The 57,671-nt window shown below is 36.3% G+C and carries 62 protein-coding genes and 5 pseudogenes (1 of these 67 cut by a window edge); 51 read left to right on the plus strand and 16 right to left on the minus strand.

Features of this window, described 5'->3' with window-relative positions:
* Positions 1-16: 16 nt before the first annotated feature.
* The 4 genes from eno (at position 17) to V6E90_RS06215 (ending at position 3,117) form a co-directional block, all read left to right on the plus strand.
* Entirely contained in the window at positions 17-1,306 is a 1,290-nt protein-coding gene (gene eno / locus V6E90_RS06200; RefSeq protein ID WP_016539975.1) for a phosphopyruvate hydratase, read from the plus strand.
* Between the two features lie 126 nt (positions 1,307-1,432).
* Positions 1,433-1,804, plus strand: a complete 372-nt coding sequence (gene ftsB / locus V6E90_RS06205; RefSeq protein ID WP_004653719.1) for a cell division protein FtsB — start codon at positions 1,433-1,435, stop codon at positions 1,802-1,804.
* A complete protein-coding gene (gene ispD / locus V6E90_RS06210; RefSeq protein WP_332604812.1) occupies positions 1,788-2,486 on the plus strand; it encodes a 2-C-methyl-D-erythritol 4-phosphate cytidylyltransferase in 699 nt (232 codons plus the stop codon). Before ftsB ends, ispD begins: the two co-directional genes overlap by 17 nt.
* Positions 2,487-2,640: 154 nt before the next feature.
* Positions 2,641-3,117, plus strand: a complete 477-nt coding sequence (locus tag V6E90_RS06215) for a DUF6438 domain-containing protein (protein WP_332604813.1) — start codon at positions 2,641-2,643, stop codon at positions 3,115-3,117.
* Positions 3,118-3,647: 530 nt separating this feature from the next.
* Here the strand turns inward: V6E90_RS06215 and V6E90_RS06220 are convergent.
* The gene (locus V6E90_RS06220) at positions 3,648-4,544 is read right to left on the minus strand and encodes a LysR family transcriptional regulator (protein ID WP_065342091.1); all 897 of its coding nucleotides are present in this window, start codon (positions 4,542-4,544) and stop codon (positions 3,648-3,650) included.
* 128 nt (positions 4,545-4,672) lie between these two features.
* Between V6E90_RS06220 and V6E90_RS06225 the strand changes: the two genes are divergently transcribed.
* From V6E90_RS06225 to V6E90_RS06245, 5 genes are all read left to right on the plus strand, one after another.
* Entirely contained in the window at positions 4,673-5,653 is a 981-nt protein-coding gene (locus tag V6E90_RS06225) for a zinc-dependent alcohol dehydrogenase family protein (protein WP_332604814.1), read from the plus strand.
* Between the two features lie 475 nt (positions 5,654-6,128).
* Positions 6,129-6,545, plus strand: a complete 417-nt coding sequence (locus V6E90_RS06230; RefSeq protein WP_016660323.1) for a YeeE/YedE family protein — start codon at positions 6,129-6,131, stop codon at positions 6,543-6,545.
* Complete coding sequence (locus V6E90_RS06235; RefSeq protein WP_065342089.1) at positions 6,545-6,955, plus strand: DUF6691 family protein; 411 nt, start codon at positions 6,545-6,547, stop codon at positions 6,953-6,955. Before V6E90_RS06230 ends, V6E90_RS06235 begins: the two co-directional genes overlap by 1 nt.
* 10 nt (positions 6,956-6,965) lie before the next feature.
* The gene (locus V6E90_RS06240; protein ID WP_332604815.1) at positions 6,966-7,838 is read left to right on the plus strand and encodes an MBL fold metallo-hydrolase; all 873 of its coding nucleotides are present in this window, start codon (positions 6,966-6,968) and stop codon (positions 7,836-7,838) included.
* A gap of 163 nt (positions 7,839-8,001) precedes the next feature.
* Positions 8,002-10,332 carry a TonB-dependent receptor gene (locus V6E90_RS06245; protein ID WP_332604816.1) on the plus strand — a complete coding sequence of 777 codons (2,331 nt, stop codon included), beginning with the start codon at positions 8,002-8,004 and terminating at the stop codon, positions 10,330-10,332.
* Positions 10,333-10,413: 81 nt separating this feature from the next.
* Here the strand turns inward: V6E90_RS06245 and V6E90_RS06250 are convergent, their stop codons facing one another.
* Positions 10,414-10,899, minus strand: a complete 486-nt coding sequence (locus tag V6E90_RS06250) for a DUF2867 domain-containing protein (RefSeq protein WP_016539985.1) — start codon at positions 10,897-10,899, stop codon at positions 10,414-10,416.
* A 431-nt stretch (positions 10,900-11,330) separates the two neighbouring features.
* On the opposite strand from V6E90_RS06250, the gene V6E90_RS06255 reads away from it, so the two are divergent.
* Positions 11,331-12,122: a class I SAM-dependent methyltransferase gene (locus tag V6E90_RS06255; protein WP_332604817.1), complete on the plus strand. Its 792-nt coding sequence runs from the start codon at positions 11,331-11,333 to the stop codon at positions 12,120-12,122.
* 383 nt (positions 12,123-12,505) lie between these two features.
* Here V6E90_RS06255 and V6E90_RS06260 read toward each other — a convergent pair whose 3' ends face one another.
* A complete protein-coding gene (locus V6E90_RS06260) occupies positions 12,506-12,841 on the minus strand; it encodes a hypothetical protein (protein WP_065342084.1) in 336 nt (111 codons plus the stop codon).
* Between the two features lie 661 nt (positions 12,842-13,502).
* Here V6E90_RS06260 and V6E90_RS06265 point away from each other — a divergent pair.
* Positions 13,503-13,970 (plus strand): BLUF domain-containing protein, encoded by a 468-nt coding sequence (locus V6E90_RS06265; RefSeq protein WP_065342083.1) that lies wholly within the window; start codon positions 13,503-13,505, stop codon positions 13,968-13,970.
* A 417-nt stretch (positions 13,971-14,387) separates the two neighbouring features.
* On the opposite strand, the gene V6E90_RS06270 is transcribed toward V6E90_RS06265, so the two are convergent.
* Complete coding sequence (locus V6E90_RS06270; protein ID WP_023269643.1) at positions 14,388-14,681, minus strand: PAAR domain-containing protein; 294 nt, start codon at positions 14,679-14,681, stop codon at positions 14,388-14,390.
* 550 nt (positions 14,682-15,231) lie between these two features.
* Between V6E90_RS06270 and V6E90_RS06275 the strand changes: the two genes are divergently transcribed.
* The 7 genes and pseudogenes from V6E90_RS06275 (at position 15,232) to V6E90_RS06300 (ending at position 19,882) form a co-directional block, all read left to right on the plus strand.
* Positions 15,232-15,447 carry a hypothetical protein gene (locus V6E90_RS06275; RefSeq protein WP_332604819.1) on the plus strand — a complete coding sequence of 72 codons (216 nt, stop codon included), beginning with the start codon at positions 15,232-15,234 and terminating at the stop codon, positions 15,445-15,447.
* A 47-nt stretch (positions 15,448-15,494) separates the two neighbouring features.
* Positions 15,495-15,869, plus strand: a complete 375-nt coding sequence (locus V6E90_RS06280) for a hypothetical protein (RefSeq protein WP_332604820.1) — start codon at positions 15,495-15,497, stop codon at positions 15,867-15,869.
* A 534-nt stretch (positions 15,870-16,403) separates the two neighbouring features.
* Positions 16,404-16,509: pseudogene (locus V6E90_RS21870) on the plus strand (hypothetical protein).
* Between the two features lie 119 nt (positions 16,510-16,628).
* Positions 16,629-17,411, plus strand: a complete 783-nt coding sequence (locus V6E90_RS06285) for a DUF4882 family protein (protein ID WP_332604821.1) — start codon at positions 16,629-16,631, stop codon at positions 17,409-17,411.
* 218 nt (positions 17,412-17,629) lie between these two features.
* A complete protein-coding gene (locus V6E90_RS06290) occupies positions 17,630-17,965 on the plus strand; it encodes a hypothetical protein (RefSeq protein ID WP_016539994.1) in 336 nt (111 codons plus the stop codon).
* A gap of 287 nt (positions 17,966-18,252) precedes the next feature.
* On the plus strand, positions 18,253-19,110 hold the full coding sequence (gene bla, locus V6E90_RS06295) for a class A beta-lactamase (protein ID WP_332604822.1): 858 nt from the start codon (positions 18,253-18,255) through the stop codon (positions 19,108-19,110).
* 133 nt (positions 19,111-19,243) lie between these two features.
* A complete protein-coding gene (locus tag V6E90_RS06300; protein WP_332604823.1) occupies positions 19,244-19,882 on the plus strand; it encodes a GNAT family N-acetyltransferase in 639 nt (212 codons plus the stop codon).
* A 150-nt stretch (positions 19,883-20,032) separates the two neighbouring features.
* Here the strand turns inward: V6E90_RS06300 and V6E90_RS06305 are convergent.
* Together V6E90_RS06305 and V6E90_RS06310 are read right to left on the minus strand one after the other, a co-directional pair.
* Positions 20,033-20,233, minus strand: a pseudogene (locus tag V6E90_RS06305) (DNA polymerase V subunit UmuC); the annotation flags it as partial.
* An 80-nt stretch (positions 20,234-20,313) separates the two neighbouring features.
* On the minus strand, positions 20,314-20,766 hold the full coding sequence (locus V6E90_RS06310; protein ID WP_332604824.1) for a LexA family protein: 453 nt from the start codon (positions 20,764-20,766) through the stop codon (positions 20,314-20,316).
* 409 nt (positions 20,767-21,175) lie between these two features.
* On the opposite strand from V6E90_RS06310, the gene V6E90_RS06315 reads away from it, so the two are divergent.
* Both V6E90_RS06315 and V6E90_RS06320 read left to right on the plus strand, forming a co-directional pair.
* Positions 21,176-21,616, plus strand: coding sequence for a hypothetical protein (locus V6E90_RS06315; RefSeq protein WP_332604825.1), 441 nt, complete (start codon positions 21,176-21,178; stop codon positions 21,614-21,616).
* Between the two features lie 340 nt (positions 21,617-21,956).
* Positions 21,957-22,349: a hypothetical protein gene (locus tag V6E90_RS06320; RefSeq protein WP_332604826.1), complete on the plus strand. Its 393-nt coding sequence runs from the start codon at positions 21,957-21,959 to the stop codon at positions 22,347-22,349.
* 31 nt (positions 22,350-22,380) lie between these two features.
* Here the strand turns inward: V6E90_RS06320 and V6E90_RS06325 are convergent.
* Positions 22,381-22,898: pseudogene (locus tag V6E90_RS06325) on the minus strand (SOS response-associated peptidase family protein); the annotation flags it as partial.
* Positions 22,899-23,422: 524 nt separating this feature from the next.
* Here V6E90_RS06325 and V6E90_RS06330 point away from each other — a divergent pair.
* The 12 genes and pseudogenes from V6E90_RS06330 to V6E90_RS06385 all read left to right on the plus strand — a co-directional run bounded on the left by V6E90_RS06330 (position 23,423) and on the right by V6E90_RS06385 (position 31,737).
* Complete coding sequence (locus V6E90_RS06330) at positions 23,423-24,004, plus strand: hypothetical protein (RefSeq protein WP_332604827.1); 582 nt, start codon at positions 23,423-23,425, stop codon at positions 24,002-24,004.
* A 1,134-nt stretch (positions 24,005-25,138) separates the two neighbouring features.
* Positions 25,139-25,471, plus strand: coding sequence for a hypothetical protein (locus V6E90_RS06335; protein WP_332604828.1), 333 nt, complete (start codon positions 25,139-25,141; stop codon positions 25,469-25,471).
* 148 nt (positions 25,472-25,619) lie between these two features.
* On the plus strand, positions 25,620-25,937 hold the full coding sequence (locus tag V6E90_RS06340; protein WP_332604829.1) for a hypothetical protein: 318 nt from the start codon (positions 25,620-25,622) through the stop codon (positions 25,935-25,937).
* Positions 25,938-26,426: 489 nt separating this feature from the next.
* Positions 26,427-26,930: a hypothetical protein gene (locus tag V6E90_RS06345; protein ID WP_332604830.1), complete on the plus strand. Its 504-nt coding sequence runs from the start codon at positions 26,427-26,429 to the stop codon at positions 26,928-26,930.
* A 66-nt stretch (positions 26,931-26,996) separates the two neighbouring features.
* The gene (locus tag V6E90_RS06350) at positions 26,997-27,896 is read left to right on the plus strand and encodes a hypothetical protein (protein WP_332604831.1); all 900 of its coding nucleotides are present in this window, start codon (positions 26,997-26,999) and stop codon (positions 27,894-27,896) included.
* A gap of 317 nt (positions 27,897-28,213) precedes the next feature.
* The gene (locus V6E90_RS06355; protein WP_332604832.1) at positions 28,214-28,645 is read left to right on the plus strand and encodes a hypothetical protein; all 432 of its coding nucleotides are present in this window, start codon (positions 28,214-28,216) and stop codon (positions 28,643-28,645) included.
* Positions 28,646-28,753: 108 nt separating this feature from the next.
* Positions 28,754-28,909 (plus strand): annotated as a pseudogene (locus tag V6E90_RS06360) (putative metallopeptidase); the annotation flags it as partial.
* Positions 28,908-29,132, plus strand: coding sequence for a lysis protein (locus tag V6E90_RS06365; protein ID WP_332604833.1), 225 nt, complete (start codon positions 28,908-28,910; stop codon positions 29,130-29,132). The pseudogene V6E90_RS06360 and the gene V6E90_RS06365, both read left to right, overlap by 2 nt.
* Positions 29,122-29,334, plus strand: a complete 213-nt coding sequence (locus tag V6E90_RS06370; RefSeq protein WP_332604834.1) for a hypothetical protein — start codon at positions 29,122-29,124, stop codon at positions 29,332-29,334. The genes V6E90_RS06365 and V6E90_RS06370 overlap by 11 nt, the downstream gene beginning before the upstream one ends.
* A gap of 105 nt (positions 29,335-29,439) precedes the next feature.
* On the plus strand, positions 29,440-30,558 hold the full coding sequence (locus V6E90_RS06375) for a hypothetical protein (RefSeq protein WP_332604835.1): 1,119 nt from the start codon (positions 29,440-29,442) through the stop codon (positions 30,556-30,558).
* Between the two features lie 5 nt (positions 30,559-30,563).
* Positions 30,564-31,091: a hypothetical protein gene (locus V6E90_RS06380; protein ID WP_332604836.1), complete on the plus strand. Its 528-nt coding sequence runs from the start codon at positions 30,564-30,566 to the stop codon at positions 31,089-31,091.
* An 88-nt stretch (positions 31,092-31,179) separates the two neighbouring features.
* Complete coding sequence (locus V6E90_RS06385) at positions 31,180-31,737, plus strand: lysozyme (RefSeq protein ID WP_332604837.1); 558 nt, start codon at positions 31,180-31,182, stop codon at positions 31,735-31,737.
* 152 nt (positions 31,738-31,889) lie between these two features.
* Here the strand turns inward: V6E90_RS06385 and V6E90_RS06390 are convergent, their stop codons facing one another.
* From V6E90_RS06390 to V6E90_RS06420, 7 genes are all read right to left on the minus strand, one after another.
* Positions 31,890-32,219, minus strand: a complete 330-nt coding sequence (locus tag V6E90_RS06390; RefSeq protein WP_332604838.1) for a hypothetical protein — start codon at positions 32,217-32,219, stop codon at positions 31,890-31,892.
* Positions 32,209-32,997, minus strand: coding sequence for a hypothetical protein (locus tag V6E90_RS06395; protein WP_332604839.1), 789 nt, complete (start codon positions 32,995-32,997; stop codon positions 32,209-32,211). Before V6E90_RS06395 ends, V6E90_RS06390 begins: the two co-directional genes overlap by 11 nt.
* Before the next feature lie 3 nt (positions 32,998-33,000).
* Positions 33,001-33,516 (minus strand): PAAR domain-containing protein, encoded by a 516-nt coding sequence (locus V6E90_RS06400; RefSeq protein WP_332604840.1) that lies wholly within the window; start codon positions 33,514-33,516, stop codon positions 33,001-33,003.
* A gap of 387 nt (positions 33,517-33,903) precedes the next feature.
* Complete coding sequence (locus tag V6E90_RS06405) at positions 33,904-34,398, minus strand: GNAT family N-acetyltransferase (protein ID WP_332604841.1); 495 nt, start codon at positions 34,396-34,398, stop codon at positions 33,904-33,906.
* 73 nt (positions 34,399-34,471) lie between these two features.
* Complete coding sequence (locus tag V6E90_RS06410; protein ID WP_332604842.1) at positions 34,472-35,872, minus strand: hypothetical protein; 1,401 nt, start codon at positions 35,870-35,872, stop codon at positions 34,472-34,474.
* Between the two features lie 117 nt (positions 35,873-35,989).
* Positions 35,990-36,538 carry a hypothetical protein gene (locus V6E90_RS06415; protein ID WP_332604843.1) on the minus strand — a complete coding sequence of 183 codons (549 nt, stop codon included), beginning with the start codon at positions 36,536-36,538 and terminating at the stop codon, positions 35,990-35,992.
* Between the two features lie 61 nt (positions 36,539-36,599).
* Positions 36,600-36,962, minus strand: a complete 363-nt coding sequence (locus V6E90_RS06420) for an Arc family DNA-binding protein (RefSeq protein WP_332604844.1) — start codon at positions 36,960-36,962, stop codon at positions 36,600-36,602.
* Positions 36,963-36,999: 37 nt separating this feature from the next.
* Here V6E90_RS06420 and V6E90_RS06425 point away from each other — a divergent pair, with 37 nt between their 5' ends.
* The 5 genes from V6E90_RS06425 (at position 37,000) to V6E90_RS06445 (ending at position 39,746) form a co-directional block, all read left to right on the plus strand.
* On the plus strand, positions 37,000-37,155 hold the full coding sequence (locus tag V6E90_RS06425; protein WP_332604845.1) for a toxin-antitoxin system HicB family antitoxin: 156 nt from the start codon (positions 37,000-37,002) through the stop codon (positions 37,153-37,155).
* A complete protein-coding gene (locus V6E90_RS06430; RefSeq protein ID WP_332604846.1) occupies positions 37,152-37,880 on the plus strand; it encodes a phage antirepressor KilAC domain-containing protein in 729 nt (242 codons plus the stop codon). Before V6E90_RS06425 ends, V6E90_RS06430 begins: the two co-directional genes overlap by 4 nt.
* A gap of 83 nt (positions 37,881-37,963) precedes the next feature.
* Entirely contained in the window at positions 37,964-38,263 is a 300-nt protein-coding gene (locus tag V6E90_RS06435) for a hypothetical protein (protein WP_332604847.1), read from the plus strand.
* A gap of 248 nt (positions 38,264-38,511) precedes the next feature.
* Positions 38,512-39,102, plus strand: coding sequence for a uracil-DNA glycosylase family protein (locus V6E90_RS06440; protein WP_332604848.1), 591 nt, complete (start codon positions 38,512-38,514; stop codon positions 39,100-39,102).
* A 20-nt stretch (positions 39,103-39,122) separates the two neighbouring features.
* A complete protein-coding gene (locus V6E90_RS06445) occupies positions 39,123-39,746 on the plus strand; it encodes a class I SAM-dependent methyltransferase (RefSeq protein ID WP_332604849.1) in 624 nt (207 codons plus the stop codon).
* Positions 39,747-39,782: 36 nt separating this feature from the next.
* Here the strand turns inward: V6E90_RS06445 and V6E90_RS06450 are convergent, their stop codons facing one another.
* The gene (locus tag V6E90_RS06450) at positions 39,783-41,291 is read right to left on the minus strand and encodes a phospholipase D family protein (RefSeq protein WP_332604850.1); all 1,509 of its coding nucleotides are present in this window, start codon (positions 41,289-41,291) and stop codon (positions 39,783-39,785) included.
* Between the two features lie 296 nt (positions 41,292-41,587).
* On the opposite strand from V6E90_RS06450, the gene V6E90_RS06455 reads away from it, so the two are divergent.
* The 6 genes from V6E90_RS06455 (at position 41,588) to V6E90_RS06480 (ending at position 49,819) form a co-directional block, all read left to right on the plus strand.
* A complete protein-coding gene (locus V6E90_RS06455; protein WP_004653592.1) occupies positions 41,588-41,863 on the plus strand; it encodes a metal/formaldehyde-sensitive transcriptional repressor in 276 nt (91 codons plus the stop codon).
* A 20-nt stretch (positions 41,864-41,883) separates the two neighbouring features.
* Positions 41,884-42,993 (plus strand): S-(hydroxymethyl)glutathione dehydrogenase/class III alcohol dehydrogenase, encoded by a 1,110-nt coding sequence (locus tag V6E90_RS06460; protein ID WP_065342684.1) that lies wholly within the window; start codon positions 41,884-41,886, stop codon positions 42,991-42,993.
* A 59-nt stretch (positions 42,994-43,052) separates the two neighbouring features.
* On the plus strand, positions 43,053-43,409 hold the full coding sequence (locus V6E90_RS06465; protein ID WP_065341996.1) for a winged helix-turn-helix domain-containing protein: 357 nt from the start codon (positions 43,053-43,055) through the stop codon (positions 43,407-43,409).
* Between the two features lie 250 nt (positions 43,410-43,659).
* Positions 43,660-45,483, plus strand: a complete 1,824-nt coding sequence (gene atzF / locus V6E90_RS06470; RefSeq protein ID WP_332604851.1) for an allophanate hydrolase — start codon at positions 43,660-43,662, stop codon at positions 45,481-45,483.
* 19 nt (positions 45,484-45,502) lie between these two features.
* On the plus strand, positions 45,503-49,108 hold the full coding sequence (gene uca / locus V6E90_RS06475; protein ID WP_332604852.1) for an urea carboxylase: 3,606 nt from the start codon (positions 45,503-45,505) through the stop codon (positions 49,106-49,108).
* 6 nt (positions 49,109-49,114) lie between these two features.
* Complete coding sequence (locus V6E90_RS06480) at positions 49,115-49,819, plus strand: GntR family transcriptional regulator (protein ID WP_332604853.1); 705 nt, start codon at positions 49,115-49,117, stop codon at positions 49,817-49,819.
* Between the two features lie 345 nt (positions 49,820-50,164).
* Here the strand turns inward: V6E90_RS06480 and V6E90_RS06485 are convergent, their stop codons facing one another.
* The gene (locus V6E90_RS06485; protein WP_332604854.1) at positions 50,165-50,302 is read right to left on the minus strand and encodes a hypothetical protein; all 138 of its coding nucleotides are present in this window, start codon (positions 50,300-50,302) and stop codon (positions 50,165-50,167) included.
* 677 nt (positions 50,303-50,979) lie between these two features.
* Between V6E90_RS06485 and V6E90_RS06490 the strand changes: the two genes are divergently transcribed.
* From V6E90_RS06490 to V6E90_RS06530, 8 genes and pseudogenes are all read left to right on the plus strand, one after another.
* On the plus strand, positions 50,980-51,291 hold the full coding sequence (locus V6E90_RS06490; protein WP_332604855.1) for a hypothetical protein: 312 nt from the start codon (positions 50,980-50,982) through the stop codon (positions 51,289-51,291).
* A gap of 86 nt (positions 51,292-51,377) precedes the next feature.
* Positions 51,378-51,606: pseudogene (locus tag V6E90_RS06495) on the plus strand (RHS repeat-associated core domain-containing protein); the annotation flags it as partial.
* Positions 51,607-52,307: 701 nt separating this feature from the next.
* Positions 52,308-52,616 carry a hypothetical protein gene (locus tag V6E90_RS06500; RefSeq protein ID WP_332604856.1) on the plus strand — a complete coding sequence of 103 codons (309 nt, stop codon included), beginning with the start codon at positions 52,308-52,310 and terminating at the stop codon, positions 52,614-52,616.
* A 463-nt stretch (positions 52,617-53,079) separates the two neighbouring features.
* On the plus strand, positions 53,080-53,958 hold the full coding sequence (locus V6E90_RS06510; RefSeq protein ID WP_332604857.1) for an AraC family transcriptional regulator: 879 nt from the start codon (positions 53,080-53,082) through the stop codon (positions 53,956-53,958).
* Positions 53,959-53,962: 4 nt separating this feature from the next.
* Positions 53,963-54,976, plus strand: coding sequence for an NAD(P)H-quinone oxidoreductase (locus V6E90_RS06515; protein ID WP_332604858.1), 1,014 nt, complete (start codon positions 53,963-53,965; stop codon positions 54,974-54,976).
* Positions 54,977-55,076: 100 nt separating this feature from the next.
* The gene (gene hchA, locus V6E90_RS06520) at positions 55,077-55,952 is read left to right on the plus strand and encodes a glyoxalase III HchA (RefSeq protein WP_332604859.1); all 876 of its coding nucleotides are present in this window, start codon (positions 55,077-55,079) and stop codon (positions 55,950-55,952) included.
* Positions 55,953-56,193: 241 nt separating this feature from the next.
* Positions 56,194-56,898, plus strand: a complete 705-nt coding sequence (locus tag V6E90_RS06525; RefSeq protein WP_016540050.1) for a winged helix-turn-helix domain-containing protein — start codon at positions 56,194-56,196, stop codon at positions 56,896-56,898.
* Positions 56,899-57,018: 120 nt separating this feature from the next.
* Positions 57,019-57,671: the 5' portion of a 2-dehydropantoate 2-reductase gene (locus V6E90_RS06530; RefSeq protein WP_332604860.1), read on the plus strand. Its footprint extends 367 nt past the window's final position; 653 of the gene's 1,020 nt are visible here — the first part of the coding sequence; its start codon is at positions 57,019-57,021; the stop codon falls past the right edge of the window.

Below are 57,671 nucleotides of genomic sequence, written 5' to 3' on the forward strand. Positions count from 1 at the left end.
AACAGAGGAATTGTTCATGAGCCAAATCGTTGACATCCGCGCACGTGAAATTTTGGACTCTCGTGGTAACCCAACCATCGAAGCAGACGTTATTTTAGAATCTGGGGTTGTTGGTCGTGCATGTGCACCATCTGGTGCTTCAACTGGTTCTCGTGAAGCTTTAGAACTTCGTGATGGCGACAAAGCACGTTATTTGGGCAAAGGTGTTAAAACTGCGGTTAATAACGTCAATACCATTATCCGTGACGCTTTAGTGGGCAAATCAGTATTCGAACAAAAAGACATCGATAATACGATGATCGCGCTTGATGGTACTGAAAACAAAGAAAAATTAGGTGCTAACGCAACTTTAGCAGTTTCATTGGCTGCTGCACGTGCTGCTGCCGATGAAAAGAAAATCCCGCTTTTCCAATATATCGCTGATCTTCGTGGTCAAACGACTTTGACCATGCCTGTACCAATGATGAACATCATCAATGGTGGTTCGCATGCTGACAATAATGTTGATATTCAAGAGTTTATGATTGAGCCTGTAGGCTTCACGTCATTTGCTGAAGCATTACGCGCAGGCGCTGAAATCTTCCATTCACTAAAATCAGTTTTAAACAAAAAAGGTTTAAACACTGCTGTGGGTGATGAAGGTGGTTTTGCACCAAACTTGCGTTCAAACGAAGAAGCAATCACAGTTATTCTTGAAGCGATTGGCCAAACGGGTTACAAAGCAGGTTCTGATATTATGTTGGCACTTGACTGTGCTTCTTCAGAATTCTACAAAAATGGTCAATATGTTCTTGCTGGTGAAGGTAATAAAGCATTCACAAGCAACCAGTTCTCTGACTATTTAGCGGGTCTTGTAAACCAATACCCAATCATTTCGATTGAAGATGGTTTAGATGAATCTGACTGGGAAGGTTGGAGCTACTTAACCTCAATCCTTGGTGACAAAATCCAATTGGTTGGTGACGATTTATTCGTAACTAATCCTAAGATTTTACAACGTGGTATCAATGAGAAAGTCGGTAACTCTATTCTGATCAAATACAACCAGATCGGTACATTGACTGAAACTCTAGATGCCATCTACCTTGCGAAAGCAAATGGTTATAGTACTGTGATCTCACACCGTTCTGGTGAAACTGAAGATTCAACAATTGCTGACTTGGCAGTTGGTACCGCAGCGGGTCAAATCAAGACCGGTTCACTTTGCCGTTCTGACCGTGTAGCAAAATATAACCAATTACTTCGCATTGAAGAATTAACGAATGCAGCTTACCGCGGTAAAGCTGAATTCAAAGGTCTAAAATAAGGTCAATTTATCTATGTTGAATACTTCTGATCATCTTTCTTTACAAAAGAGAGAAACTCTGCAAATTCATAATCATATAGAATTTGCAGATGATCTTCCTTGTAAGAAGGATGTAGGGAATTTTTCATGATAGAGATGTTTCGATCGACCTCGAGTAAATTGATTCTAGTGCTTGTCATCGCTCTGGTGGCAAGCTTGCAGTATCAGTTTTGGCTAGGTGAGGGGGGCTATTTTCCTCACCAAGCTTTAACTCAACAAATTACGCAGCAAGCAGAAATTAATACTGAGCTAAAAGAACGTAATCGTATTTTAGCGGCGGAAGTTTTTGATTTAAAAAATGGCAGCGAAGCCATCGAAGAGCATGCTCGTTTAGATTTAGGTTTGATTAAACCGAATGAGACGTTTGTGCAAATGAGTACCATTAGTACCCATTACAAACCGATTTATATCGATCCTAACGCAAAAGAAGACACTGCAACCAATGAAAACCCAGACTAAGCTGTGGGCGGTTGTACCAGCAGCGGGTTCGGGCAGTCGTTTTTCAAAAACTGAATTAAAACAATACCAGTATATTCAAGAGCATACTGTACTTGAACACACTGTCAATCGACTGAATTCCTTAGATTTAGCAGGTTGCGTACTTGCCATTGGTGTACAAGATAATTTTGCAAAAACCCTGTCTTTTCAGCATAGTGATAAACTGCATTTTTGTTTGGGCGGTGCTGAGCGGGTACATTCTGTTTTAAATGCCTTGATCTATTTATCTGAAATTGCCCATGAAGATGATTGGGTATTGGTCCATGACGCTGCACGGCCATGCGTAACTGTAAACTGCCTAACAAATTTAGTCGAATCAGCCCAGTATTCAAATCAAAGTGCCATTTTGGCTATTCCTGTACGTGACACCCTTAAGCGAGTCCCTCAGCAACATCAGATTGAGAAAACTGTAAGCCGTGAGTTGTTGTGGCAAGCACAAACGCCACAAATGGCGAAACTCGGCGTTCTTAAAGGTGCAATTGAAAAGGCTTTGGCCAATCACATCGTGATCACTGATGAAGCAAGTGCTTTGGAATATGTGAATGAGCCTGTACAAGTGGTGCAGGGACGTTCAGATAATATCAAGATTACTTATACTGATGATTTAGAACTTGCTCGCTTAATTCTTCAAGCTCAAGACTAAGCTTAATTAACGGATGTACAGCTCTTTTTTTTCTCTGATTCCAAATAGCCTAAGTAGATTTAAGTGATTTTTCCATTTTTTTTACATCAATCTAAATGACAAAATTTCTACGATTTGTTAAATTTGAATAACATACTTTATAACGGATCAACAAATGAAAAAATTATTCATTGCGGGCCTTTTTACTTTTTCTTTAGTTGGTTGCGCAACCACTCCTCAACAACCTCAGGATACGGCGCAAGAAGCAATTCGCTATTCGTCTAGTCCATGTTTTGGTGCATGCCCAATCTATTCTGTTGAGATTACACCTGAAGGAGCTGTTCATTTTGATGGTAAACAATATACCAAGGTGACAGGAACTCAGGATTTAACGGTTGATCCTTCTGTTTATAAGAAATTACAACAAGAGCTAAAAACCTATCGTCCTGCTACGGGCGCAAATGTCAAAACAACAGGTTGTGAAGAAACAGCAACTGACCAGCCAAGTGCTTATTTCTCTTGGAAAAAGCCTGATGGTACTGTAACAAAACTGAGCCATTACACTGGATGTATTTCTCCAGCTAATGCTGAGTTAAATAAAGTAATCGATAAATTACCAAAACTGATTGGTATTGAAGATCTCGTTCGTTAAGCTTGTCGTTAAAAAATAGATAAAGTTAACCTTCTTGTGCATAAAGGTATCAGCAAAATCAGTTGTTTATACCTTTATTACAGCACTGCGGACGCTATTAAAACCTAAAAATAGGCTATTGTATAAGTCAATACAACAGCCTACACCTAGAGTTTGCATGGACTGAATACTTATGGAAAAGTATCATGAAAGAATTTTTATCTTCTCGACATATTTCGATGTAGATGAACTTGCAAAAGCAGTATTATAAGTCCAAATGTTGGGCTTAATACGCGATCACGAGTCCTTAGATATATTCAAACTGATGATTTTTAGAAAGAAGAGACTTAATCAAAAATCTATAATTTATTCAACCAAGAGTCAGAATTGCTGGAAGAACATCAAATTCGTTTTGCTACACAACATATAAATTCACATCTTGCTGCTCCAATTATTAAAGTTATCATTTAGAGTATCTAAGTTTAAAAAGTTAAACTTTTTATGAACTTAGTTGCCAAGGTGATGATGAATGTATAGGTTGCAAACAGCAATTATTCTTTTTTTAACAAATTTTCAATGAGATAGTTATAAAGTAATTTTATTCGTTTAGGTGTTGGTCCTAATTGTGGGCGATATAAATATAAACCCCAAGGAGATGATTTCATATTTTGCATCACTTCAACAACAGTACCTTGTTTAATCATCGGTAATGCTAGAAAGTCGGGAATATGACCAAAACCAATCCCATCAATTAATGCTTGGCAATAAGCATCAAGATCATTGGTTGAAAAAAGAGGTAAATTGGGCATAAAAGTCTGATCATATTCAAATCCCCAGAACCAATATTGATTTGAAGATAAATTCTCGAATGCAATAATTGGAAAATGATTCAGATCCTCAATCTGTTGTGGTTGTCCAACTCTTTTTATCAGTGATGGAGCACCGACGACGCGAAATCCCATGTTCATGATTTTACGAGAGACAAAGCGATTGTCATTCAGAAAGCCAATCCGAATACCAATATCTATTTGATTCGTAATGACATTGCTGTGTTCATCAGTCAGCATACAGCTGATTTTTATCTCTGGATAATCAATTTGGAACTTTGAAATTAAGGGGATAATGATATGTCGACCAAATGTGGTTGGCATGGTCAGACGGATATGACCTGCAACATCTTCAATCGTTTCAGTGGCACTGTTCTTGACTAACTCATTAATTTTGTTAATTAATGGCTGGGCCTGTTTTAGTAGTTCTTCACCTTCACGGGTGATTTTATGACCTCGTGTACTTCGATAAAAAAGAATCTCACCCTTCTGATCTTCCAGTTCCTGAATCGCACGTGTAATGGATTGTGGGGATTTTCCTAACTGTATCGCCGCTTTTTTGAAATTTTCTGCGTTTGCAACTGTGCAGAAAATTTTAATCAATTCGAAATAGTTATTCATAGATTATTCCAAATTATGGAATTAAGAAATCCGCATTCTATCATTTTTTTTGATTTGATTTTTCAGTACATTTCTTTATCAGCCCCGATTGTTCGGCGATTTTTTTTTCATGAATAGAGGTAAATAAAATGAAAGCGCAAATCCTGAAAAGTTATGATGTAAAGGAATTTAATCTTATTGAAATTCCAATTCCTGAGATTAATGCAAATGAAGTTTTAGTAAAAATTCATAGCAGCGGTGTGAATCCAATTGATTATAAAATCCGTGAAGGTGCTGCACCTTATGCAGATCCAGTCCTACCTGCAGTATTAGGAACAGATCTGGCAGGTGAAATTATTGAAGTTGGGAACAACGTGACAGCTTTTAAGGTCGGAGATGAGGTCTATGGTCTTGCCGGTGGTGTCCGAGGGCTACAAGGCACTTTAGCCGAATATATTGCTGTAGATGGCGATTTGCTTGCTATTAAGCCCAAAAATTTATCTATGCGTGAAGCCGCGGCTTTACCGCTAGTTTTCTTAACTGCTTGGGAAGGCTTGATTGATCAGGCTCGAATAAAAGAAGGCGATACGGTTTTAGTACAGGGTACTGGTGGTGTTGGTCATATGGTTGTCCAACTAGCGAAAGCGAAAGGTGCACATGTGTATGCGACTGGTTCAGCAAAGCGTCAGAAAATGATTGAGGGGCTAGGTGCTACAGCAATTGATTATGCAACACAAAGCGTTGAAGATTATGTGCAGAAATATACTGGAGGTCAGGGGTTTGATATTATTTATGACACTGTAGGAGGTGATACGCTTGCCGCATCATTATCAGCGATAAAACCCTATGGACATATTGCAAGTTGTTATGCCTTTGGTGAAATCAATTTAGCACCATCTTCTTTACGTGCTGCAACCATTTCAGGTGTGTTTGTGTTATTACCGATGTTATCGGGTCAAGGACGGGCTCATCATGGAGATATTTTGCGAGAATTAACCCAGTATGTTGAATCGGGAAAAATCAAACCGATTGTTGATCCACGTACTTTTACTCTGGAAAATGCGCTTGAAGCTCATGATTACCTAGAAAGTGGCTTTGCTTCAATTAAAGTTGTGGTCGATATTGTTTAATTGACCGATTAAGCAGCTATGTTTTTTGAAATATGGCTGCTTGTTTTTATTAATGAATATCAATCACCATAAATTTCATGATTGTTACGAACACAGTCGCAACTTGCAGATGCAAGCCATTAAGCGTTGATATCTGATCATTCTTCAAGTGGTGAGAAAATGGATTTTTTAAGTAGAAATAGATTAGGTTGATCGATGAGAAATCTCTCTAGCGTACGTGATAGTTGTTTCCACTTGGGTTTGGAAAGCTACTTTCTCAGTGCGATTAGTTGGCTCATTAAAGTATTTCAATACTGTTTTGTCACCGATTTGGATGCTTATGATTCAAGTAAAAATACTTATTTTTCAAAAAAACTTACCAATATGTGCCTAATTTCATAAAAATTAGTGATTAAGCGCTAATATTAAATAGATTTATTTAAATAATATTCTGAATGATATATTATAAAAACATATATTGATTGGTGGAAGGATGATGACAAGTATTATTCTAGCTTTGTTAGGTGGCGCGTTAATTGGATTAGCGGCTGTTGGTTATTTATACGTCAATGGGCGTATAGCGGGTGTGAGTGGCTTGATTGCACAATTATTACAGCCCAAAACATTTTTGAGTAGTTCGGCTTTTTGGTTTCTATTGGGTCTGATTATTACACCATTTATTTATCAAATTTTTGTTAAGCCTGAAATTATCATGCAGTCGTCTCCGCTCGCTTTAATCATTGCTGGACTGTTGGTGGGCTTTGGGACTCGTTTAGGTTCAGGTTGTACCAGTGGACATGGGATCTGTGGGATTAGCCGTTTATCACCACGTTCAATCGTTGCCACAATGACATTTATGTTTGCTGGTTTCGTTACGGTATATGTTGTACGTCATATTCTGGGAGCCGCGTAATGAAAAATCTATTTGCGTTTATCTTTGGCAGTGTATTTGCACTGGGCCTATTGATTTCAGGCATGTCAAATCCTGAGAAGGTATTAAGTTTTTTAGATATTTTTGGTGCTTGGGATATTAGTTTGATGTTTGTAATGATTGGAGCAATTGCGGTTGCATTCATTCCATTTCAGAAAGCATTGCGTCGTCCCAAAACATTATCAGGTGAGGCGATTGCTTTACCAAAGAATAATCAAATTGATAAGAAGTTGATCTCAGGTGCGATATTATTTGGTATGGGTTGGGGCATTGCAGGCATTTGCCCAGCACCTGCAATTACTTTGATCGGACTGGGTTATTTTGAGGTTTGGTATTTTATAGGCGCAATGCTACTCGGCATGTTGATCCATCGTCTTTGGGCCAAACAGTAGGAGAAATGCAATGCAACATCCAACAGTCAAAGCTTTTTTTGATGAACAGAGCAATACCTTTAGTTATGTTGTGCATGATCCTGAAACAAAGCATTGCGCGATTATTGATAGTGTTTTGGATTATGATGCTGCCTCAGCTTCAACTTCCACACAACATGCAGATGAGATTATTACCTACATTCAATCTCAAGCACTCACAGTTGAATGGATATTGGAAACACATGTTCATGCAGATCATTTAACGGCGTCACAATATTTAAAATCAGAGCTGGGTGGCAAGATTGCCATGAGTGAGAAAATTGCGATTGTTCAAGATACGTTTAGTGCGATTTATCATATTGATCTTAAATATTTTAATACGCATCAGGTGTTTGATTATCTGTTTAAAGACCATGAACACTTCAGTATCGGAAACCTAGACGCATATAACATACCAACGCCAGGACATACCCCTGCGTGCTTAAGTTATATCATCGGTGATGCTATTTTCGTTGGCGACACCTTATTCATGCCAGATTATGGTACGGCGCGCTGCGACTTTCCTAAAGGAAGTGCTGATCTATTATTTGATTCTGTACAAAGGCTTTATCAACTTCCTGACCAAACGCGTGTTTTCTTATGCCATGACTACAAGCCAGAAGGCCGAGATGAATATGTGTATGAAACCAGCATTTGTGCACAGAAGCAGCATAATATTCATATCAATATGAAAACGCTTAAACAGGACTTTGTACGGATGCGTCAAAGCCGTGATGCAACATTGTCGATGCCAAAGCTTATTCTGCCTGCAATTCAAATTAATATGGATGCAGGGCGGTTCCCAGAACCGGAATCGAATGGCATTCGCTATCTAAAACTACCTTTTAACTATTTTAATCGCTAAGAGTGCAAAGCCCAGATTACTCAGATCTTTTTGAGTTATCTGGGCTTTCTTATATCAAATTTTTGCATGCAGTCCATATTTAGCAGAAAAAATGGAGTTTAGGTTCTGTTTGAACACTCAATTGTTATGTTATAACATAACATTTACAATTAAGGAGTTCAACGTGCGTTATAAAGCCTTGGCAATCGCCATTCTATTTATTCATCATCAAGCATCTGCAAATGAGCAGGACAGTCCTGTAATTTTGCCAAATATTAGTTTAAAAGCAGAAACAGATCTTTCAATCGGGAACAATATTGTTGTAGAGAATCGAAATACACAAAATCAAACTTTGGGGGATGCACTCAAGCAGGTGTCAGGCGTACAGAGTAGCTCTTTTGGTCCCAATGCAGGCGCACCAGTTATCCGCAGCTTAAGTGGAAATCGTGTACAAATTCTTGAGGATGGACTAGCGATTTATGGCATGAATGCTGTCAGTGGCAATATTGCCATTCCATTTGATCCTTTATTTAATCAATCTATTCAGGTAAATAAGTCATCGGATAGTGTGAGATACGGTGGAAATGCCATCGGTGGTAGTGTAAATGTAGAGAATGGTCTGATTAGCAAAGAAATTCCTAAGAAAGATCATAATTTAGAGCTGGCTGTGCGAAAAGGCTGGAACAGCACCGATGCACATGGTTTTAAGCTGAATTTAAATAATCAAAGCAACTTTTCAACCAATTTTTTATTTTCTAAACAGGATATTTCGTCTTATAAAATTCCGGGGAATAGCAAAGCTGAACAATGTAATAGTGGAATTTTTCCTGCAACGGGTGGGGTGAGTTCAGCCTTGGCAGACGCCTGCCAAAAGGATGCACGTATACAACAGATCTATAACACCGCATCGCAAAAATATATCGACCAATTTATGACTGAAAATCCAGATTGGGCGGATGGCCAGTTTTCATTTTATACCGATAAACCAACATCTGTTTGGAGTGGTAAAACTTATACCAACCCAGTCAATCCTGAATATATACCTGATACCCCTAAGTTTAAAGAAAACAAGATTAATCAAGATGTGACGCCAAATTACCATCGTAAATTAGGCAACAGTTATTTAGAAAATCAGCATTATGCGATTGGCAGTACCTATTTCTTGGAAAATGGCTATATTGGCCTAAGTGCGGATTCGAAGAAAAATGCATACGGCGTACCAGGTTTTTCTTTAGAAAATAAGTCATTTCAATCCTCCTATGAGGATGGCTTACCCGTTGGGGTAAAGACTGATCAAAGAAAATATAGCCTAGATAGCCAGTTTAATTTTGATATTCCCTTTTTAAAGGGCGTTGATATTAAAGCGAATCAGGTGATCAATCGTTCAGGTGAATATTTAGGTCCACAACTGGCTAATGATTACCGCTTTGATACTAAACAAGCCGAAATTGTATTGAGACATCAGCCTATTCGCTACGTGAATGGTTTACTTGGGCTGAGTCAAAGTAACCGTAGTGTCGAAGGGCAGGGCAAGCTACGCTATCTTCCCAATGTCAATACCAAGACCCAAGCCTTTTTTATTCAAGAGATGCTTGATTTGGATCGATTCTCTTTTGATGCAGGTTATCGTCAAGAACGAGTAGATCATTCGATCAAAGACAGTGATTTTAAGATCGCTCGTAATTCACCGAATACGACACTACAAGACACCAGTTTTGATTTGGAAAATTATAGTTTTGGTTCTTATCTTAAAATCAACGGCTACTTTGGAGCAAAACTTAGATATTCAGTGTCTGAGCGTGCACCTGAACTCAATGAGCTTTATGCCAGCGGTAATCATTATTCCATTATGATCAATGAGCAAGGCAACCAAAAATTAGAACCAGAAAAATCCAAGAATACTGAGCTGACAGCTTTATTCAATTATCAAGATTTTAATCTTGAGGCTACTGTATATAAGATGAAATTTGAAAACTATCTCTATCTCACTCATTCTGGTATGCAAACGGCGAACCGCTTACCACTCAAATACTGGACTCAAACAGATACAGAAATCACAGGCTTTGAAGTTGACCTTAAGCAGAAAATCAATACTCAGCAATTTGGTATTTTTACGCTTGGCGCATTTGCGGATTTTGTAAAAAATAAGAATTTAAATCCGAGTCGGACCAGTTTATTTAATGATGGTAATTATCTACCAAACATGCCCACCAATCGTTATGGTGCGAACCTAGAGTGGAGTAAAGGGGATTGGGCTGCACGCCTCTCAAGTATTTATTATGATAAACCTAAATATTTGGGTAAGAATGTATCAGAAGAAGTACCATTACCAGCCTTCAATATGGTCGATATGCAGATTAGCAAGCATCTAAAATTCAAGAATTCAGATATTGACGTGTTCTTGAATGGCTCAAATCTACTAAATGAGGAAGCGAGACCGCATAACTCCCCACTCAAATACATTGCACCATTGCCAGGGCGTGGTTTTCAACTGGGGATTAATATGAAAATATAGATCTTTGTGACCTACAATTTCGAGACTAGTCACTAAAAGCGATATTGAATATCCACTTTTAGTGACAGTTCTTTCAATTGGTTAATGCAAATTTTTTAATGAGTTTTTGACAATCAGTCCATGAACCAAAGAAACAGGCAGCATATAAATTTTTCCAAAAAGATTGTAAGTAATCACACTGGTTGTGACGGTTAACTCATTTTTTAATTCATCATGTTCTTGAAGTTGTAATGCCACTAATACACTGAGATGTTTATCTGTAGATTGTAAATATAATTCCTTGTCTGTAATTTTTACTACATCAAAAAAATCTAACTTTTCATTGATCTGAATATTTTCTGGTTTAACCGAATCAAAGCCTTTGATCGGTTGAACACCTCCAAACTTCGAACTTAAAAAATCCCTGATCTTAAATGCGATACGTAGCCAAAAGGGTGGATGACCTGTCATTAAGTTATAAACTTGCATCACTGTTAGATTCTTGTCGATGTATTGATGTACTTCATGTAGGTAGTTAAGCGATGCTAATGGAGCAACCAAAGGATGAAGGTCATTCTGATGTTCCATTGTGCTTATTCCTAGATTTTATAGATATATGAAATTTATAATAATTTATAGATGAATTTCTGGATATTTGTCAATCACATTATCTGACGATTATTTTGAATTTGGCTTGATATTCTAGTATAAAATGGCTTTTATAATTGATATGTATTTTGCTAAGCTAAATTACATTTCACATAATTTATAGAAATTAAAGTATAAGCAGGATTAGCAAAAGCAATTCAGTGATTATTGCATCCGCTTAAACATTCTCGTAGGGTGGAATAAGCCTGAATAATGCCATAAATTTACAATTATCCGATGATCACGAGGTACGATATAGTTATCTCCTCTATGACGCAAAAAAGCAATGTTTTTTAAAAAGAAAGAATATAGTAAAAGAGGTTAAATGAGCAAAGTAAATATAGCAAAAAAATTGAAATTAAGGATAAAAGATGAATGACTATATCAGTATCAATAAGCATGCTTGGAATTTAAAAATAAATGCACATATCAAGAGTGAGTTTTATGACAATATTTCCTTTCTAAAAGGAAGAAATACGCTAAACCCAATAGAATTGGGTATTTTAGGGGATATTTCAGGCAAATCCATACTACACTTACAATGTCATTTCGGACAGGATTCTATGTCATTGGCACAACTTGGAGCCAATGTTACAGCTATAGATTTTTCAGAGGAAGCCATTAAAAAAGCAAAAGAGTTTAATGATGAACTAGGTTTAAATGTAGACTTTATTTGCTCCAATATTTATGAACTCCCCAGTGTTTTAGACAAAAAATACGATTACGTATTTACGAGTTACGGAGTTATAGGATGGTTAGAAGATTTAGATTTATGGGCTAACGTGATATCCAATTTCTTAAAAATTGGGGGTAAATTTTTGATTGTTGAATTTCATCCAGTCATATGGATGTTTGATGATGAAATTAAAAATATAACATATAGCTATTTCAAAAATGACCCTATAAATGAATCATCTACGGGCTCTTATGCGGATAAATCAGCAGAAATAAACTATCAAGCCATCACTTGGAATCATAGTCTGAGTGAAATATTTACAAGTTTAATCAATCATGGAATAAATGTTCTCGAATTCAAAGAATATGATTACTCATCATATAACTGTTTTGGCAATATGACGAAAGAGAATGAAAAATACCGGATTGAGCATTTTGGCAAGAATTTACCATTGATGTTTTCGATACTGGGTGAAAAAAATCAATAAATTTATTAGATATTAATAACTTAATTTTTGGAGTTCTTTGATTTCTTGGATGATCTTTAGATGTGTCAAAGACTATTACAGTCTGTTGTGAGTCCTTTATTGATACCAGAAATTTTAGTATTTAGTTACCTTAGAAACATATCTACCACCAGTTTCCAGGTCAAAGCTTAATGAATTGAATACCATTGGCGCCGAGTGAATCCAAAAGAATGATCCCACGACTTAGCCAGAGAATTTATTTGCGATCTCGATTTGCTACAGCATTTAAAGATATTTCAGCCAAAGCGCTTGTAAGCAAATCTTTGATGAAACCAGTAAGGATTATAAAGGAGTAAGGAGCTAAGTATTAAAAAGCTGAAAATAGTTGCATAATTTGGATAAAACTAGAAAGTATCAGTTTTATAATGTGGAACGATTAGGTTTTTTCTTAATTTTGGCATCAGAATCTCAATTAATGTAAAGGTTGATAGAGAAGTTAAAAGCATCATAAAAACTTCCAGCGAATGACTTAATGTAAACAGTAGGGTATAAAATATAGAAAAGCATAGCAGGCTGGCTAGAAAGTTTTTAAAGTATAGTGTGATAAAAACAGAGTATAAGAATGCAGAAAAGAATAAATTAAAATTTTTATTCATTCCCATTTTATTAAATAAGATGATTACTAAAGAAATAGTTATTACTGAAAGAGCAAAAATAAAACAATTCTTAATGATATTCATTGCTTTTCCTTAGTTTCATTTCACAAGAGAATACCCACCTTTAAGGGCCTCATCTCAAAGGTGGGTTTGGGTGCTACACCATTATTTAAAGTAAGCATTTATATTATTTTTATTGTCTAAAATTATCATGGCTAAATATTTTAAACTCAATAAAAAAAATAATGGATTATTGAAATGCTGGTGTATGAAGAAATTATAATTATCCAATAAAATGAGGGTATAATCTTTGGCTTACATGCTTATGAGAAATTTCTTACAATTGGTTAAAAAACAATCAAATCCTTAACCATTAAAATTAAAAATATAGATCTAAAACAATATGTTATTTTTAATTTTGTGAAAAGTAGTTGAAAGTTATTAATATTTTTTTACAGAAGTATGCTGTATGGTATACGAAAGGAGGTTAAGAAATAAAAATAGCATTAAAAAACAAAAGCCTGTATGGTGTAATTCACGCTTTGCACAAAGACTTATCTAAATAAGCTTTTTCTTAAAAAATGATTGGTTTTTCTCTCTAAGTAATTTTTATATGCGGGTGTATCCAACATGGGATTTGTTAGAGTTCTATACGCAAGTAAGGTCGAATATCAATTTTGATCTTCGGCAAGATTTATCAAAAAGTCTTGATACAGTAGTTGAGCATTGTGAATAAGGGAAGAATATGAAAATTCAATTGTGTTATGCCAGTTCACGACAAGGTCTTGCAGATGATTTGATCGATGATCTAAGCAACATTTTAACAGTAGCAAGAGGCTTTAACTCTAAAAATGTTGTATTTGGTGTGTTGTATTATGCAAATAATGCATTTTTTCAATGCTTGGAGGGAGAAGACTTCATTGTTTTACCTTTATTAGAAAGTATTAAAAAAGATTCAAGGCATAAAAATATTTTTGAATTTAAAATAAAAGAAATTCAAAAATATAGTTTTAAAAATTGGTCTATGAAATATGTTCAGAAAAGCTCTAAAGTAGATATTTTCTTCAGTCGTTTAGGTTATGAAGAATTTACTCCTTCAGCTTTGAATGATCAAAATTTAGATGGATTACTTGAAGCCTTATTGAATGAAAATCAAACTCGCGTTCGTAAAAGAGTAGGATTAAATCAAAGGGGCATTCACCCATATATTTGAAAATAGGTTGTTTAATGTCTTCAGGTTGATTGAATTTTTATCAGCACTATGTATAGGTTACTTCATTCAGAAATTTCTAATTTCGTAATGAAGCTTTATTTTTCATTCACGATCCTTATTGTTTCACACCATGTTCGAAAATCAATCTTTTCAATATTCGGGCATAAAATTGATTTATCAAAAATGTAATAAGTATTCTCCTCTGTCTCTGAGAAGTAGTAATAATATTTTGAATCTTCTCCATATAACCAATAGCTGCTCGACCCCTCATTAATTTTTGTTGGATGGAAAGAGAAGATGTTGCTTTCTTCAGGAATGTCGTTAGTCTGATCTGTTGCTAATCGCCAAACATTTGAAAATGCATTCGAAAATATGCTTAGACCCAATATTCCAATGAATAAAAGATAACTTAAAGATTTAAAAATTTTCATTTATGTGTTTTTCATCCTTTTCCTGATTAAAGGATGTCTCTGACTTCAATAGCTTGCACCCACATGAAAGTAAGTCACCTTCACGCGCAACAGGCAAACCACCGAACCGAGTTTCTGAATCACCTGTCATGATGAATGCTGCTGTATTATGGGTCGGGCAAGTAGCCTCATCACCAACACAAGCGATTGGTTTGCCATTGATAAGAAAGTTTCTATTTCCGCTAATTACTTCACCGCCACCCGAAGTTGGGCTTCCGACAACTATGTAATGTTTGGGCATAATAGTGTGACTCAGTAGATGATTTTGCGGCAATATATTAGCAAAATTTAATATAGAAAGTTCTGTATTACTGATGAGTGGTTAGAAAATTTCTTATCGGGATATATATAAAAGCCCTCTTAGCAAGGCTTAGTTCAACTTTAATTTATCATCTCAAATATAAACCAAGCATCACAGTAAACATTCCTGGGAGCATACATAAAAAGCTCATTGCTTTACCTTCTTGGGTATTTCTTATGTGTTTATGAAATATATGTGGACCAAAAATTAATCCGAAGAAAGCCAAGATGAATCCCATAATTATTAAAAATGCTGACATTGTTTTATCACTCCTTACTCAGTTCTCTTGTCAGCAAAATTAGAACTTAAATACATAATACAGTGCAATCAACCTTAAAGAGATTCGAGATTTTATTATAAAGAAGAAAAGTTTGATTTGGGTAAGTTCTTTGATCCAGAGGGGGCGGCTTTACACTCTGGAACATCTCAGAAAGCTGGATGGGCTAAAATTTAAGGAGATTGGAATTGAACCAACATAGAGGTGCTTACAATGTCAAAACTATCAATTGCCGAATGTTGTACGCGAAAGGAAGAGCTAGAAAAGGCTTTAACTCATCAGATTGCAGAGCTAGTCAATAAGTTTGAAATTGAAACAGGGGTAAATATTCGTGATATTTACCTAAACTTTACCGATGTATCTGAGATAGACAGACCAGATAAATATGTTTTTACCAGTGTTACAGTTTGTACTCAGAAGCCTGATTAACTTTTTCAAATGTGATATATCTTATTGAAAATATATAAGAGATCAAAATGAGAAAATTATTTTTTCTAGTAGGAATATTACTATCAGGTCATTGCTTTGCAACTTATAACCAAAACTTTGAAAAGGAGTATTTGAGAATTTTGGATGAAAGCCAAGAAAAGCTTTTAAAAGAGTATCAGTTCAATGAGTACTATAAAGGTCAGGAGTTAAGTGAGGCTGAATGGAAAGAAGCAAAAAAAATCCAATGTGATGGGATGAAAGCAGAGCTTGCATTTTATCAACTCGTTACTAGCCGTTATGACGAATTCGTGGCGTATCACAAGCAGAATAATTTAGAGTTGGTCTATGATGAAAATAGGTACATACAGGAATTTAACAACTTAAAAAAGATGATGAATGATCCTGAAAATGAATGTAATTAAGTAACTAGTAATTAACACCTTCTTGGTATCTTGATGAGAATGGGACGTTTTCCCTTGATCATGAAGGCTACGAGATCCAAGAAGATGCTGATAAAGATAAGGCTGATATCTTGGGAAAGTCATTGAACTCTACAAGTACGAAAAAACCTATGCGTCGAAAACGCCGCACGAAATTGGGCAAATCAAATTTTTAGGTGGTCATCCCTGGGCCACCCGGATCATCTTATGCCGCGGAGTCTATCTTGCTGGTATTTTGTACGATTTGGAGATCCAGACGATATGGACAGAGTACGCCGTAATCTATAGATCAGCAGGCTATTAATGTTTATGCTGAGTATAATTATTTGCCAGGTGGTCCACATATCTTGAATGATTGTATTTTTGCTTTGGATGATTGATGAGGTTCATAAAAAGTCTAAAGCCAAAAATAAAAGTGGGTGAGAAAATGATAATAATTTAACCTCCTTTGTTAATTAAGTTATTGAAGTAACAGCTATAATTTTATGGTGTGTGGAAAGTGCATGAGTTATGTAAATATATAAATTTTTAAAGAGCTTTAATACGGTGGGGTTTTATCTAACTGTGGCCAGCATCTTGAGCATCACTTCTTTTTAATTTTTACTTTCTAAATCCAAAATAAGTGTTAGATAAGCAAAAATCCACCTTCGGATGGTTTTTTAATGACCTTTTATCCGATTTCTCACTTATTGAAAGTGATTTATTTATACTACTTGTTCAATTATAAAAAAGGTAAACGAAGTGAAGAAGATAATATTGGGCATTCTTATCATAGCCATTCCTGTAGTGAACACTTTCGCAGCGTGTACTTATAATTTTGATGCTAACCAGACGCAAATAAATGCGGTTTCATCAGGAGCTCTACCTTTTCCAATTATTTCTGGGCAAAAAGTTTCCTTAACCATAAGCCCGACAACAGGAAGTAAAAGATACGTTGCTGCAAGTGGAAATTTTGGCAATAAGCAATTAAGTCAACCAGGCAAAATGATCGGCGATGTTGCACTATCCCAAAGTAACATTATTGCCTATGAAATGATTGTGAAAGTTCCAAATGTGGTCTTAAGTAACAACAGTATTATTGGTCTTTTCCCGTTTACTTTTTTTGGAACTAAAGAAGATAAGCATGTTTTATCCAATTCGATTATGAGTCTTAATAATATACCTGAGGTTCCAAACCAAATATTATCAGCATGGCAATCAAGAGATCTGTCAAACAGTGCCTTAATAGGTGAAAATGCTATTGATAATAATGCTTTGAATAACGGAGTAAGGTTAGGTTTTTACATCAATCAACAGACTCAACAAATTGGTGTAATTTCAAATGGCACAAATTATGGCTATGTGGGAAGTTACTCTACAAAGCCAAATGAAGGTTATTTTCTAGCACAAATTGCTGTTCAAGATATTCCATCAAACTCAGCTATGGTAGGGAAAACATTTTCACTTGAGCTAGTTACGGACCGTACTAAACTTCAAAACACTTATCCTACTGGTGCAAAAGACATTTGTGGAAATACAATCTAATTGAGTTAAACCACCATCGGGTGGTTTTTTAGTAAACTTATTAAGCTTACTAAATAAAGTTGGAGAAAACTTTTAAAAATCGTTGTGAAAGTGGTAAAAAGGTAAAGAAATTTCAGCTGCTATTTATGGGTTAGTAAAGATCTACCGTGAAGATGCAGAAAATAGTGTTTGTTGGATAAAGTTGCCTGGTTTGTATCATCCTTAATTGGAGTTTATTTATGAGTGAATATAAATTTACTGCTGCCGATCTAGATGAAGAGTTTCATCAAATGACACGTGAAGAGCTTTTACAGGATATTGCTTACAGAATTCAATCTGATAGAAAAATGATAGAGCTTAATTGGGAAGAAAAGCAGGCATTATTGGATGAGAATAAAGAGCTTAGAGATGCCATTAATTTCGGAACAAGTGTTATTGAGGATGCAAAACAGGAAATTGAGTACTTTGGAAAAGTGCTCAAAGATAATTCCAACACGATTTTGATGTGGAGAAGAACCAGTTATATATTAGCCACACTACTACTATGGCTGGGCGCTCTTTTACTTTTCAGTTAATACTAGAATGGAAACCCGCGGTATGCGGGTTTTTTATGACTATAGTAAAGCCCCGAGGGGCTTTTTCTACATTCAAGAGTAGTGTCATTTACCATGTAGGGCCAATAACAAGATCAACAAAAATATTCATGTTGAAATATGTGCAAAAGCGTTTGATAGAGGCTTTATTATTGAATACATTTAAGCCATTAAATAATGATAAAACATTTGATTAACTTAATAATTAAATTTCTAGAGGTATACTTGGCCACGCTTAATTTTTTAAATTTTTAATATATGGATGCAATATGAAATCGTTATTGAAATCTGTCATAGCTGTTGTTTTGTTTGGCTCTTCGGTGTCAGCTACTATGGCTGCTACTCTGGAAGGGCAAATCAAAACCCTATCCGAAAAGGGATGGCAGATTGGTGTATCTATCCTGGATATGGATGATAAATTGATTTCGATCAATGGCGATAAACGCTTTCCTTTGGACAGCACTGTAAAAGCGCTTGCTTGTGCGAATGTATTGGCGAAGGTTGATGCTAAAAAGCTGACTTTAGATCATTCAAAAACGATTCAGCAAAAAGACCTCGTTACTTATTCGCCAGTGGTCAAAGATTACGTAAATAAAAAACTGACGATCAAACAAGCTTGTGAAATTACGACCGCATACAGTGATAATACGGCAGCAAATTTTGCGATAGAGGCAGGTGGAGGCCCTGTAGGCCTAACCTCATTCATGCGTTCAATTGGCGATGAAGTTACAAGATCAGATAGATATGAACCAGATCTTGTCATTAATCCCGAAGATGACATCCGAGATACAACGACTCCCAATGCCATGAATGCCAGTATGAAAAAGTTATTGACGGGTAATGTGTTATCTAAAAGCTCAAAAGAGCAATTAAAAGAATGGATGATAGGGAATAAAGTTGCAGACAATATGTTAAGAGCTGCTTTACCTAAAGGATGGAAAATTGCTGATCGTACGGGTGCCAGTGATTATGGCATTAGAGGTTTAACTTCAATGGTATGGTCAGAAACTCATGCACCTGTATTTATCAGTATTTATGTGAGAAAAAGTGAGACTTCTTTAGATGAACGCTCAGAAGTTATTAAACTTTTAAGTGATCATATTGTGAAAGAACATTTAATTAAATAAAGAAGAATGTTCATTTGATCAGTTAGATAGCCTTCATTAGAGGGTTATCTATTACGATAGTTAAAGCATTGAGAACTTGAAATAGCTTTGAATCGCAAATTGTATTTTTATTGAAGTTAAATGAGTGTGAGTAATGAGTAGGAATGTTTCTTTAAAGTATGAAGCTGCAGAAGAATTGAGCGAAAATGATTTAGACAAAATAAACCAGATGATCGTATTTACTTGGGATTATCATTCATGGGTTCCTCAAAAGAATGTGAAACCTATGGCGGAGTTTTTTCTAGGTGAGGTTATTATAAACTCCTCTCGTATCTTTGTGGTACGTAATGAGAATGAGATTGTTGGAGTTATTGCAGCATCAATGATAGATAATATTAAGCAGAAAGCTAATGCAAAAATAAGAAAATATAAGGCTTTAAAGGAAATAATCTTAGAAAAGAAAGAAGATGTTTTTGAGGGTTATTTGGATACATTGATATTAAATGAAAAATTACTTCTGAAAAGTGGTAAGAAATTTGTTGCATCCTTAAACTTATTTATCCTAGATGAACAATATCAAGGTATGGGAATAGGCAATAAATTGTATTCTATGTTTACCGATTATCTTACTGAAATGAAGGTTAAAGAGTTCTTTCTTTATACGGATGATAGTTCAAACTTTCAATTTTATGAAAGAAATGGTTTGAAGCGGATTGGCGAAGAAAAATATAGCTGGGGTGGAGATACAGACAATGCTGAATTGTATTACCTGTACGAAGGGCAAGTAAAATGACTAATTGAAAGTTGCTGTCAGAATTATAGCGTTGTATATGATTCTGATTTTTTGAGCTTTCGCCTACTGTACCTAATGTCGGGGTCTTGTGTCTATCTAGCTTTTCCTATAGTTTCTAATAGCTCACGATAAGTTAATTTAAAAATTAATTCACTGTGATCTAAATGGATTTCTACTCAGTTTATCCCGACTCATGGACCAATTACGGTTAAGTAAAAAGCAAGGTCCAATTCCTATCTTCTTATATTTAATCCCTTCTTCGTAGATATGGTTCAGCATCAATGTAGCAGCCTTAGCCAATTTAGGTGCAAAGTCTGTAGGCTCAGGAAATGTATAGCTGACATAGCAATTGTTTACGTCAACTAACACAAATACTTTATTTTCGTACTTCATATTTTTCTTGTGTTTTTCAGTACGAAAGTAACGACACCCTAAACTTCTAGCAGTTGGTCATCATCAAAATAAATATTGCTGTATTCAGGATTCTCTGCTTTTAACCCGATTCGGTCATCTTCATCAAGCATTAAACGTTTAACGGTAAAATCATTGTTGACCAAGGCAACAATGATATCTCTATGCTTAGCTTCTAAACTACGATCAACAATCAATTCATCATCAATATCAATACCAGCGTTTTTCATTGAGAGTGAGCCGACTTTAACAATGAAGGTCGCGTATTCATTACCAATCAAATGCTCATTCATATTGATTCTCTTATCGATATAATCTTGGGTTGGGGAAGGGAAACCTGCTGAAATTTTTTCTATTGCGACAGTGATAGCCATACGCATAGAAGGTTGTATCACTATGATAGAAGATACATCTGAGAATAAGTCATGCCTGAGATGATTCTTGATTTCGATGATTTGGTTTGAATGGCTCATGGCTACCACTTGAATTTGTAATGTATTCAAGTTGTATTTTAGGTTTGGCCTAAAATGTTTTCAAGTTTTAAATTTTTAGTTGAAACAAAGGGAGGTCATTACTTGTTTCTGGTTAGTATGTGTTTAGCTAGATTTCCCCTGTTGTTCATACTAAGATTGAACTTTTTGGTTTACTGTGAAAAATATTAAATATTAGCAATAGTTTAATAATCTCATTTTAAATTTTGATTATCTTTTAGCTAAATTACTTTAAGATAGCTGTACAGGGAAAGGTTACTTTTACAAGTAATAGTAGATAAGTTAGAATAACTTTATTCTATGTTAATCAAATAATTTTATTATGATGAAAATTTTCGGTGTAATTACTTTAATAATGTGTACTTCTGTATTTGCTTCAGAGTCTCAAATAATGAATGAGCCATCCTTACTTCAAGCAAATCAAATCTTTTTGAAATTGGACACAAAAGAAGTTAAAGTATTGATTGATAATGCAAAAAAATCAGACCTTAATGTCTATGATATTCGAGAACAAACAACGATCAAACCAAGTAATAATACAGTACATACCGAGTCTAAAGATGTTGATTTTATTCCGAATGGAGTGAGCTTATTATCATATCCTGAAACTTATCGCTATATAACATATGGATATATTAAGCGCTTTTATAACAATACGATAAGTTATAATTATGCAATAACAACTATAGATTGTACCCAAAAAGTACAAAACACCACCAGATTTTTTTTTGATGAACAAGGCAAATTTTTAATAGCACAAAGCTTTACTAGTTTACTCACCGAAGCTGATAATGAAACGTGCAACTCAAATCCAAACAAAAAAGATAATTAGTATTTAAGGCTGAGCTAGCCTTTTTATTAAATAAGTGAATTAGGTTGTTGCAGAATTTTCTATTTGGTTTACAAAATAAAAAATTAGCAATAAAAGTTGGTTGACAGAAATGATCTTCTAAACCAAGTCATTTTTAATACGATTAAGTTTGATCATAATATCTACTTGATCTTTTGGTGCCTTTCGGTTTCAATCTACACGTGTATCCTCTACAAACTATTAGGACAACAAAATAAGTTGAGTGATTAATAAATGTACTTTTAACCACTAATATCATAAAAATCTTTTATAATTAAATAGATATTCCGTAGAGACAATATTTTTAAGTAGGAATTTTATTGTGAATTTAATGAAATTTTTTAGTTCTTTTTTAGCTTTTTTCTCATGGTTGGTGATTGCTTTTCCTGCTATAGCTTCCTTGAATTTTGATCCATTATTTCTCCAAATTGTACTATTTTTTTTGATTTTAGTTTTTATTGTTATGGGTAGGGTGAATGTCTTTTTTTATATACTTAGTTGTATATATATACTAGTTGCTTATATTCCTCCATATATGCACTTTGTAGTGCCATATATGAATGGGGTTGCTTGGGAAGAGATATTAGGTAGCTTGATTGATAAAAAGATTTTTAATTTAAAGTCAATCTCTTGGGTGGTGATATATACATCTTTGTATAGCGCGAGTACATTTTTTTTGATTAAAAAGAATTCAAATTTAAAAAGTTATGGATAAACAAAAGTGCAACATTCTGTGTCGCTCTGTAATGGGTATTTGGGCGGAATTTATGCTTATCTGCTTTCAGAGTTGCTGTGTAATCATCAATCGGCATTTCAACTAAATAGTCTTTGGCTTGATTATGGCTGTAAGTAAGTGCAATCTTTGCGCCTTCCTTTCGAGATTACTACGATTGAACGTTTTTCATCGTTTGGTTTATGGAATTGTTTCATAAATGGGTGATCATCAGCATTGATCGTTAACATGCTCATTGAAATAACCAGCTCGCCGTTTACAGTCGCATGTTCATAAATATTAACAGCAGTGAAGGGCATATGGTCTTCTCGATAAGTTCCATACCAATGGGATTTCCCATCAATGTACTTGGGTTCAAAAATAGTCTTTACTGGAATCAAGCAGAATTGATTTTTAGACCATGCATGTCGAAAGCTAGGCTTTGTTGCCACGTTCTCAGAACGGGCGTTATATGTGTTTTTTTAAGTTCTTTAGATCATCAGCCCAATTTGGTACCAGACCAAAGCGAACAGATCTCCACTCGATACCATACTATGGGTTCATAGTTTGCACATATGTTCTAATCATTAAATATGTCAGAAAGTCATCTTTTAGATTGTTCTTTTTTTTGATCAGTAATTACGCAGTTAATTTGTAAAATAGAGCTATTAATCCATGACATTTTAGTCAATAAAGATATTATCCAAGGCAAAGATATTGCTAAAATTTTGTTAAGGTGAAATTTTCACCAACAAAAGAACCAAGCAAAAAACTGGGATATTCTATATGCCAAGAATGAGAGGCACAAGGTCCTGATACAGGTATACCTAGATTTCCAGACCACTCATTATCAAATGAGTATAAAAATATTGAATGGGAAGATGAGTGCGAAGAGGTCAATTTTGCTATGAAAATCTGGAATGCATGAGTTTAAAGTAGAGGACTTAAATGTGAGTAATAGGGGTATTATGGTTTGAACTATTTATTTACTGAGAAATCCGACAGAAATTATTGTCGATAAAAGAAAAGCAACTATAAATAAAAATACAATAATTTAAAATTTTTAAGGGGAGAAAATGAAAATATTGTTCATTTTATTTATTCTTGCTTTTTCAACCAATTTAAAAGCGGGATTTTTCGAAAAATTTAGTAATAAGTCACCCACTTGGCCTTGGGGTGAAAATAGTCTCTGCAAGGGGGATGCTTGTACCCTAAACGAAGATTTAAACAACTTAAATAAGGCCAACAAGTTTTGTAGAGATGTTTATAATTTTTATGAAAATAGTCTAAACACTCAAAATAGAACTCCATACATTGTAGGTATATTAGGCAGTTTAGCGGGTGTGTTTAGCCCAATTAGTTCGGGAGATACAGCAAAGGGGCTTTCAAGTTTTTCGGGGGCAGCGAATGCATTGCAATTATCCACGACCAAAGCCATGCAAAGTACTGTTTCAATAAATACTCTGAAATTTATAGATCAGCTTGTTTATGCTGTTAATCAAGAGTTTGTGTCAGCAACATCAGAGAGAACTATTATCTCAATAAATATGGCTAGTAGATGTGCTTATGCAGCATCAAGTGTTGAAGCCAAAGTTCTTGAGGCAACACAAGAGGCAATTAATAAGTTAAATGATGAGCAAAAAAATCTTATAAAGTGATAATTTAATTAAAAACCTGCATTGGTATAGTCTAATGCAGGTTTTTAATGGGTGAGATTTAAGGATACAGGAAAGTATTTCAAGCTCACAAGAAAGTGTGAGCATAAAAATAAGCCAAGAAATACGCAGTTGCCTAAGGCTAAAAAAAATTTAGTTGTTGGCAATGGCACGTGAAAACTAGCAGTGGTTGCACATTTCATGTGATTCTTTTAAAAGCTCATCGAAAGGTGGGCTTTTTTGTTTGCTAAGATCTTATAAAGTTTTTTATTTAGTTAATTGGCGAATACCCGAATCCTAGCAATTAGGCAGAATGCAATTCCTGAAATGAGTCCGCATAGCATGGAAAAAATGATTCCGAAAAAGTCTGGCATTCGGTCGGGTCCACCATTTAGCAGATAAAGGTAGGCATAGAAGGTGATGGGTCCAAGTAGAGAACACCAGAGGCACAATCGTGCAGAAGAAAGTGCATTTATTTTGCGAAGGAAAATAGCCATCGGCAAAACCAGAGTGAAGATGGTAACGTAAGTGAAAGGAAGTCCAAATATTAGGAATAGGAAAAACATTGCAGGGGCTTGGCTAGGAGAACCTTGTAAAAGTGCGGTTATCCCATAGACAAATCCAAGAATAAGAGGGGCAACCAAAGGGGCGATGGATGCACCCTGCTTCAGACTTCCTTTATGCTGAACCTTATACTTTTCATAATGTATATTCATAAATTGGTTGTTAGTTTGCTAATTGCGCCACTTTAGCATCAGAAATGGTTTTACAGAAGCAGCTCTATTTAGAAAAATTGAGATTTAAAAATGTATAGTGATGAAGCAATCTAAAAATGTCTAGAGCAAGAATTGGTTAAGGCAGTAAAAACAGTACAAGATGAAATGCGGTTAAACTTTACTCATGTGAATGTAGAGTTCGATATTTCCGGTGATCAATCAAGAGTAGCTTTTGCTGTTTTACCTGAAGAGTATTCAAGACCAAATGCGTGATGCAAAGCGATTAGCAGCAATTAGAAAGCTGCCATGTTGAGTTTTTTGCGCCAAATGCTCTATCGTAATTCCACCACTTATTCCGTAAAGCCTTTTTAATTTTAGATATAAAATATATTATCTAAAATTTAATAATGGTGAGCAACAAATGGATCGTCAAGAGTTAGAACAGAAATATGATAATTTTATTAACAGTAGTCATTATAAACAAGCAGGTTTAAGTCCAAAATTTATGAAAAAGAATCCCGATTTATCTAGTTTGTCTGTCATTGCTGATAATATGGTTTGCAATATACTTTTTCTAAGCAACTATTTTGAATTAGCCAGATCGAATGATGAGTTAACTCAGGCTGTAAGTAATTACATGATTCTTGTGGAGAATACTGAGGTAACGCTCAATGTAAATGACGCTCCCAATTTTTTGGATAAAGAGAATTATCTAAATTGGTTGGATTTACAGATAAATACCAATTCAAAATAGGGCTTTAAGCACACTTATTAAACAATAACCGCCCAAAAAATTGTCCAACTTTTTGGGGTAGTTCATTGCGTGGTTTTTAATGGCGGAAATACTATTGAAACCTTATAGTCGTATTTTTATCTCGTTTAAATAGATATAGATCATTCAAATGAATAAACTTAAATTAATGTTGTTATTGGTCCCTACTGCTTTCGCTCTTACTGGTTGCTTACAAATGCTATCACCTACTGTTGGTGATTTTGGATCTGGCGTCTATGAAATCACTACTCAAAGTAATATATTTGGTTCAAATAAAGCTATGAGAGCAAAGCTTCTTAAGAAAGCAGATGCAATCTGCAAAGGCAAAGGTTTTAATGAACTGGATGGTAAGGACAATATCATGACTAACATGAACTTACTCAACGGTGGCTCGCTGATTCCTGTGAGTACAAAAGCTTCATATATGAAAATCAAGTGTAAAGAATAAATTAGGAAATAAGAACAACCACCTTCGGGTGGTTTTTTGATGGGTTGAATATGAAAGCCAATCAATATTTACAACTCACCAAAAAGAGAAAACACAAAAATAATCCAAGAAATATGTCGTTGCCTAAGGCTAAACAAAACTATTTAGAAGTTAGCAATCGTTAGTGAAAAAGAAGCAACACCTTCAATTACGGTGCATTAATTCTTTTAAAATTTCATCGAAAGGTGGGCTTTCTTATATTCTATGGTTTTAAATTTATCTCCAATAATTAAGGGGATGAAAATGAGCTTGGTCTATATTGGGCTTAGTGAAGTTTCAGTGAAAGCAAACAGACCTGAGTACTTTGATTTTGAATAGTCACCAAGTTTGTAAATACCCAATATTTAATAAAAGCATATTTGTGGACTGTAATTAATAATTATTTACACTTGATAATAATTATCATTGTCTTGTAGAATGAAATTTCTAAAATTCTTTAGGAAAACAACAATGAAAATTAAATTATTTCTATGTATGGTATTAGTTTCATGCGCTACATTTGCAGCAGACAAAGCAACTAAACCGGCTCCGAATGCTTCAGAACAAAGTCAACTTAATCACTTGATTGCTCCGATTAAATCTTTGGATGAATTGAATGCGTACATGCGTAATACGCCTAAAGCAAAGAATCCCATCGAGAAACTGTCAAAGAATGGTAAGGCGAGATTTTTAAGTAGCCTTAGGTTCAACGATAAAGGCTTAACTAGTTTTGGGCACTTAGATTTAGAGGCAGAATTATCTGCATCAGAGATTTATCAAATCTTAAGTCTGTTTGGTGTACAAGAGCTGATATCTACGAGTAAATTGGTCATTAAAAATGATTTGGATAGAATGGTTATAAGAAATGTAACCACTAGAGATAGTAGTTGGGACATTCGGGACCATGTATGTATCGATTTTCGTGGTTGTAAACCCTTCAACGGGGTAACATGTCATGATCGTACTTGTTATTAATTTTTTTTTAATTTAATTAAGAGTCATTTTTTGATGACTCTTATTTTAATACGGCATCTTAAGTATATGAAAAAAAATATTTTAATAGCATTACTATTCTTGTTTACGTCTCAAGCTTATGCCAATGTCTCTGATAGTTTTAATCGTATGTATAATTTGCAACTGGCTTCTTTGGATAGTGTAGATCAAAATCAATTTAAGAAGCAGTTACAAATGATTTATCAACAAGAACTGGCAGATATCATTGCAAATAAGAAATTTAAAAATCTGAGCGATATTCAATTAAGAGAGCTACTAAGAGCTACAGATATGGTGAATTTTCATTTATCTGATGAGCAGTATATTGTTGCAATGAAAATGGTGTTTGATGAGTTGGCTCAGCGCAATTCAACCAAACCAATGGACTATCGACTTTATTACACAGCTTTAGTTGCTGCACGACAATTCGATCAAGCGAGACAATTTGCACAAAATCATCCAAATATAAGTTTGCAAAGTCTACCAAGGATCAAATTTGATGCAGATTTAAAACTAGATCAGCCAGCGATACACAAGCTCAATCCAGATATGACGATGTCTGTACAAAATATCAATTTAGATTTATCTGAGCAGGTGATTATTGTTGCCAGTACAGGTTGTAGTGTTTCACGCAGAGCTAGAGATGCGATCTTTAAAAATAAACAAATAAAAGGGTTACTTAAACCTTATACCACATGGCTTGAACCGCAAAGAGGATTCTTAAGTGCAGAATCTATCCAAGAATGGAGTAAGGATATTGATCATCAGGCAGAACTGGTCCAGGTTTACGATCAATCAAAGTTCCCTCAGCTAGATGATTGGACAATGCCGACATTTTATTTTCTAAAAAATGGGAAAGTGGTTTATCAATTTTCAGGGTGGAGTGAGCAAGGTAAATGGCAAGAGTTGCAACAGGGCTTGGAAAAAATCAATTTATATAGTGAATAACTCTTTATTACAGTTTATGAGGTCTATGGAAACCTTGGTTTTTTAGATTTGTTAATGTAGTTAGTAACAAAGTGATATTAAGCCCCTTAAATGGGGCTTTTTAATGGGTGAAATTTATGGATAGCACTAAATATTTCGAACTCACTAGAAAACGTGAACATAAAATATAGCCAAGAGATACGCCGTTGCTGAAAACCAAGCAAACCTTTTTAGAAGATGAAAAGCACTAAAAGAATATGATTGGTAGTGGTGGATTTTTTGAAAAATTTATATAAGATTTATGCAATATAATGATTTGTAATGAGCGTATGCATTTGATGGTTAAAGTACTATTATTTTTTATAAGCTTGGTGGTTATTAGTCCTGTATGCAGTGCCGATGATTTTTTCAGCAAAAAACCATCTATCTTAATTGCTAAAGATGAAGATATTCATAATAAGAATAACAGCAATGAGAATGTGGATTTTTTTGAGCTATCAAATCAACTAAAAATAAAATGGGCAAATCAAAATTTTAACCAAGCTGCTCAAGGTTATAAAGATCCATTTCAAACATCGGGTATGAGCTCTTATGACAAAACTCAGTACTCTGGCCAAAATAGATCTTTAGATAATAAAGGTTATTCGAAGCTCATTGAGTCTACGCCTGATAGACGAGTCATTTCAGAAGAAGAATATCAACAGCATATGAAGCAATATAGGAAAAAGGAAATTGATGATAGAGATTTACTATACTTATTTGATAAGTAATTCAGAGGTAAGCTATCAACAGCTAATAGAACAACAATAAAATAGCTTGATGAAATTGATTGTTAAAAAACAAGCTCGCTTCGGCGGGTTTTTTAATGGGTGAGATTTATGAATGAAGTAGGTTTTGTAATTCAGCAACGACCATATCCACCAGAATGGATTTTTGCACAAGACACGCCAAACTTTGTACCTGCACCTGAATTATGGCGATGGATAAAGACAATATTCTTAAATCCTGAACATAAGCTATTTAACCCTGATCATGCACAAAATATCTTATATGTCAGCGGGGACATCTGTGGCAGCGTATGCAGCAAGTGTAGATTGGGCAGTATGGTTTTCTGTCTTTATTGGTGTGATTTCATTTTTCACTACGCTGTATTTTAAACGGTGGGATGACAAGCGAGCGCAAGAGATCCACGAATTGCGAAAGAAGCAGTATGAGCAAACGAAACAACGTATAAAAGGGGAATTTGATGACAAGTGAACAAACTCGGGCTTACCTGGCCTTTGCCTTAGTAGGGCTCATGTTTGTGTTGGTGCTCGCATTATTCTTTGTCGATATGCCACGAGAAAATAGCAACTTGATCAACACGGCCTTAGGTTTTATTGCTGGAGCAATGACCACGGCTTGCGGTTTCTACTTTGGTAGTTCAGAACAGGAAAAGAAGAAAGATAAAGACAGTTAAAATATACAATCAACAAACAGCCGTCTTAGGGCGGCTTTTAACTATAATTCCTAATGGTTTTTAACTAAAAAGTAAAATAAACTATTTGAAAATAAGGGGGAATAAATGAGAAAACTATTTTTATTAGCAATGTTGTTAGGGCTAGCGGGGTGTGGTGATAATAACCAAAGCGACACAACTCAAACTAATACACAAGTAAGTACATCAAAAAAAACTCAAGAAACAGTACCAAAAGCTACGAATTATCGATTAGCAGCTTCACCGCAAACTATGGGAGCAGTCGCACCATTAGCGGGTTGGACGGTTACCAGCTCTTCAACAGTTGGGGCTTCAACATTAATCGAAGCTTCAAGAGGTTCTACTGTTTCTGCAGCGTTAATTACGCCTAATGCAAAGCAAGTCGCTAACGTTCTAAAAGGTGGTTTAGCTGGTATTGCTTTAAGTGTTGCTGTAGATCAGTTGCTTGGGGCAATTGATTGGGTAATGGATCCTCAGAATAGTCAGATTAAATATAAAGTTGCTAATGAAGGGGTTATTCAAACCGTATATTCTATTAACTACAAATGTAAAGCTACGACAATTGAAGGGTGTACTATTGAGTACATGCAACATAGAAATCTAGGTAATCGTATATATGACATAAAGATAATGAGAGATGATGAAAATGTAACCCATTTTCAAGTTGATTATCTGCAAAAACTTACTCGACCCAGTCCAACTTTAGTTGTTGAAATATTTCATTTAAAAAAAGAGAGTAAATTAGAAAAGTCACTTCCCCTCGAAACTGTAGCTGAACAAGTCATTTCAAACGCTGATTCAGGTAGCTTAGATGCACAAGTAGCGACAAATATTGCTGCACAAAATATTCTTAATGATGTTGAACAAGCTGAGCCTGTTGTAAAAAACCTAGAGAACAATGCTGACGATAAATGCCATATACAAAATGCATATATGAATGGAAAGGCCTCTTTAGTCGAGCTTAGATATAATGAAATGTATCTAGATAAGCATAATTTATATCAGATCAGAAATGATGTAAATTTCGAGAAACCTGGTATTGGTTCGTGGAAAGGGCATATACATTGGTATTTAAATGTTGAACAAAAGGGTTTAAAAGCTGTAATTTTTGATGCAGAGTTACAGGGATGCCCGCGCACAGCATATGCAGCTAGATGGCGTGACAAAGCTCCACCACCACAACCAGGATTGCATTCTCCAGGATAACGATAGTGATTAACCTAAATATTATTGAACCTTCTGAAGGGCAGCCGATAAAGACAATTTACTTTTCTGATGCACAAGGTTGGTGTTTCAGAGTTGCGCATTTCCTCGGTGAAATATTAGTTCTAGATGAAATAAAAGAGTTTTCAGAAGTAAAGCAAATTGTAAGTGAAACTTTATTTAATGCTAATTATCAGGTAATTGCTTATAAAAACTATCTCAAAGATTCGACAGGAAAGTTAATTGGGTCTGAAGATTTTGAAATGGTAGATGGAAAACTTAAAAAGCTAAATACCTTACTTTTTGAAGTTGTTAATAAAGATGAACATCATATCAAACAAAAATGGCATAACAATCGAGATGAATGGGTTTATTCCACTGAGTCAAGTGAGGAATTTGATTTCAGGTATGTGAAGCCAAATGATGAAATAGTTGATAATGATGAATTACATGATTTCTTAGAAATTTATAAACCGAAGGAGTTTGGTGAAATTAGAAATGAATTTCTAGACCAGATAGTTAAAGAAAACACTTAAACAATTAGAAAAGCCCTTCGGGGCTTTTTTACTACATTAAATTTCATTGCGCCTTTCGGCGCTTTTTTATTGCCAAGAGGAATGCAAAATGGACAGAAAACCATTTTTCAATGCTGCACGTGTTTTAGCGGGCGGAAAACTCACCCAAACCCAAGTTGATGATCTAAACAATGTCGCTGATGGACTGGCACCTAAAAATGGTATGAACACCAGTCAAGTTGGTATCAACTTAATCACTAGCTTCGAAGATCTGAGACTAGATGCTTATGACGATGGCGTAAGGGTGTGGACCATCGGTTTTGGTACCACGATTTATCCAAGCGGCGTAAAAGTTAAGAAGGGTGATGTGTGCGCCAAATCGCAAGCAGTGTCCTTTTTTCAACATGATTTGCGGCGTTTTGAGACTGCAGTAAATCAGGCTGTAAAAGTCGTGATCAATCAAAATCAGTTTGATGCACTTGTATCATTGACCTATAACATCGGGGAAGCAGCATTTAAAGGCTCTACACTGGTTAAGCAATTGAATGCGGGCAACTATAAAGTTGCAGCTGATCAGTTCCTGCAATGGAATAAAGGTGGTGGGAAAGTATTGAAAGGCTTGGTACGCCGCCGTGCAGCAGAACAAGAGCTGTTCTTAAAAAAGTAATTTATCACTGTAGGCACTCAGTGGTTTCTTTGATCATGAGCGCATGTATCTTGTGTATTTTACCTGGTTGTACTGCCCATACCATAACAATATTCATGTTGGAATATGTGAAAAAGCAATTTGAAAGACCCTCTAGATTGAGGGCCTTTCAGCTATTTAGATGCTTTCAATGGATTACACCATGTTCTATAGTCTGTTGTGTCAATATTTTGACATTTTGTATTCTTATTAAAAATATAATATGTGTTTTCCTCAGTTTCTGAAAAGTGGTAATAGTTATTTAAATCTTCACCATACCGCCAATAGCCTCCCGATCCTTCATCAATTTTTGTAGGATGGAAAAAGAAAATATTACTTTCTTTCGGAATGTAATTTGTTTGATCAGTGGCTAATAGCCAAAGATTTGAAAAAGTGTAGGTGAGAAGGCTAATTCCCAAGAGGATAACCACAATAAAATATAAGTAAAATCTACTACTTTTCATAGAAATATAATGTCCCTTTTCCTGTGATTGCTAAATTCAAATTTGCCAAAGCATTATTCGCATATTTTTCTGCTTCTGGCCCTGACCCGTTGTAAGCTTTAATAACTTTCTTTAATTGGTCAGTAGTCATTGCACCGTTAAAACAATTGCTTAACTCGCGATCTATCAAATATCTTAGATGTGCTGCTGCATAATAAAGATCATTTCGCCAATCATCACCAGATATCCTAGTGTCAGTACTTAAACCAATTATATTTTTTACGATGGAAGAAGGGATTGGTGGGCGGCAATATTTTTTCAAAGAATTTTGCACACCGTCAATTAGTGCTTTATCACTGACATTAGCAATACCTGAAGAACCTTTAGATACCTTATCTGGTACGATAAAAATTACCTTATCGACGATATTTGCTGCCGTGGTGATTGTTCTTTCCGCGAATTGGGCTGATTTTCTCCATCCTGGTGCATTTGGATTGTTCTCATTTTGAAGAATTAGCGCAAGAAGTATATGGGGTATTTTATGATAATTGCATGCATCTTTAACCCATTTTCTAATTTCTGAGTCATCAATAAATAAGCCTACATCCTTATGAATGTTCATCCAATACAATTTAATGGGTGACTTGAAAGGCTTATTAAATGACGGAATTTTGTTTTCATCAATGTAGGTAGCTGTCTCACTTCCGGTACATTCACATAGAACAATTGATTTAACCGATCTATCTGTTTTAGGTGTTGTTGATGTTTGACTAGCATCACAATATTGTAAGTTATCCATAGTTTAATAATCGTAAGTAGCTTGTATTGAAAGAATTTCTGCTTGATCTTTAGTATTTACCAAATGGGTAAATCCTAAGTTATCCGTTTTACCTGTTTCCGTTGTTCCATCAGCTCGAGTAATTAAATAATTAATATTTTTTAGGGGGGCACCAGACTGAGATACAAGTTTAAATTTATCTTCAAAAATGTTTGCTAATTGTGACATAAGAGTGTTTGCAGTAGAGATACTATCTGCACTTGTACTCCCACCACCATTGTCTTGTACAACTAAGTTCTGTTTTGGCAATAGTTTACAACCACATGACAAAGAGTCATTAACTCTTGCCGCAGCTTTACCAAAGATTTGCATGTGTGGATCACCTGAAATGATCGTAGCAACGGTTTTGTGCTTGGGACAAGTTGCTTTATCACCAACACAAGCGATTGGAATGCCTTCAATTAAAAACATGCTGTTTCCAGAAAGCACTTGCCCGCCACCTGTGGTTGGACAACCCACAACAATATAAGGTGTTGCCATAATTATTTTCCCTCTCATTAATTTTTATGTGAGGATAATAACAGGACAAATACAGAACGGACTGTTTAGTTTTTTTAAAGACTTTAATTTACTCTTAATAAACCATCCCATGTAAATGGATTCTTACTGAGTTTGTCACGCGACATAGACCAGCCACGATTGATCAAAGCGCGATTGTAAGATGACCAATTGGTTATGCGATAGATTTTGGATGCAGGATTCTTCATTTGGAAATTATATTGCTAAAGAGGCCTTTAAGAATAGCTTTGTGCAACAAAGCCTCTTTTACCTGGTTGCACAGCTCACACCATAAACAACAATATTCATGTAGGGATATGTGTAAAAGCCCTCTGATGAGGGCTTAAAGCAAACAAAAATCCCTAAAATTTATAAATCTTTTTTGAAGAAAACAGCATCCATATTCAAATAATTAGATGTAAATGTTTTTATAAATCCTAACTTACTAAGTAGATTGTGGGCTGGATAGTTTTGTTCTTCTGAGAACGCTACAACTTGCTTAAAATTTCGAGCTTTCATATCTTCAATTAACGTTGTTGCAGCCTCTACGATATAACCTTGGCCTCTCTCGTTCGTACTTAATCTAAATCCTAATTCTGCTTCTTGCTTACCATTGATGGTGCAAATTTCGAAACCACAATAGCCGATAATTTTATTAGTTTTTTTGGAAACGATAGCTAATTTCCCGAATCCATATTTTTTATAATGCTCTATGATTTCAAAAAAGCGTGCTTTGGCATCTTCATTGTTTAATACACCATTAGGTGAAAAAGCCATGAAATTCTCATCTTGAAAGAAACGTATCATCTCGTTCAAATCTTCATTAGCAAATTGTTTTAAAAATAAGTTTTTAGTTTCAAACATTGTGATTATTCATGTCTCAAATTCACAATTATACTGAAATTCATTGCTATATGTTTCTTGAAATTTTTAACTTTCACCCACTGTACCAATTATTAGCATTTACCATTCTTTCAGCTTCTAAGTTATCCATATGGAATTTTTTCAACTTATCAATAGTAAGTATTTCATCAATAATTGAAAGCTCTTCTGTGTCAGGTTCATTCGAATATACTTCAATATTTATATTAAAAGTTAATGGAAACTCAACGAAATTATGCACTAAATTGTCATCATCTCTAAACATCATTAATAATCTATAATTATTTAGATCATTGATGGTATATTGTGAGTTAACATAAGCAGCATTGTTTTCTAAAAAATTACAAAAAATTATGTTGCTTTTTGCGAAAGGTTTTTTTTGTAAAATATCTAAATATTTTTCTTTTTCAATTTTTTCAATTGTTTTTAGAGATTCATAACTTGTTGTTAATTTTTCAATAAAAGTGTTGATAGCTTTTAATGGGTTGTATTTTAATAAATTCTTCATCTTTTGTAGGTCTGATACTTTTTTTAATGATTTAATGTAATCATACATGAGTAAAATTATTTTTATTGCTAATATATGACGACTTGAACCCCTCATCCAATCTGCTTTAATCGAGTATTTGTAATGACTTTCAATGGTTTTATAAATTTTATTACTTATGCTTGACAGCAGTAGCCCACCCATATCTAAACAAACACCTGTGACTACAGAACATAATTTTAATTTTTGCGTAATGTTTAAATCAAGTTTGGAATAGTGAATATCAATTAATTTTAATAAAATATTATATTCATGATAAATTGGATTGTTCATGAAGTTTATATAATTTTCATAAATTTGGTTTTTGATTTTATGTTTGATTTTTAAATTTTTTATTTGAGAAGCATCCTTGTATTTTGATAAATATTCATTGGAAAAAGCATGTGATTCTAAAACTGATAACATGCTTACTGGAACTGAAATGGAAGAGTTTTTATAATTTAATTGAATTTCTAAAGATACACCTACATTTTTATCGTAGTAATAAAAATGTCTGTAGTTGATCACCTCTCTATAATCTAATAATAAATTGTTATTTTTATTGAGGGGTCTATGCATTTTCAATAATTCTGAATAGTTCAATGAAAATACATCTAATGCATCTTTTTGATCCTCTATATTATTTTTTGTTAGAAAGACATTGTTTTTTCTAATGTTAAATTCCAATCCCCAAAGGCTACTAGTTAAATCTAAAAAATGTGTTTGTTCATGTACGATTAAAGATTTGAAATCAATAACTCGATATAATTGATATTCATTTTTTATAGATTTAATATATTCATCATGACTGTTGTTTTTTAAAGAATTTAAAAAATCAGACATGTCTTGGTCACTATACTTATGAATATAGCTAATTAAATTTGTGAAATATATTTTCCCTTCTGCATCAAAGGAACTAGCTGAGTACATAACCGATCCAAATTAAAAAATATATGATAATATGCTAAGATAAAATAGTAAAGAAACTTCAGTATATTAAGTTGTTGAAAATCATCCTGTAATAAATAAAAAGTTATCTTTATAATTTTAATTCTGTAAACAACTTTGAATTAATTCAATAATTCTTTGATCTGGTTTCACTAGAATTTTTTCACCTGTTGTAAGATAAACAAAAATTTTCCAGTTTTTTATATCTTTTCTTTTAATACCATCTCTTATTAAATCAGGTCCCCAAATATTTTTTACGGCACTAACTTCGATAGCCCATCTAACTACTTCACCGTAACTTATCATTTTAGGGAGTGGCGTATTAATAGGGTTGGGATTAATTGGAACAAAAAAAGCACGATCTTTTGTCATTTGCCAACCTATGTTTTGAATTGTTATTGGCTTATTTCCATTATTTGTTACTTCAATGTGAATATATTGATCATCATCACTATATTCACGTCCAGACGTTAATAAAAATATTAGGTTAGAAGTGATTAAAAGGTTAACTTTTTCATTTTTACGCGCTAAATACAGAGATGTTATTACTGCGGCTATAGTTCCAATAGAAGCCAACCAAGTACCTAGCATCGACCAAAAAGCAAGATCAGTGCTAGTTAACCCAAAGTAGGTAGTTTCAATAGACATTTATTTATTCTCGATTCGTATTTTAATCAAAAACTTACCCCAAAGACCAATACAACTTAGCTTACTCATTTTTATTAAGTTTAAAGCCATTAAAAATTTCTTTGATCTGATCATCGCTCAATCCACTTTCTTTGAGCGATGTCATGACATGGCTAAGGATTTTTACACCCGCAGCTGTAAAAGCTTCAATATAACTAGACTGGTTATTTTCAAAACTTTTTTCGAGCCTATCAACAATCTCTGCATTCATGGAACGGTTATTTCCCTTTGCCGTTGTAACAAGTTGCTCTCTAAATTCAGGAGTTACACGTACTTTCATGGTCACAACTTTGTTGTCATCTTCATTCATAGCAAAAGGCTTTAAAAATAAAATTGATGTTAACCCCATTTTGGGGATTGACCAATAACCCCAAAATGGGTACATTAATTTAACACCCCAAAATGGGGACAATGGAGCAAGTATGAAACCAAAAGAATTTATGTATGTAAAGTTTCGCCTAAATGGTGAATTACATAAAAAGCTGAAAGAAAAATCTCAGCAAGAAGAACGCTCAATGAATTATCTGATTAATAAAGCGGTCAAATTGTTGATCGTTCAAGAAGGAGTTAAAACATGAATGCGATTGTTCCATCATTACACGTACAATCCATGAATCATATTGAGATTGCTGAACTTGTTAATAAGCGATCTGACAACGTGAAACGGACTATTGAAACTCTTGTTGATAAAGGTGTAATTCGGCTTCCTCAAATTGAGGATATCGATAAAATCAACAACTTAGGGTTAAATATTAAAGTTAAGACTTACATTTTCACAGGTGAACAAGGTAAACGAGACAGCATCATTGTGGTCGCTCAGCTTTGCCCAGAGTTTACAGCTCGCTTAGTAGACCGTTGGCAAGAGCTAGAAGCTCAAGTTGCTAAACCAATTGATCCAATGAAACTATTGGCAGATCCACATGCTTTACGAAATGCTTTGCTGACATATTCAGAAAAAGTAATTGAGTTAGAGCAGCAAGTGGAAGTTATGCAGCCAACAGTTGAAGCCTTCGATCGTATTGCTAAGGCTGATGGGAGCTTTTGCCTGCGTGACACAGCAAATAACTTACAAATGCGCCAAAGTGATCTAATCAAATGGCTCCAGTTAAATGGCTGGATTTATAAACGCCCTGGTAATGCCGCATGGCATGGTTATAGCGATAAGCTACAGGCAGGTTATCTGGAACATAAAACCGAAGTGATTACTCGTCCTGATGGCTCAGAAAAGATCACAGAGCAGGTGAGAGTGACACCAAAGGGGTTAACCAAGCTTTCAAAGCTATTAGGAAATCACAATGCATAATTCAGGCAATAAAAAAGCCCTTGTCGATTTCTTGGCGGAAAACAAAGGGCTTAGTATTGTCATCGCATGGAGCGATAAACTACATGAACAGTATGACCCAGTTAGTTGCTGAAAATCAAGTCTATGATGCAAGTGACGTTGCAGAAGGTTTTGCATTAGCATATGAGCAAGTCGCCGATATTGCAGCAATGCTGGATGCAATCCAGTACAAGCAAGAGCGAACCATTGAATATCTGGCCAAGGTCTACAACGTACCTGAATCCGTATTTAAAGAAATGATTAGGCTTTTTCGAATCACTGAAAGCATGATTCAAGATTCCATGACTTTCAGTAAAGAGCAGGAAGACTCCTATAAAAGCTTAGATGAAGGGAATGCTCCTTAATTTATTGACCTCTACTGGAACCGCTTATTTAAGTGGTTTTTTTATATCTTTAGCACAGGCTTTCACTCAATTTGCTTATGTCAGATCGGCAAACTCAAAGCTCAAAGAAAAAAATGATATTGCGAATATTTTGTTAAAATTTTGTTAAGGTGAAATTTTCACCAACAAAAGACCCAAGCAAAAAATGGGAATATTCTATAAAATAAACGAAACTTTTCGCTCAATTTAAAATTTGGCTCTTTATATAAATGACTGATATAGAAATAGAAACACACCCATTACAACCGTTTCTACCTGCGACTGCAAAATTGCTGATGCTGGGCAGTTTTCCGCCGCCACAAAGTAGATGGAAGATGGATTTTTACTATCCTAATTATCAAAACGACATGTGGCGGATCTTTGGTCTGATCTTTTTTAAAGATAAAGATCACTTTTTAGATTTACCCAATAAAAACTTTAAAGAGCAACTGATCCGTGAATTCTTAACTCAAATTGGTGTGGGAATCTTTGACACAGCCTATCAAGTGAAACGTTTGCAAGGTAATGCTTCTGATAAATTTTTAGAAATTGTCACGCCTACAGATTTATCCAAATTGCTAGAAAAAATTCCATTGTGCCATACCATCATGACCACAGGCGATAAAGCGACAGATACGCTGATGCTGCACTTTTCAGAGCAAACCAGTAAGCCTATGATTGGACAGTCGGTACAGGTAAATTATGCTGATCGAGAGCTGAATTTATACAGACTACCGTCATCATCGAGAGCCTATCCTTTAGCGTTGGAAAAGAAAGCTGAAGCATACCAACAATTTTTTGAACAAATTAGCTTAGTCTAATCAAAACAAGAGGGAAATAAATGCAGGATGTCGTAAGCCCCATTGATTTAAGAAATTTCACTGATGCTTTGGAGTGGCAAGAAACGGCGAATGTGAAAAGACCATGGCGAAAGGATTTCTTTGAATATTATGCCAATCTCATTAGACAGCAGGTTTCTGAACAATATCAGGTATTAGAGCTTGGTTCTGGGCCAGGTTTTTTAGCCCAACATTTGCTCTCACAACTTAAGAACATTGAGTATACCGCTTTTGATTTTTCAGAAGCGATGCATCAGCTGGCACAAGAAAAACTCAATGCCGCTGAAAGAGCACATGCAACCTATATTGTTGGAAACTTTAAAGCTGCTGATTGGCAGAATATATTCTCTCAGAAGTATGATTTGATTATTATCCATCAAGCATTACATGAGCTTCGACATAAATGCTATGCAACCGATTTCCATAGAATCGTAAAAACCTTATTAAAACCTCAAGGCCATTATTTAGTGTGTGATCATTTGTGTGCAGCACATGCAATGCAAAATGATCAGCTTTATATGACCAAACAAGAGCATTTGGATGCACTTGAACAGGCATCTTTTACGCAGATTAAGATGCCGTTAGAGATAGAAGGCCTATGTTTGTTTGAAATGAATCTGAATTAAGTAATCATAGCGAGTCTAGATAAACTCGCTATGCGTTTACATCATCCATTCAACTGGAAAATAAGACACAAAGTGCATGGTAAAACGCTGAAATTTGGTACTTTCAGGATCATGATGATGCTCAACCACTTCACCATTTTCCTTATGTTCATACCATACAATATTACCGTTTTGATCTAATTTGAGCTGATAAGCCACTTGAAGCAAATGCTGATCAAGCATGGCAGTAATTTGGTCTTGTAAATGATCAGATTCAACAACCAAACCGACTTCAGTATTTAAATGCGCGGAGCGGGGGTCAAAGTTAAATGAACCAATAAAAACTTTTCCATCCACATCAAAAAATTTAGCATGCAGACTTGAACGATTTTTACCTTTAACAGGAATTACACTACCAGTCGCAATTTCATACCAAGTCCTTTTTTTACGTTCAATATTCGGTTTAAATTCATACAGTTGCACACCACTTTGTAAAAGTGGTTTACGGTATTGGCTATAAAAAGAATGCACTACGGCGACATCATTAGCCACCAGACTATTGGTCAGAACACGCACTTTAATGCCATCTTGAGAAAGCTGGTTTAAATATGCTGTGCCTCGCTTGGTGGGGACAAAATAGGCGGATACCAACTCCATATGTTGTTCAGGTTTACCCATAATTTCCAGAACTTGAGCATATAAAAGTTCCTGATCTTTGGCTTGTCCTAAGGCTTTATTGGGATGATCAGCGACAAAATGCGCCTTTGCCCATTGGATGGGGTAGTTTTGTAGGCGTAATTTTAAATAATCTTGTGCAGCTTCAAGTTTATCTTCGGTGGGTGTATCAACTTGCTCTAAGGCTTTATAGCTATTTCTTAAATCCTCAAGTTGCTGGGGTGTGCCAGAACCCATTAACTGCTCAGTTGAATAGCTGAGTTTATCGGTCCAAAACTCATCGAAAACCAGCTCCGCTCGATCGACGGCTTTTCCGTAGAATAAAATGTCCATGTCGCTAAACTGAAACTGGTCACTGGCTTCAAAATATTCACTGCTGATATTGCGGCCACCTGTTACTGCAATCGAATGATCGGCAATAGTCAGTTTATTATGCATCCGATGATTAATCTGTTTCAGTCTAAATACATAATCAATAACGCGTAAATGTCTAAACTTATATGGATTGAAAATACGGATTTCAAAATTTGGATGCTGGGCGAGGGCTTTTAGGGTTTTATCCAGTTTTATGCCATTCTGATCATCAATCAATAGGCGGACTTTTACCCCGCGATCAGCTGCTTTTAACAGCTCATGCAACATCATGTTGCCTATGGCATCGTCATTCCAAATATAATATTGTAAATCAAGTTGATGCTTGGCATTTCGAATTAAATGAATACGAGAGGCAATACTTAAGAAAGCATCATCCAAAGCTAAAAAAGCAGTTAAACCTTTTTCAATATTAAGATCGGCTTGTGGATCATTCATCCATTTTGTTTTCGTATGCAAGGAGTTACTCCGATCATGGTTCTGATTGGGCGGCAAAGAACAACCACCAATTCCTAACATGATAACAAGTGTCGTTATCTTAAAATGGTATGAATTGTTTATCATTTTATTGATCAAGCGTGTGGATCCAGCATTAATGAGTAGGTGATTGATTTTCTTATATATCTAAATTCTATTTCGTTCCAAGGTTGAAATGTAATTATAAATATAATCAATAAGTTATCAATTTAATAATTTAATTTTTTATGTAAACAAGTTCCAATGAGTACAGCTTAATAGAATCTAGATCAATAAATATTGAGTAAAATTACTATACTGGTGTATAGTATATTTTTAGATTTAATGTGGTCGACATTATGCCTAAACAATTAGAGGATAAAAAAAAGATTCTCACACGTGTAAGGCGAATTCAAGGTCAAGTTCAAAGTGTGGAACGTGCCTTGGAAAATGACACAGAATGCGCTGATATTTTGCAGCAAATCTGTGCAGTTCGTGGTGCATTAAACGGTTTGATGACTGAACTACTCGAAATTCATTTAAAAGATACGCTCGTTGTCGGTGAATCTTCGGAGTTGCAACGCAGTCAAGAGCTTATTCAAGTCAGTAAAATTCTTAAATCTTATTTAAAGTAAAATTCAGGAGTGTCATTGTGATTAAATCTCGTGCAGCCGTTGCTTTTGCCGCAGGCGAACCCTTACAAATCGTAGAGCTTGATGTTGAACCACCTAAAGCGGGTGAAGTCCTGATTAAAATTACCCATACAGGTGTGTGCCATACCGATGCCTTCACTTTGTCAGGTGATGATCCTGAAGGTGTTTTTCCGGCAGTGTTGGGTCATGAAGGTGCAGGGGTTGTGGTGCAAGTCGGTGAGGGGGTGACCAGTGTTGCTGTTGGTGACCATGTTATTCCGTTGTATACCGCTGAATGTAAGGAATGTTTATTCTGTAAATCAGGCAAAACCAATTTATGTGTGGCAGTTCGTGCCACTCAAGGCAAAGGCGTGATGCCAGATGGTACAACACGTTTCTCTTATAATGGTCAACCGATTTATCACTATATGGGGTGTTCAACTTTTAGTGAATATACCGTGGTTGCAGAAGTCTCTTTAGCGAAAATCAATCCTGAAGCCAATCATGAACAAGTCTGTTTATTGGGTTGTGGTGTGACCACTGGGATTGGCGCAGTACACAATACGGCGAAGGTGCAAGCAGGCGATAGCGTTGCTGTCTTTGGTCTTGGTGGTATTGGTCTAGCTGTGGTGCAAGGTGCTCGTCAAGCCAAAGCAGGGCGTATTATCGTTGTTGATACCAATCCTGATAAATTTGAGTTGGCAAAACAGTTTGGTGCGACTGACTTCCTTAACCCAAAAGATTATGAGCAGCCGATTCAACAAGTGATTGTTGAAATGACAGGTTGGGGTGTTGACCATTCTTTTGAATGTATCGGCAATACCAATGTCATGCGTTCAGCATTGGAGTGTGCTCATCGTGGTTGGGGACAATCCGTGATTATTGGGGTTGCAGGTGCAGGTCAAGAAATCTCAACACGTCCGTTCCAGTTGGTGACAGGACGCAAATGGATGGGAACTGCCTTTGGTGGGGTAAAAGGACGTACACAACTGCCTAAAATGGTAGAAGATGCCATGAAAGGTGAAATCCAACTTGAACCATTCGTAACACATACTATGCCATTGGATGATATTAATCATGCCTTTGACCTAATGCATGAAGGTAAGTCGATACGTACCGTGATTCATTTCTAATTTAAAAATGATAGGATTTGATGATGTGAAAAGCATCATCAAATCTTAGGTGGATATTGATGTCAAAACCACGTTTAAAACTACATGTTCGCATCCTATCTGATGAACAGATCGCCTTTGGTCCAGGTAAAGCTGAGCTACTTGAAGCGATCCATCGCACAGGATCAATTTCCCAAGCAGCAAAGTCTATGGAGATGAGTTACCGCCGTGCATGGCAACTGGTGGATACCATGAACCAATGCTTTCATTCCAATTTGGTCGATACCCAAACAGGCGGAACGCATGGTGGTGGTGCAGTGCTAACCGAATTGGGGCAAGTGGTACTCAAAAAATTTAGAGCCATGGAGCAGCAAGCAATTCAGGCAGTAACAACTGAGTTTGAAGATCTAGCCAACTATCTAAAAGTAAATAAATAATTTTATAAATATAAATAACTTAAACAGTATTTCATTACATTTGCTTTGATCCTTTCTCTCTCAATAAAAATTTGCTGAATTATAGCGCATACGTATTTTTGTCGAATCTTTTTAGCACTATAAATAACCCACTCAAACGACCTTGTATTTTACTATTTTTATTAAAATATTGATTTATAAATTAAATATATTGTTGGCACGCTTTCTGCTTCTATCTATTCAAACTTGTATACAAGATAGGATTCATAAAGTGAGCGAAATAAAAACTTTAGGCTGGACAATTTCTGAGTGGCAAACAGCGTATTCAAAACAAGAGATTCAGCTGGATATTTTAAAAGAACTGGTTGCAGCGATTGATCCAAACGATGTTGCATGGATTTCGCTGGCCAGTACAGATTTGCTTGAACAACAGATCCAATCTTTAAAGCAACTGACTCAAAATAGCGACAACCTGCAAAAACAATTTCCGTTATATGGTGTGCCGTTTGCAGTCAAAGACAATATTGATGTGGCTGGTTTTGTCACCACAGCGGCATGTAAGGCACTGAATACTGTTGCGACACAAGATGCAGAAACGGTTCGTTTACTTAAACAAGCTGGTGCGATTGTACTTGGCAAAACCAATCTTGATCAATTTGCGACGGGTTTAGTTGGCACACGTTCACCATTTGGGGCAGTACCGAATAGTTTTAAACCCGAATATGTCAGTGGTGGTTCAAGTTCAGGTTCAGCCAGTGTGGTGGCACGTGGCTTAGTCCCATTTTCTCTCGGAACTGATACCGCAGGATCGGGGCGTGTTCCAGCCGCTTTCAATAACATTGTCGGATTAAAACCAACCAAAGGGCGTTTTTCCAATCGTGGGCTATTACCCGCAGTAAAAAGTATCGATTGTATTTCTATCTTCGCGCTCACCGTGACTGATGCTGAATTGGTGGCTGCTCAAGTCGAAGCTTATGATGCTTTAGATAGCTATTCACGTCAGCATCCTAAAAACGTACCTGCACGCTTTTCCAGCAAATTGAAATTTGCGATTCCGAATAAATTGAACTTCTTTGGTGATGAATTGGCTGAAAAAGCGTTTCAACACACCATTCAATTACTGGAAAGCTTAAATGCTGAAATTACACCGATTGATTTTTCTGCTTTCGAGCAACTTGCAGCACAACTTTATCAAGGCTCTTGGGTTGCGGAGCGTACCGCTGCGGCGGCTGATTTACTCAAAAGTAATGCCGATGATTTTGATCCGACTGTACTAGAAATTATTAAACAAGGTGAAAAATATTCTGCTGTCGATGCCTACAATGCTGAATATTTAAAACAGGATTTAACCCGAAAAATTCAAGACAGCTTAGCTGCATTTGATGCCTTGATCGTGCCAACTTCACCGACGATTTATACCATTGAGCAAATGCAACAGCACCCGATTGAGTATAACGCACACTTCGGAACGTATACCAATTTCACTAATCTCGCAGATTTAAGTGCCTTGGCATTACCCGCAGGTTTTAGGGCAGATAACTTACCATTTGGTATCACGTTGATTGCACCTGCTTGGCACGATGCAGCTTTGGTGCATTTCGGCAAAGCATGGCAGAACTATCTAGCACTAAAACTCGGAGCTTTAGATAAAACATCATCAATAAGTGCACCAACTTTGGTATCTCCTCATCATATTCGTGTCGCGGTTGTCGGGGCACACTTAACAGGTATGCCATTGAATTTCCAGCTCACTACGCGTGGCGCAGTGCATGTCGAAACCACCAAAACCTCTCAGGATTATGCGCTTTATGCCTTGAATGGCACAGTTCCCCCAAAACCAGGTTTGGCACGTCAGCAAGAAGGGCAAAGCATCATTGTCGAGCTTTGGGATGTGCCTACAGCACGCTTTGGTGAGTTTGTGGCAGAAATCCCAACGCCGTTGGGTATGGGCAATGTCGAATTGGAAGATGGTCGCTGGGTTAAAGGCTTTATTTGCGAACCTTATGGTCTAGGCGATGCGGAGAATATTAGCCATTTTGGCGGCTGGAGAGCGTATATCCAGCATCGTAATCAAACAGCCAAAGCAGCCAATTAATTTTTAGGGGGAAATCATCATGTTTAAGACTGTACTTATTGCAAACCGTGGTGAAATTGCTGTCCGGGCAATTCGAACACTGAAAAAATTAGGCATTACCAGTGTCGCGGTTTATTCAGACAGTGACCGTTATGCTCAACATGTGCAGGATGCAGATATTGCAATAGCACTGGAAGGTTTAAAGCCAGCTGATACGTATTTGAGTATCGAAAAATTGATCCAAGCAGCCAAACAAACAGGAGCTGAAGCGATTTTTCCGGGCTATGGCTTTCTGTCTGAGAGTGCCGATTTCTCCCGTGCGTGTGAAGAAAATAATATTGCCTTTATGGGTCCAACAGCAGAGCAGATTCTGGAATTTGGTCTAAAGCACCGTGCACGTGAACTCGCCGCAGCAGCTCATGTTCCAATGACACCCGGCACAGGCTTGCTGGACAGTCTAGAAGAAGCATTGACTGCAGCTGAGCGTATTGGTTATCCAATCATGCTAAAAAGCACCGCAGGTGGTGGTGGCATTGGCCTTACTCGTTGTGACACCGCACAAGCACTGGCAGATGCCTATGAAAGTGTGAAACGCCTCGGTGAGCAGTTTTTTAAAGATGCAGGGGTCTTTATTGAATGCTTTATTGATAAAGCACGTCATGTCGAAGTACAGATTTTTGGTGATGGTCAAGGTCAAGTGGTCGCGTTTGGTGAGCGTGATTGTTCATTGCAACGCCGAAACCAAAAAGTGGTTGAAGAAACGCCAGCGGCGAACTTACCTGAAGCAACCCGTAAAAAGCTACATCAAGCCGCAGTTGAACTAGGGCGCTCTGTGAATTATCGCAGTGCAGGAACGGTTGAGTTTATTTATGATGCGCAAAGAGATGAGTTTTATTTCCTTGAAGTGAATACGCGTTTACAGGTAGAGCATCCTGTGACGGAAATGGTGACAGGTCTCGACTTAATCGAGTGTATGCTCAAAGTCGCGGCAGGTGATGCCTTGGATTGGGACTATCTCAGTAATATCCAACCGCAAGGTGCTGCGATTGAAGTCCGAGTTTATGCAGAAGATCCAGTTAAAAATTTTCAACCAAGCCCAGGTGTGCTCACCGAAGTTTCATTTCCTGAAGGTATTCGCGTCGATACTTGGGTGAAAACAGGTACCGAAATTTCTCAGTATTTTGATCCAATGATTGCCAAAATTATTGTGCATGCTGAAGATCGAGCGACTGCGATTGAAAAATTAAAAGTGGTTTTAGCGGAAACGCGTTTAAATGGTATCAGCACCAACTTGGATTATGCCCGTGCCATTGTCTCAGACCAACGTTTTGAGTCTATGCAAATTTGGACTCGAATGCTTGATGATTTCAGTTATTCACCAAAAGTGATTGAGGTAGTACAAGCAGGTACCTTGAGTTCAATTCAAGACTATCCAGGACGTACTGGCTATTGGGATATCGGTGTACCGCCTTCGGGTCCAATGGATGATTATGCCTTCCAATTGGCCAATCGAATTGTTGGAAATGATGCTAAAGCAGCGGGTTTTGAGTTTACTTTAGTGGGGCCAAGCTTAAAGTTCCATGCTGATACCACCATTGCACTCACAGGTGCAAGTTGTACCGCTTTGTTAGATGATCAACGCATTGCTTTTTGGCAACCGATTAAGGTCAAAGCAGGCCAAACCTTGAAAATTGGTCAAGTAGCTTCAGGCTGCCGTACTTACTTAGCCGTACGTGATGGACTGGATGTTCCATTATATTTGGGTAGCCGTTCAACCTTTGCATTGGGCAATTTTGGTGGTCATGCAGGACGTACTTTACGTGTTGGCGACATGATCAAAATGGTTGATGCAGAACTTGCCAGTCCAGAATTGCCGCTGGCAACCGATACACCACAAGCGCTATCGAAAGATTTAATCCCTGAATATAGTAATGAGTGGGAAATCGCCGTGTTGTATGGACCACACGGTGCGCCTGATTTCTTTAAACCTGAATATGTCGAAGAATTCTTTGCCTCTGAGTGGACGGTTCACTTTAACTCAAACCGTTTAGGCGTCAGACTTTCAGGTCCGACACCAAGCTGGGCCAGAGAGAATGGTGGTGAAGCAGGTCTGCATCCATCCAATGTGCATGACTGTGAATATGCAATTGGTGCGATCAACTTTACCGGTGATTTCCCAGTGATTTTGGCAAAAGATGGCCCAAGTTTAGGCGGCTTCGTTTGTCCAGTAACCATTGCCAAAGCAGAACTGTGGAAAGTTGGGCAATTGAAAGCCGATGACAAAATCCGTTTTTATCCAATTACGGCAGAGCAAGCCAATGCATTAGAACGGAAACAAATCGACAATATTCAGAACTTTGCGGATGCGACTAAAGTTGTTGAAACGATTGAACCTGCTCAAGACGTATTTAGCACTATTTTGGCTCAACGTGAACCAACTGATTTATCGCCAAAAACCGTGTATCGCCAAGCGGGTGATAGCTATATCTTGCTCGAATATGGTGAAAACGTTTTAGATTTGGCGCTACGTTTGCGTGTGCATCAACTGATTCAAATGATTCGCGATGCCAATCTTGCAGGTGTTTTGGAGTTGTCGCCGGGTGTACGCTCATTACAAATTAAATATGATGGTCTGGTAATTCCTCAAACTGAGCTCATTCATCAATTACTGAAACTTGAAGAGCAAATGGGGGATTTAAGCCAACTGAAAATTCCATCACGTATTGTGCATTTACCAATGGCTTTTGAGGATAGTGCCACTTTAGGTGCCGTAGAGCGTTATCAGGAAAGTGTCTGTGCCAAAGCACCGTGGTTACCAAATAATGTTGATTTTATCCAACGGATTAATGGTCTGGCACATCGTGATGAAGTCAAAGATATTATTTTTGATGCCAACTATTTAGTGCTAGGTTTAGGCGATGTCTATTTGACAGCACCATGTGCAGTACCGATTGACCCACGTCACCGCTTACTCAGTTCTAAGTACAATCCTGCACGTACTTTTACCGCAGAAGGGACTGTCGGTATTGGTGGGATGTACATGTGTATTTATGGCATGGATTCACCCGGTGGTTATCAGTTGATTGGGCGAACGCTGCCGATCTGGAACAAGTTTAAAAAGAACAAGCAATTTGGTGATAAGCAATGGTTCTTGCAATTCTTTGACCAGATTAAATACTTCCCTGTGACTGAAGCTGAATTGAATGAATGGCGTGCAGATTTTGAAAATGGTCGTGCTCAAATTCAGATTGAAGAAACTGAGTTTGACTATGCAGACTATGTACAATTCTTGGACAATGAAGCGGAAAGTATCGCGGCATTTAAAGACAAGCAACAACAGGCCTTTAGTACTGAAGTGAGCCGCTGGAAAGAAGAATTTGCTGCGCAACCTGAGCAACATGTTGAGCAAGCCAATCATGTTGATTACAGCCATCTTTCTTCTTTAAATGCTTCAATGACTGGAAATATCTGGAAGATCTTTGTAGAACATGGCCAAGAGATTAAAAAAGGTGAAACTGTTGCTATTATTGAAGCGATGAAAATGGAGTTGCCTGTCTATGCGGAAGAAGATGGTATCGTCAAAGCCATTATTTGCCGAGCAGGGCAAACCGTACACAGTGGTGAACCATTGGTCTATATGGAATAAGCTTGAATGAAAGAAGCGAACATCAACATAAAGAACACAAGCAAAGGCTCAGACAATTTGTCTGAGCTGGTTTACCAACGCATCAAGAATGACATCTTTGATTTTAAATTGATGCCAGGCGAACGCTTTACTGAGTCTGAAGTTGCTAAAGCCTATGATGTGAGTCGTACCCCCATCCGACAAGCCTTATATCGTTTGCAACAAGAGGGCTATGTTGATGTGAGCTTTCGGAGCGGTTGGCAGATTCGGCCGCTCAATTTTCGTTACTATGAAGAGCTTTATGATGTGCGTATTGTTCTAGAAAAAGATTCGATTCGAAAGCTTTGCCAAATCGATCATCATAACTCGGTTGAGTTGTCGGTGTTAAAAGACCTGTGGTTAGTGCAACCTTCTGAGTATTTAAAAGACATTAAACAACTTTCTCAGCAAGATGAAGATTTTCATTGTGCTTTGGTCCGAGCTTCAGGCAATAATGAAATGGCAAGGATTCATCGAGACTTAAGTGAGCGTATTCGGATTATTCGCCGTTTGGATTTTTCCAAAGATTATCGGGTTGATGCAACCTATCAGGAACATCAAAAAATCTTGAATTTTATTTTCGATCGGCAAACAGAACAAGCGATCAATGCGATTGAAGCGCATATTATGCAAAGTCGTGATGAAGTGAAAAAAATTACCTTACAGATGCTGGATTCGAGTCAGTTTTATTAGATTGATGTTCAGAAAGGCAGCTGGCTTTTATGTAAGTTTATTTTGTTTTGCTAATTGATTTATAAAAATTAAAATAATCAAAAAATTTTGTTCTTAACCATTCCGATTTGCTTTAGAAGGGAAGATGAAATGCTGCTCAGTTAAAAATGATTTTTAAAACTATAAATATGATCTAAAGTAACACCATAACTTTGTACCCCTCTCAACTATCATAGAAAGGGGTTTATATTTAAATAAGGTTTTCTATGGAATATAAATGGTTTTTAATTTTTTTTGGTTTTTTTTATGCGTTAATGACGTTGATCTGCTCATATTATTTATCTAAACTTTTAATTAAATTTATTTTTAAAAGAAGTCGAGAGGGTGGTAATATTGCTTTTTTTGCATGGTTTGTATTCTTTGTTGTTTTTTTAATAATATTTGCATATCTTTCAACTTTTTTAAATGCTGATGGCGAGCTAAAAAATCATTTTTCAAACTCATATCTTTACTCTATAGTTTTCATATCAATTGCCTATAGTATTTTAACAAGAAAATAAGAGGCCTTAGTATTCTAAATGAAAATAAAACCTATTTTACTTGTGAGATAGTAATAATGCTAGCCTAGATTGGACAACCATATCATTTGCCAATAATTAAATGTGTAGCAGGGAGAGTGCTAATGATAAAGAAATTAAGCTAATGAAGTTTACGGAGTTCATTAGCTTTGTATTTAGTCATTAATAGGTAGTTTAAATTGTTCAGTAATAAGTTTTTTTAATGGGATTAGGTGCATTTTATGGCTTTATGGTCATATTAATTTCAATTTATTTTGCAGAAAAAACTTTTAATTTTTTAAATAAAAATAAGCGGGATAGGATTGCAAAAATAATAGCATTATTTAGTTCCACTATTATATGGGTACTAGTTATAGCAATATCTTGGAATATTTCTTGGAGATTTCCTATTGATGATAGTTTGTGGAGCTACTTTTCAAGTTCACATTTAATTGTCATGTGGTTCACGTTAATTTTTTATTTTAAAAAAAATAGAAGCGCACGCTGAATTTTTTCTCAAGAGAGTTGTGATTTAACTTAAAAATGCTATCTTCTTATGGTTGATACATTACAGTGACGTTAAATTTTTATTCACCTTAATAAGCTTACAGAGATAAGATTTTAATGGATAACTGGAAATATGCTTTGGTCGCATCTGTTGTGACAGTGCTCGGAATGGCTTTACTAGCATTACTTTCAAGGTTTAGATTGTGGAAAGTTTCGCTAAGTATTTTTTTAGTTTCAAGTATAGGATTTTGTATTCTTGTAGTACTAGGACGCCGTTCAGATAATAGAGGTTTTGATGATGGTCCATGGGGAGCACATGGTGTATTGATGGAATTTCTGAACCTAGAAATAATTATAATTAGCTTGGGAGTAGGTGCATTTATAACTTTAATCTTCTTCTTATCCATTCTTTTGTCTGATAATAAATAAAAGACGACAGTGCTAGACATGCAGTAGTCTGGGAATGGGATGAGCAATGGTAAACGAAGCGGTTGAAGCTTTGTCATTGCGCAAGAGCCTTTGGTTTAGGGAATCCAACAGGTTCTATTACTTTTAATCTTCGTTTCCCTGGTCAGTATTATGATGTAGGTACAAACCAGTTCTATAACCACAATCGTTACTATAACCCTGAGCTTGGTCGTTATATGGAGCCTGATCCAATTGGATTGGTAGGTGGCAGTAATCCGTATGCATATGCTTTAAATAATCCGATTATGTATGTGGATAGTACGGGCGCTATTCCTCTCCCTGTTGTTACGGGCATTCTCGGAGGAGTCGTTGGTGGTGGAGCCTCATTAGGCGTACAAATAATAAAAAATAAAGGTGTCAGTACTATTAATTGGAAGCAGGTAGGAGTTGCTACAGCTGTTGGTGCTGTTGCAGGAGCACTATCCCCTATGACAGCTCAGTCTACATTAGGGGCTATAGTTTCAGGTGCGACTTCAAATACAACACAATATACTTTGGGTCAATTAGTAGACGGAAATGAGTTTAAAGTTAGTGAAGCGATTTTAAGTGCTGCGATAGGTGGCATAGGTGGTAAATTTGCAGGTTCAGTTACAGCAAAGCCTAGTTTACCAGTTTCGACAACTTCGATTTATATACCTAAACCTTTAGCGCAAAAAGTTAATAACAATATGCTTTTTTACTCTAATACTTCTGATCAAGCCCTTTTTAGAAATACCATAGGAGCTTTACCAAGTGGTCTAAGTGACATAGGCAATTTAAATAGTTATGTTGTTCGTATGAATACACAAATGAGTCAAGATACTTTAAAATCCTACCAATACAATCTATACATTACTGGCAATAGAGGTGATTTCCCTGATCTATGGACTGTTAGCCCATTACATCTTGAGATTATCAAGTAAATGTGAGAATTAAAATTAATGAAGGTATCTTACTTTTAAATTAGGATACTTTCTCTATTGTTAGAGATTTTTTACATGATTAATAGTGTGTCGCTAATTGTTTCTTTCAGCCTAATTTTAGGTTTTTTATTTGGGAGATATTATGTTTTAGTTTTTAATAAAAATTTATCTTTTTTATCTAAAGCAATGATGAAGATTGGTATTAATAGGGGAGTTGAGAAAGTTGGCTCATTTATTTTATCAGTCATTGTTGTTGTATTTTTCTTCTTCTATATATTTTTGCTATCCCCATATATACCAGATGAATTATGGTTTTATTGCTATACCTCATATTTTTTTGGTATTGGATTAGGTTTGCTCTTTAAAAATTACTTTTATGGATAACTGGAAATATGCTTTGGTCGCATCTGTTGTGACAGTGCTCGGAATGGCTTTAGTAGCATTACTTTCAAGGTTTAGATTGTGGAAAGTTTCGTTAAGTATTTTTTTAGTTTCAAGTAGAGGATTTTGTATCATTGGAGTATTAGGGAGGCGATCAAATAATCATGGTTTTGAGGGGGGAGATTGGGGCACAAGGTATATGGAAAGAGTTTATGAACTTAGAGACTATTTTAGTAAGTTTAGGGGTAGGTCTATTTATAACACTACTATTATCTTTTCCGACAATAAAAAATGATTTTTGGTCAAGTCATACGCATTAATTTTGGATGATTTAGCCATGTAGTAGCACATGAAAGCTAGGCTTCACAAAACTCTCTTTTTCATGCCTAATTCTGCATAAAACTAACAGTTTTTATCTGTTTGCTATTTAATAATAAAAATCACATTTCCAATCATCAGATGACACATGATGAATGACCAGACTCTGATCAATTTATTTCTAAAACTCATACCGAAAGAAGGCTTTTTTGCTACGGCCATTGATGGCATCACCTTAATGCGTGTTGATCACAACACACCACCGATTGCTGTACTACAAGAACCAACCTTAGTGTTTGTTTTACAAGGTCAGAAGCGTGGTTATATTGGGACAGAGACATATTCGTTCGAGAAAAATGAATGCCTGATCGTCTCAGTTTCTATGCCATTTGACTGTGACACCATTGCCAGTCCAGAAGCACCAATGATTGCGATCAGCATGAAATTGGAAGCAGATACGGTCAATGAACTACTGGCTAAAACCTATTTTGAAAACTACCAGTTTAAGCCACTCACCACTGGAATGAGTGTGATCCAATATGATCAAACGCTATCGAATGTCCTCATCCGTTTGTTAAATACCCTGACTTCCGAGCAAGATGTATTGATCTTGGGAGATCAGGTTAAACGAGAATTGCTGTATCGGGTGATTCAACATTCAGGTGCTGATGCCTTAAAAGGTCTGGTCGCTCAGGGCAATCTCAGACCGATTTATAAAATTTGTGAATATATTCAACATCATTTTACTGAAAAACTCACTGTGGAAATGCTGGCAGAACAGGCCAATATGAGTACTTCTGCCTTCCATAAAGCCTTTAAACAGGTGACGCAGCATTCGCCTTTACAATATTTGAAAGTGGTTCGGTTGCATAAGGCAAAACAATTGTTGCAAAACGCAGACCAAAGTGTGGCTCAAGCGGCTTATGCTGTTGGATATCAGAGCTCTTCTCAATTTAGCCGAGAATTTAAAAAGCAGTTTGGTTTTCCACCCAAACATGCTGAATTTAATACTGAAACGGAGTCATGATTAAATGAATCAAAAAAGCGTAGAACAAATGAAATATATCGAAATTACACAAGCCGGTGGTCCAGAAGTATTACAAGTGACACAAGGGCCTCGACCAGAGATTAAAGCAGATGAAGTGCTCATTGAAGTCTACGCAACAGGAATCAACCGACCTGATATTTTACAACGTCAAGGTCTCTATCCGATGCCTAAAGGGGTAACGCCTATTCCTGGATTAGAAGTTTCAGGCGTGGTTCGTCAAGTAGGTGAACACGTCACACAGTTTAAAATCGGTGATAAAGTCTGTGCACTGACCAATGGTGGTGGGTATGCAGAATACTGTGCCGTACCTGCCAATCAAACCTTAACAATTCCAAAGAATCTGAGTTTTGTCGAAGCGGCTGCTATCCCTGAAACCTATTTTACCGTTTGGGCCAATCTATTTCAGATTGGACAGTTGAAAAAGAATGAAACCGTACTGATTCATGGTGGGGCCAGTGGTATTGGGTCCACAGCAATTAGCTTGTGCCATGCAATGGGCATTAAAAACTTTTCTACGGTTGGTAGTGATGACAAAGTAGAGAAATTAGCTTCGGTGTCACAAGTGATCAACTACAAAACACAGGATTTTGAAAAAGAAGTTTTGGCCCAAACTGATGGTCAGGGTGTTGATGTGATTCTCGATATTATCGGCGCTGCTTACTTTAATCAAAATCTGAGATTGTTAAAGCGAGATGGACGTTTGGTGATTATCGGTTTTATGGGAGGGCGAAAAGTCGATGGCTTTGATATACAAGAATTGATGTTAAAACGTGCGGTAGTGACTGGTTCGACCATGCGTGCCAGAACCAATGCTGAAAAAGCTCAAATTACCCAAGAACTTGAGCAGTTTGTCTGGCCGTTAATTGAAGCGGATCAATGTAAGCCAATAATCTATAAAACCTTTGCATTTGATGAAGTGGCGCAGGCGCATCAATGCCTAGAGAGCAGTCAACATACGGGCAAAGTGGTACTCGAAATTAAATCTGAATTTGCCTAATAGTGTTCAATCCATGCCTGTTCATACTCAAAACTTGAGTGAAACAGGCGACTCAAGCAGTATGTATTTAAACATAACGACATGATGAGGAACCTTGAAAATGACTACAAATACTGATGATCGCAACCCAAGTCCAGACCGTGCAGAAGATAATGCTTTTTTCCCGTCACCCTATTCACTGAGTCAATATACATCGGCAAAAACTGACTACGATGGCACGACTTATCCAAACCCATACCAAGGCGATAAAAAGATTTTAATGATTGCAACAGATGAACGTTATATCTTGATGCAAAACGAAAAATTCTTTTCAACAGGAAATCATCCTGTTGAAATGTTATTACCTATGTTTCATTTGGATAATGCTGGCTTTGCCTTTGATGTGGCGACACTTTCTGGTAATCCAGTTAAGTTAGAAATGTGGGCGATGCCGAATGAAGAGCAGGTGGTTTTAGAAACTTATAAAAAATATGAAAAACAACTCAAAGCACCGCTGAAGTTGGCAGATATTCTGGAACAAGCTTTAAGTGCAGATTCACCTTATGCGGGTATCTTTATTCCAGGTGGGCATGGTGTGCTTGCCAAAATTCCAGAGAGCCAAGAAGTCAAAGCGTTGTTAAAGTGGGCAGTTGCAAATGATAAATACGTGATTACATTATGCCATGGTCCCGCATCTCTGCTTGCAGCTTCAGTTGATGAGAATCCACAGGATTATATTTTTAAAGATTATCAGATTTGTGTATTTCCTGACGCGTTAGATAAAGGCCCGAATATTGAGATTGGTTATATGCCGGGACAATTACCTTGGTTAGTCGGTGAAAATCTTGAAAAGCTCGGTGTGGAAATCTTGAATAAAGGTATCACAGGGCAGGTTCATCAAGATCGAAAATTATTAACAGGTGATAGCCCACTGGCTTCAAATAATCTTGGAAAACTTGCTGCGACAACTTTATTGGCAGATCCTGATCTTCAATAAACCTTGCTGTTGCAATATCCAAAAGCCTAGCTAAATTGCTAGGCTTTTATCATTGGAAATTTGGTGAAACATCCTGAAGCATATTTTTGTGGATTTTTTTGCTTCAAAAGTCAGATTTTCATACTTATTTTTTATAGAAATGAACATTGAACTGACACCAAAATTACATTTATGTCATTCAAAACTATTTAAAGTTCTAGAACGTTATTATCATCTTAAGTAGGGCGTTAACAGGTTTAAGATGAAAATATTACTAGTCGAAGATGAGCAAAAAATTGGGAGTTATCTTAACCAAGCCTTATCAGAAGCAGGTTATATAATCGACTGGGTCACAGATGAAATAACGGGTAAGCATCTTGCACTCTTGTTTAGTGAATATGATTTAGTGGTATTGGATGTCATGTTTGCTGGTTTAAATGGCTGGAACATTCTGCATGATGTTGGAAAGAATGGAAAAAGTATGCCTATTTTGTTTTTGATTGCGCGCGATCAAATTGAAGAGCGAGTGAAAGCACTTGGCCTTTCTTTTACTTTAGTCGAGCTTCTCACACGAATCAAAGGTCTATTAAACAGAGAGCAGTGGAATCATGAAATCAACCGAATCTGTGTTGCCGATCTTGAGCTTGATCTCTGGAAACGTTGTGTTAGTCGGGCAGGTCAACGCATTAATCTGACCAGTCAAGAATATGCACTGATGGAGCTATTCATGAGTAGGCGTGGAGAGGTTTTACCTAAATCGCTCATTGCATCACAGATTTGGGATATGGATCGCGAAACTGATACTAAGATGGTTGAAGTGGCTATTAGTCGTTTAAGAAATAAAATTGACCGTAATTTTCGACCTAAGCTAATTCATAATATCTATGGCATGGGTTATGTACTTGCAGAGTGGCGCGGCTCAAGGGAAGCGCATAAAGCAAGATCGAGCTTTGAAATCAATCAATAATGGTTTAAATGTCGATTTTAATAGAGGATGTGCATCCATTTGTCAGTTAAGTGACAACTCAGACCATTCATTGTGGTTAAAGTAAAACAGAGAAGGAATCGAATAAATTTAGGCAAATAAATGAAAATTTGTATTTATGGTGCAGGCAGTATTGGATGTTATCTTGGTGGTCGTTTAGTGGCAGCAGGAGTCAATGTTGATTTTATTGTGCGCCCAAAAATACAACATCAGTTACAGCAATATGGGCTCACGGTATCCAATTATCTCGGACAAACATACGCTATTCCAGCATCACAGCTTCAACTCAGCAGTGAGTCAAGTCTAGCAACACAAGCCGATATCATTTTAGTCTGTGTCAAATCCACTGCAACGGAGCAAGTGGCGCATGAGTTAAAAGAGACTTTAAAGAAAAATACCATCGTTATCAGTTTTCAGAACGGTGTAAGTAATGCTGGAATTCTAAAGCAGGTTTTATCTGAACATACAATTCTTGAGGGTATGGTACCTTTTAATGTCGCTGCTTTGGGCAATGGGATTTTCCATCAAGGTACAGAAGGGGCTTTGTATGTGAAAAAACATGCTGGCTTGAATGAGCTTGTTGCCGCATTTAATGGCGCTCAGCTTGAACTGAAACTTGAAGATGATATGCAGGCGATTCAATGGGCAAAGTTATTGCTAAACCTGAATAACTCAGTCAATGCTTTATCTCAGCTTCCACTTAAACAACAACTTTCAATTCGAGCTTATCGTCAATGTTTGGCAATGGCGCAGAT

This window comes from Acinetobacter sp. ESBL14, from assembly GCF_036668815.1.
Classification (GTDB): Bacteria; Pseudomonadota; Gammaproteobacteria; order Pseudomonadales; family Moraxellaceae; genus Acinetobacter; species Acinetobacter gyllenbergii.

Coding starts and splice junctions, on each gene's coding strand:
- eno (WP_016539975.1), top strand. CDS start 17: ATGAGCCAAATCGTTGACATCCGCGCACGTGAAATTTTGGACTCTCGT.
- ftsB (WP_004653719.1), top strand. CDS start 1,433: ATGATAGAGATGTTTCGATCGACCTCGAGTAAATTGATTCTAGTGCTT.
- ispD (WP_332604812.1), top strand. CDS start 1,788: ATGAAAACCCAGACTAAGCTGTGGGCGGTTGTACCAGCAGCGGGTTCG.
- V6E90_RS06215 (WP_332604813.1), top strand. CDS start 2,641: ATGAAAAAATTATTCATTGCGGGCCTTTTTACTTTTTCTTTAGTTGGT.
- V6E90_RS06220 (WP_065342091.1), bottom strand. CDS start 4,544: ATGAATAACTATTTCGAATTGATTAAAATTTTCTGCACAGTTGCAAAC.
- V6E90_RS06225 (WP_332604814.1), top strand. CDS start 4,673: ATGAAAGCGCAAATCCTGAAAAGTTATGATGTAAAGGAATTTAATCTT.
- V6E90_RS06230 (WP_016660323.1), top strand. CDS start 6,129: ATGACAAGTATTATTCTAGCTTTGTTAGGTGGCGCGTTAATTGGATTA.
- V6E90_RS06235 (WP_065342089.1), top strand. CDS start 6,545: ATGAAAAATCTATTTGCGTTTATCTTTGGCAGTGTATTTGCACTGGGC.
- V6E90_RS06240 (WP_332604815.1), top strand. CDS start 6,966: ATGCAACATCCAACAGTCAAAGCTTTTTTTGATGAACAGAGCAATACC.
- V6E90_RS06250 (WP_016539985.1), bottom strand. CDS start 10,899: ATGGAACATCAGAATGACCTTCATCCTTTGGTTGCTCCATTAGCATCG.
- V6E90_RS06255 (WP_332604817.1), top strand. CDS start 11,331: ATGAATGACTATATCAGTATCAATAAGCATGCTTGGAATTTAAAAATA.
- V6E90_RS06260 (WP_065342084.1), bottom strand. CDS start 12,841: ATGAATATCATTAAGAATTGTTTTATTTTTGCTCTTTCAGTAATAACT.
- V6E90_RS06265 (WP_065342083.1), top strand. CDS start 13,503: ATGAAAATTCAATTGTGTTATGCCAGTTCACGACAAGGTCTTGCAGAT.
- V6E90_RS06270 (WP_023269643.1), bottom strand. CDS start 14,681: ATGCCCAAACATTACATAGTTGTCGGAAGCCCAACTTCGGGTGGCGGT.
- V6E90_RS06275 (WP_332604819.1), top strand. CDS start 15,232: ATGTCAAAACTATCAATTGCCGAATGTTGTACGCGAAAGGAAGAGCTA.
- V6E90_RS06280 (WP_332604820.1), top strand. CDS start 15,495: ATGAGAAAATTATTTTTTCTAGTAGGAATATTACTATCAGGTCATTGC.
- V6E90_RS06290 (WP_016539994.1), top strand. CDS start 17,630: ATGAGTGAATATAAATTTACTGCTGCCGATCTAGATGAAGAGTTTCAT.
- bla (WP_332604822.1), top strand. CDS start 18,253: ATGAAATCGTTATTGAAATCTGTCATAGCTGTTGTTTTGTTTGGCTCT.
- V6E90_RS06300 (WP_332604823.1), top strand. CDS start 19,244: ATGAGTAGGAATGTTTCTTTAAAGTATGAAGCTGCAGAAGAATTGAGC.
- V6E90_RS06310 (WP_332604824.1), bottom strand. CDS start 20,766: ATGAGCCATTCAAACCAAATCATCGAAATCAAGAATCATCTCAGGCAT.
- V6E90_RS06315 (WP_332604825.1), top strand. CDS start 21,176: ATGAATGAGCCATCCTTACTTCAAGCAAATCAAATCTTTTTGAAATTG.
- V6E90_RS06330 (WP_332604827.1), top strand. CDS start 23,423: ATGAAAATATTGTTCATTTTATTTATTCTTGCTTTTTCAACCAATTTA.
- V6E90_RS06335 (WP_332604828.1), top strand. CDS start 25,139: ATGGATCGTCAAGAGTTAGAACAGAAATATGATAATTTTATTAACAGT.
- V6E90_RS06340 (WP_332604829.1), top strand. CDS start 25,620: ATGAATAAACTTAAATTAATGTTGTTATTGGTCCCTACTGCTTTCGCT.
- V6E90_RS06345 (WP_332604830.1), top strand. CDS start 26,427: ATGAAAATTAAATTATTTCTATGTATGGTATTAGTTTCATGCGCTACA.
- V6E90_RS06350 (WP_332604831.1), top strand. CDS start 26,997: ATGAAAAAAAATATTTTAATAGCATTACTATTCTTGTTTACGTCTCAA.
- V6E90_RS06355 (WP_332604832.1), top strand. CDS start 28,214: ATGGTTAAAGTACTATTATTTTTTATAAGCTTGGTGGTTATTAGTCCT.
- V6E90_RS06365 (WP_332604833.1), top strand. CDS start 28,908: ATGCACAAAATATCTTATATGTCAGCGGGGACATCTGTGGCAGCGTAT.
- V6E90_RS06370 (WP_332604834.1), top strand. CDS start 29,122: ATGACAAGTGAACAAACTCGGGCTTACCTGGCCTTTGCCTTAGTAGGG.
- V6E90_RS06375 (WP_332604835.1), top strand. CDS start 29,440: ATGAGAAAACTATTTTTATTAGCAATGTTGTTAGGGCTAGCGGGGTGT.
- V6E90_RS06385 (WP_332604837.1), top strand. CDS start 31,180: ATGGACAGAAAACCATTTTTCAATGCTGCACGTGTTTTAGCGGGCGGA.
- V6E90_RS06390 (WP_332604838.1), bottom strand. CDS start 32,219: ATGAAAAGTAGTAGATTTTACTTATATTTTATTGTGGTTATCCTCTTG.
- V6E90_RS06395 (WP_332604839.1), bottom strand. CDS start 32,997: ATGGATAACTTACAATATTGTGATGCTAGTCAAACATCAACAACACCT.
- V6E90_RS06400 (WP_332604840.1), bottom strand. CDS start 33,516: ATGGCAACACCTTATATTGTTGTGGGTTGTCCAACCACAGGTGGCGGG.
- V6E90_RS06405 (WP_332604841.1), bottom strand. CDS start 34,398: ATGTTTGAAACTAAAAACTTATTTTTAAAACAATTTGCTAATGAAGAT.
- V6E90_RS06410 (WP_332604842.1), bottom strand. CDS start 35,872: ATGTACTCAGCTAGTTCCTTTGATGCAGAAGGGAAAATATATTTCACA.
- V6E90_RS06415 (WP_332604843.1), bottom strand. CDS start 36,538: ATGTCTATTGAAACTACCTACTTTGGGTTAACTAGCACTGATCTTGCT.
- V6E90_RS06420 (WP_332604844.1), bottom strand. CDS start 36,962: ATGTACCCATTTTGGGGTTATTGGTCAATCCCCAAAATGGGGTTAACA.
- V6E90_RS06425 (WP_332604845.1), top strand. CDS start 37,000: ATGAAACCAAAAGAATTTATGTATGTAAAGTTTCGCCTAAATGGTGAA.
- V6E90_RS06430 (WP_332604846.1), top strand. CDS start 37,152: ATGAATGCGATTGTTCCATCATTACACGTACAATCCATGAATCATATT.
- V6E90_RS06435 (WP_332604847.1), top strand. CDS start 37,964: ATGAACAGTATGACCCAGTTAGTTGCTGAAAATCAAGTCTATGATGCA.
- V6E90_RS06440 (WP_332604848.1), top strand. CDS start 38,512: ATGACTGATATAGAAATAGAAACACACCCATTACAACCGTTTCTACCT.
- V6E90_RS06445 (WP_332604849.1), top strand. CDS start 39,123: ATGCAGGATGTCGTAAGCCCCATTGATTTAAGAAATTTCACTGATGCT.
- V6E90_RS06450 (WP_332604850.1), bottom strand. CDS start 41,291: ATGTTAGGAATTGGTGGTTGTTCTTTGCCGCCCAATCAGAACCATGAT.
- V6E90_RS06455 (WP_004653592.1), top strand. CDS start 41,588: ATGCCTAAACAATTAGAGGATAAAAAAAAGATTCTCACACGTGTAAGG.
- V6E90_RS06465 (WP_065341996.1), top strand. CDS start 43,053: ATGTCAAAACCACGTTTAAAACTACATGTTCGCATCCTATCTGATGAA.
- uca (WP_332604852.1), top strand. CDS start 45,503: ATGTTTAAGACTGTACTTATTGCAAACCGTGGTGAAATTGCTGTCCGG.
- V6E90_RS06480 (WP_332604853.1), top strand. CDS start 49,115: ATGAAAGAAGCGAACATCAACATAAAGAACACAAGCAAAGGCTCAGAC.
- V6E90_RS06485 (WP_332604854.1), bottom strand. CDS start 50,302: ATGAGTTTGAAAAATGATTTTTTAGCTCGCCATCAGCATTTAAAAAAG.
- V6E90_RS06490 (WP_332604855.1), top strand. CDS start 50,980: ATGGATAACTGGAAATATGCTTTGGTCGCATCTGTTGTGACAGTGCTC.
- V6E90_RS06500 (WP_332604856.1), top strand. CDS start 52,308: ATGATTAATAGTGTGTCGCTAATTGTTTCTTTCAGCCTAATTTTAGGT.
- V6E90_RS06510 (WP_332604857.1), top strand. CDS start 53,080: ATGATGAATGACCAGACTCTGATCAATTTATTTCTAAAACTCATACCG.
- V6E90_RS06515 (WP_332604858.1), top strand. CDS start 53,963: ATGAATCAAAAAAGCGTAGAACAAATGAAATATATCGAAATTACACAA.
- hchA (WP_332604859.1), top strand. CDS start 55,077: ATGACTACAAATACTGATGATCGCAACCCAAGTCCAGACCGTGCAGAA.
- V6E90_RS06525 (WP_016540050.1), top strand. CDS start 56,194: ATGAAAATATTACTAGTCGAAGATGAGCAAAAAATTGGGAGTTATCTT.